Here is a 57671-nt window from a genome sequence, read left to right as displayed (position 1 = left end):
TGTGACGGGCCTTGTGCTTTAGCTTTAGATAAACTAGAGCCTTATTTAGAACAAATGTTAGCGTTAGACCAATTAGTTAAAGGCTTTGCGCCATTAGACACCAGCGCCAACTAATTGACTGAATTACTAGGGTGCTTAATGAATAAAGTTAAGCACCCTAATAGTTACTAAAACTTGGGTTGTTGGTTTACTGATTTAGTCGGCTAGTATCACCTTAAATTTCATTTTAGGTATATTGCTCTCTAGCTCTTTAATTAAATCAGTGGTTTGCATAGCCAAACTTTCTTCGGCTAATTGCTGATTAATTTGGTTTTTTTCTACTTGCTTAGGGGCGTGTGACAACATAGAAAGTATGCTGTGTTTAATCTGCTCTTCTAGACTAACCTCATTCGCTTCTAAGGTTTGTCTGTTAGTATTAGTGTCTTCATTTAGCAAGCTCGCCATAGACAGCGGAGAGACAGCTGCAGCACCTAAAGAAAAGGCTAAAATAGCCATAGATGTTAAAGATGTTTTCATTTTGTTAACCTTAAGTTTAGTAATGTTATAAAAATAGTTTGTATTCGTTATTTTTAGTTTCTTCTAAATGTTAATCTTTAATTATTAAGGATTTATTTCTAGAAGTGCTGATATTTTATACGCCTTATAGATTGCAGTTAAATGACATTTTGTATTATTATTCATTAGAAAAACTAATGTGAATAGATGCCTGTAACCGCCCAGACTTAGTTGACTTAAAATGAATCGAAGATTACCCCCATTAAACTCGCTGAAAGCCTTTGAAGTGGCGGCAAAACATTTAAGTTTTACCCGTGCCGCCGATGAGCTATTTGTTACCCAAGCGGCAATTAGCCATCAAATAAAAGCCCTTGAAGAATTTTTGTCGATGAAATTGTTTGTGCGAAAGAATCGTGCACTTTTTTTAACCGAAGAGGGGCAAGGTTATTATTTAGACTTAAAAGAAATCTTTCAGTCTCTATACGATGCCACTGAAAGGTTAGTAGCCAAAGGGGGCAAAGGGGCAATTACTGTAGCATTGCAAACTAGTTTTGCTATTCAGTGGTTAGTACCTCGAATTAGCCAATTTAGTCAGCTTAACCCCGAAATTGATATTCGGATTAAAGCGGTAGATGGTAACGAAGGCTTTTTAACCGACGATGTGGATGTGGCGATTTATTTTGGTAAAGGTAAGTGGCCAGGTTTAGTGGCCGATAAACTGCATACAGAATACCTTACCCCTATGTGTTCACCCCTATTGTTTCAGGGTGACACGCCTTTAGACACCTTAGACGATTTAGGCAAGCATAGGTTATTACACGACTCTTCACGTGAAGCCTGGCAAGAGTGGATCAAACATTTTAATGTGTTAGGGGTGAATGTTGACCATGGTCCGATTTTTAGTCATTCAATGTTAGTGCAGCAAGCCGCCGCGCTAGGCCAGGGTATTGCACTTGGGCACAGTGTTTTAGCGCGCCCAGAAATCGAAGCGGGTCGATTAATTTGTCCGTTTGAAGAAAAACTGATCACCAAAAATGCCTACTATTTAGTGTGTCATCAATCCCAAGCCGATCTCGGTAAAATTTCAGCCTTTCGAGAATGGCTTTTAGACGAAGTAAAAGAAGAACAAATTGACCAAGATTTTAATTAATAGCGCCGAGCGCCCCTTAGCTAATTTTGTGTTTGCTCATGGCGCAGGAGCCGGCAAAGACCATGAATTTATGCAAAGTGTGGCGCTAGGTTTAGCCAAACGCCAGATCAATGTGCTGCGTTTTGACTTTGATTATATGCAGTTAGCACAGCAATTAGGTAAAAGACGACCACCAGATAAAATGGACAAACTACAAAATCAATTTAAAGCAGTATTGACTGAATTAGATTCTAATTTACCTGTGGTAATTGGTGGCAAATCTATGGGCGGAAGGGTAGCTAGCCTGATTTTAGACGATACTAATGCTTGTGCTTGCATATGTATGGGTTATCCGTTTCATCCGCCTGGTAAGCCCGAAAAGCTACGTACTGCACATCTAAGTGAGGTATCCCGCCCTATGCTTATTTTACAGGGCGAGCGAGATACCTTTGGAACACAACAAGAAATTGCCCATTATGATCTTGATGCCAAGATACAAATTAAGTATTTAACCGATGGTGATCATAGTTTTAAGCCACGCAAAGCTTCGGGTTTATCCTTAGCTGAAAATATCGAGCTGGCAATTGAGCAAAGCGCACAATTTATTCAAAAAGTCTGCCAAGATTAAAGCAGATACTAGCAAGAGAGAATATATGAAGGTTTTATTAGGCATAGCGGCCGCTAGTGCCATGATTTCAGTGATTTTAGGTGCCTTTGCTGCCCATGGTTTAAAAGGGCGTATAACAGACACTTTATTGCAGGCATTTCAAACTGGCGTGCAATATCAGATGTACCACAGTTTAGCGCTAATTTTATTAGTGATCTTGTATCGTCTGATGCCCCATGTGTTAGTGATCTACAGTGCGGGTTTTATGTTGGCCGGTATACTTTTATTTAGTGGCAGTTTATATGTATTAGCTTTGACCCAAATAAAGTGGTTTGGGCCTATTACCCCAATTGGGGGGCTGTGTTTAATTATTGGCTGGGCACTACTAGTGCTTTATGCCTTTAAAGGAGTGGAATAAATGGCGGGACTATTAGCCTATTGCCGCAGTGGCTTTGAAAATGATCTTGCCAATGAAATTCAAGCTAAAGCCGCCCAGCTTGAAGTATTTGGTTACCCTCAAGCCAAAAAGCATAGTGGCTTTGTGCTGTTTAACTGCTATCAAACCCAAGATGCTGAAGTCTTAGCTAAAAAATTAGCCTTTAATCAAATGATTTTTGCCCGCCAGCAGTTTGCTTGTATGCAAGTCATAGAAGACATGGATGTAGCTGACCGCATTAGCCCTTTGTTGCAAGCTTGTGAAGATTTTCCTTTGTGTGGCGAGTTAAGGGTTGAATACGTTGACACTACTGAGGGACGCGAATTGTCTAAGTTTTGTCGAAAAATTAGCGTGCCATTGCGCCAAGCTTTACGTAAAAAAAATAAGTTAACCAAAAAAGACCAAGCCAATAAGCCTGTGATGCATGTGTTTTTTACACGTAATAATTTTGCATATTTAGGTTATTCCTTCAGTAACAACAATTCACCTTTACCCTTGGGAATTTTACGGCTTAAATTTCCCTTTGATGCGCCTAGCCGTTCTACGTTAAAACTTGATGAAGCTTTTCAAACTTTTATTCCTAAAGAAGAACATGAGGCTCGCTTACAAGGAGGTTTACATGCAGTTGATTTAGGCGCATGCCCTGGTGGCTGGACTTATCAACTGGTGAAGCGAGGTATGTTTGTTGAAGCGGTAGACAATGGCGCCATGGACGAAGCATTAATGGAAACCGGGCAGGTCACCTATTGCCCAGAAGATGGATTTAAATTTAAGCCCAAGAAAAACAACATCTATTGGTTAGTTTGCGACATGATAGAGCAACCTCAACGAGTGGCTAAATTAATGGCAGAGTGGGTGGCAGATGGGCGCTGTAAAGAAGCCATGTTTAACCTTAAACTGCCGATGAAAAAACGTTATGAATCTATGCAAGATGCATTGACGATCATTGAAAATGTTATGCAGGCCCAGCAAGCTGGGAAATATCTGATCCAAGCCAAACATCTGTACCACAATAGAGAAGAAGTGACAGTACATTTACGCTTGGCTTAGAAACAAGTGAAATTTTTAGCAGTATTGCAAAAGTCATAATACACTAGCCTAATGCTGCCTTAATGGCTGTTAATCTAATTGGGTCTAACTAGAGGATGACTGATGGATTATATTATTTCACTGCTATATGACCCCACTGCTTGGGCAGCATTTTTAGCCTTAACGGCCATGGAAGTAGTGCTGGGGATTGATAACCTGGTATTTATTTCAGTGGTGTCAAATAAATTACCAGAGCACCAAAGAGCCAAAGCAAGGCGTATAGGTATTTCAGCGGCACTGATACTTAGGTTGGGCTTGTTAGCTATAATTGCATCAATAGTTAAGCTGACTTATCCCATTGTTGAATTATTTGGTCATGCTTTTTCTTGGAAAGATGTGATTTTAATTGTTGGTGGGTTATTTCTAGTGTGGAAGGCCACCACAGAAATTCATCATATAGTGGATCCCGAACCTGGGCCAGACTCACTTAACCCTAAAGTGGCCACTAATGCCGTTGCCTTAGTGGTAGTCCAAATCTTAATTTTAGATATAGTCTTTTCACTCGACAGTATTATTACCGCTGTGGGCATGACCACTCATATTCCTATTATGGTGGCGGCGGTAATTATCGCTGTATTATCTATGTTGTTAGCCGCAGAGCCCTTAGCAAAATTCATTCATGCTAACCCAAGTATTGTAATGTTAGCCCTAGGTTTTTTATTGTTAATAGGAACCACCTTAATAGCCGACGGTTTTGGTGCCCATCTGCCTAAAGGCTATATTTATTCAGCTATGGCATTTTCAGTGTTAGTGGAAGGGTTAAACATGCTCGCTAGGCGCGCTCGCACTAAGGCAAATTAATTCTCTCACAGTAAAATAAGGGCGATATTTGACAGCTTTATTGATTAAAACTGTCAAAATTCGCCCCTTGTTTATTTTAGTTATTTAAAAGTTGAAGCTAACAAAGCCTTGGCTTGCTGGCGGGGTAAACAGCTAGCCAGTGGAGCCGCGCTAAACTTTTGTTTACTTACCTCTAGTGGGGCAGTTTGGTGAAGATTTTCCTTATGTTGCACTGCCACTTTACAGGTGATGCTTGCTTGATTTTCACTATAGATTAATTTAACCGATTCACTGCGGTGAATTAACTGTTTGTATGGATAGTTTTGGTTGCTATAGATCTTGTTTAACTTAGCTTGAGCGACTGAGATTGTGCTAAGTGTAGTGATTAAGCTAGCTGTAATTAAAATGTATTTCATGATGCTTTCCTTTATTGCTGTTGGTAAAATCAAGAATAGACACTAGACAACAGCCAAACAAACGATATAAATTTAGCAATAGTTAAGAAAAACTTAATTAGTGGGCCTGTTTATGCAAACCTTACCTTCATTAAAGTCGTTGCAATTTTTTTGGGTGGCAGCGCAACAAAAGAGCTTTAAATTAGCGGCAGAGCAACTTTTTGTTACTCAGGCCGCGGTAAGTCAACAAATTCGCTTACTGGAAGGCTATCTGGGGGTAGAGTTGTTTGTACGCTCGGTTAAACAGACCTTACTAACCCGTGAAGGTCAGCAGTTATTTCCGCATATAGATTTAGCGTTTAAAGAAATGCAACTAGGGGTACAAAAGGTCAGTGGAGATATGCGTCCTAACATCTTACGTATAACTGCCTTACATTCTTTTACCTCGTCTTGGTTAATTGAGCATCTGCCAAATTTTCAAGCTCAGTTTCCCGAGCTTATGGTGCAATTGATGCCTTCAAATGAGCTGGTTAACTTTCAACAAACTGAAGTGGACTTAGCCATTCGTATGGGGCGTGGTGGCTACGCAGGGGTGCAAGAAAAGCAAATCATGACCGACCAATTGGTTTTAGTGGCCAGCCCCTTAGCGCTAGCCAAGATAGATAAAAGCCAAGCTGCTGAGGTATTTAAATTACCTATTATCTACGATACCAGCCCAGCCTTTCCTGAAGCATACCAAGCATGTGCTGAACATTTTGGTGTGAATATAGATGGGTGTAGGTTAAGTATTCAATCAGACAATGCCATGCCATTAATTGACCATGCATTAGCCGGGCAGGGGCTGTTATTAACCAATCAATGTTTAGTAGAAAGGCACCTAAGGCACAAAACCTTAGAAGTAGTGTTAGATTATCGGGTTGTTAGCCCATATTCGTTATATTTAGTCGCGCCAGAGCATCATTTTTCGTTTGCCAAAGTCAAAGCTTTTGAACAATGGTTTGTGCCTACAGTGACAAAAAGCTTTAAGCATGATTAGTGAGTTTAAAAAGGGCAGTGAATGACAATGCTGCCTAGCTTAATGCCAAAAGTCAGAATATTAATAAAACATTCAGCTTAGGGTTGTTAACAGTAAATCCAGATTTATCAGGCTTTGTTGTGCAGAGGGAAAAGCACCTTGCCGTTTACAGATTAAACGGCAAGGCATTTACTTTTATTGGTCGAGAGGAATATTAAAATCTTCTGATAACTCAAAATCGCCTTCTACTTTGGCGACTTTGTCGTCAACAAACTTAATGGTGAGCTCTTTACGGAAGTCTTCGCCACGTTTTTTCATGCCGCGCTTCATTTGATAAAGGTAATACCAAGTATCATGATCAAAGGCGTCTTCGAGTACAGGTTTACCTAAAACATAAACTACTTGTTCTTTGGTCATGGCGATCCTAAGTTTTTTTACATCCTTAGCATCTAAAAAGTTACCTTGCGGCACATCAATTCGAAAAATCCAATCAGCGCAGGCCGACAACATAACAGTAGTGGTTAATACCAACAGTAAATTCTTAAACTTCATTTTTACTCGATTCAGTGACAGTAATGGCAGTATTTGGCATTTGTTGTTGTAACAACAATAAAAACCAACACCTTGTTCATTTATGGCAAGCATCTTACCAGTCGCGATAGCGCAATCAATGCCTAATTGTTATGAATTACTGATTTGTAACAATTCTCTGGCATTTGCCATAGCAGACTCAGTAAGAGTATCGCCAGCTAATAGACGTGCCAACTCTTCAATTCGTTCACTTTCTTGTAAACAAATCATATGAGTTTCAGTGGTTTTTTTGTCGCTAAACTTAGTCACAAACATTTGATTGTGGGCTCTAGCGGCCACTTGCGGTAAATGGGTAACACAAATGACTTGGGCTTTTTCACCTAATTTTCTTAGCAATTGACCTACAACTGAAGCGGTAGAGCCACTTATACCAGTATCTACCTCATCAAAAATCATGGTGGCAATGTCATTGTTGCTCGAGCTAATTACTTGAATGGCTAAGCCTATTCTAGATAACTCACCGCCCGATACTACTTTTTCAAGGTTATCTAAGGCTTGGCCTTTATTGGTTGAAACAACAAATTGTACTGCGTCTAAGCCTAACTTATGTGGCGCAGCTTGTGGGTTGTGCAGTACTTTAATCTCAAACACTGCGTCAGCCATATTCATTTGTCGAATGTGCTGCTCAACTTGTTTAGCAAAATGTTTGGCTTGCTTTTGCCTTGAAGTGCTCAAGCTTTTGGCGGCTTGTTGGTATTGCAACTCAGTGGCCTGCAGCTGCTCTTTTAGTTCGGTTAGCAAGCTATCGTCTTTTACTAATTCACTGTATTCAAGGTGCAGCTGTTGGTGCAGGTCGTATAAGGCTTCTGGCTTTACATTGTGTTTACGCGCTAAATCGAGGGCTTGAGAATAGCGGGCTTCTACATTTTGCATACGCATAGGGTCAATTTCTAATTGCTCTGTGTAGTTGCGTAATTCATTAGAGGCTTCGTCAATTTGAATGCTGGCTTCGGATAACAGGTTTACAATAGGCGCTAAGCTTGGATCATGCTGTTGTAATTCAGTTAGTCGATCTAAACTATTTTGCACTGCAGAAAGGGCATTAAACTCATCGGCCTCATACAGTTGATGGAAACTAATTTGGCATTGCTCTAACAAAGTTTGGCTATTGCTGAGTTTTTTATGCTCAGATTCTAATTCACTAAATTCTCCCTCAGCTAAGGCAAATTCATCTAATTCTTGAATTTGATAGGCAAGCAATTGGCTGCGATCTTGCCTTTGTTGTTGGCCCTCTAATAAGGCATTATATTGATTTTGTTGGTTTTTTAACTGTTGGTATTGCTCAGCAACGGCCGTTAACAATTTAGGGTGTTCGGCAAATTGATCTAATAATTGGCGCTGATTTTCACTTTTTAAAATGAGTTGGTGTGCATGTTGACCATGGATACTCAGTAAAAATTGACCTAAATCTTTTAATTGTTGTAAAGGAACGGGGGTGCCGTTGATAAAGGCCTTTGAACGTCCTTCGGCCGAAATGACTCGTCTAATAATCACTTCGTGGTTATCTAACAGTTCGTGCTCTGTTAACCATAGTCGTGCACTGTTTAATTGCTGAATATTAAAGCCAACACTAACTTCTGCTTTATCTGCGCCAGTACGTACCATGCCGCTGTCGGCTCTATCGCCTAAACATAATCCTAAGGCATCAACCGAGATTGACTTACCCGCACCGGTTTCGCCGGTTACAGCGGTCATGCCTTGACTAAAATCTATATCTAGACTTTTTACTACGGCAAAATTTCGAATCGATAGATGAGTTAACATGAATGACGCTCCAATAAAAACAAAGACTGGCTTTATATACAGTAACTGTAAATATAACCAGCCTTTGATTGGCTGTCTAGCATTGAAATGAAATAATTAAACTTTAGCCTTAATAAAGTTTGCTGCCCCAACCTAGTTTAGTGCGTAAAACATTGAAATAATTATAATTTTTAGGGTGAATTAAAGACAGTCTAGCGGGGTTTTTAGAAATAATAATTTCGTCACCAGGCAAAACAGTTAACACAATATGACTGTCGCAACTCACTTGAAGATTGTCTTTGTTTTCTTTTGATACTTTTAGTTTTACCGTGCTATTGGCATCTACTACTATGGGGCGACTACTCAAAGTGTGCGGAAACATAGGGACCAAAGCCAAGGCATCTAAGTTGGGAGTGAGAATAGGGCCACCACCAGACAAAGAATAAGCCGTTGAACCAGTAGGTGTGGCAACAATTAAACCGTCTGAACGTTGACTAAACACAAAATGGTCATCCAGATAAACTTCAAACTCCATCATATGCGCCACTTTGCCGTGATGCAGTACCACTTCGTTAACTGCTGAGTCTTGGCTTTGTATTTGCCCGTCTCTAAAAACTTCTACTTCTAATAAAAAGCGTTGTTCAATTTCGCATTCTTGTTCAAAAATGCTATCTAATTGGGGTTCAAAGTCGTCTGGATTAATGTCGGTTAAAAAGCCTAAGTTGCCGCGGTTTACCCCAAGTACTGCCACATTGTATTCAGCCAATACTCGCGCAGCCCCAAGCATATTGCCATCACCACCTACCACTATGGCTAAATCGGCTAGTTGGCCAATTTCGTCAATACTGAAGGTTTCAAAACCTGTGGTGTTTAAATCTTGGGCAGTATGGGTTTCAACCAGCACTCGGCAGCCTCGTTTAGTTAAATATACCACTAATGCTTTTAGGCTTAACGTTGCGCCTTGATGGGCTTGTTTGCCAATTAATCCAACCGTTTTAAACTTCATTTAACCAATTTCTAAGAATTCGCGGAAATGCAGTATAACCAGCAGCATAGAATAAAGTCATGCCTTTCTAAGATTATTAACGCTTAAATTAGATTTCACTCGTGTAGTGAATAACGTTAAGATTTGGTTTTTATGTTCACAGAACTTTGTATAAAAAAGGCGTTAAATGGGCCCATTGATGTTAGATGTGTCGGGTTTTGAGCTAACCGCAGAAGAATCCGAAATACTCGACCACCCGCTAGTAGGTGGAGTAATTTTATTTTCACGCAATTATCACGATCAAAAACAACTGGCTGAGTTAGTTCAGCAGCTTAGGCAAGCCGCACTAAATCCGCTTATTATTGCGACCGATCACGAAGGTGGGCGGGTACAGCGATTTAGACAGGGGTTTAGTCGTATTCCAGCTATGGGCAGTATTGCCACTCAAGCGCCAAAGCGGGGCTTAAGTGCTGAGCACACGGCTTTTCAATGTGGATGGTTAATGGCGGCAGAATTGCTGGCCTTTGATATTGATATTAGTTTTGCCCCAGTATTAGATATTCATGGCATATCTGAAGTTATAGGCGATAGAAGCTTTCATCAGCAACCAGAGGTGATAGTGTCTTTAGCCAGTCAGTTTATTCAAGGCATGCATAAAGTGGGAATGCGGGCCACAGGTAAACATTTTCCTGGGCATGGTAATGTACTCGAAGACTCGCATATTGCTATGCCCATAGATAAGCGTGCTAAGCAGGCCATTTTTGATTTAGATATGGCAATTTTTGCCGCCATTCACCAACAAGGCTTATTAGATGCAGTGATGCCGGCTCATGTGATTTATCCTGCAGTAGATGAGTTGCCTGCTGGTTTTTCGTCTGTGTGGATCAAACAAATTTTACGCCAACAGCTGGGCTTTAACGGGGTGGTATTTTCAGATGACTTGTCCATGCAAGGTGCTGTACAAATGGGCAATATAGTTGATCGCGCCGAACTAGCCATAGCCGCAGGCTGCGATATGGTGCTGGTGTGTAACGATCCTAAAGGGGCGGTGCAGGTTATAGATGGCTTGCCTAAAGATATTCAGATTGAGCCTGCGAGTTTAACTCGAATACAAACTTTAAAGCATCAACAACATTTTGATTTTTCTGAGTTAATTAAAAGCCAAGCTTATCAAGATGCTCAACGTACTTTAGGCCAGTTTTATGCTGAATAATAATAAATTAATTGTCTTAGCCTTGCTGTGTTCGGGGCTGTTGTATGGCGTTTTGTTATCGGTTAACCAGCCGCATATGATTGCTGCCACCGCTGCTATTACTTTGTTTGTAGCTATGTTGTGGGTAACTGAAGCGCTACCTATACCTGTTACTTCTTTGATCCCGTTTTTTGCGTTTCCCATGGCTGGGGTATTAACCCATAAAGAATCGGCTTCGGCTTTAGGTAGCCATGTGATTTTATTACTTATGGGCGCCTTTATGCTGTCCAAAGCCTTAGAAAAATCTAATGTTCATAGCCGCTTAGCTTATTACCTAGTTAATATAACTGGGGGCAATAGCGCTAAGCGTTTAGTCTTAGGTTTTATGTTAACCGCTGCCATATTAAGTATGTGGATCTCTAATTCAGCCACAACCTTAATGTTGTTACCTATTACCTTAGCGGTTTTGCAACATGTTAAAGATCCCAAGCTAACCATAGCCATGTTATTAGGTATTGCCTATGCCGCTAGTTTAGGTGGGGTAGGAACTCCAGTAGGTACTCCACCTAATATCATTTTTATGAGTGTGTATCTAGAAACCCAAGGTAAAGAAATTAGCTTTTTTGAATGGATGAAAACTGGGGTGCCTATAGTACTAATTGGCATTCCTGTTATTGCATGGTGGTTAACTCGCAATTTACAAAATACTCAATCTTATGTGTTACCTCAGTCAGGGCAGTGGACATCAGCCGAAAAGCGGGTGTTGATCACCTTTGGCTGTGTGGCCTTGGCTTGGATGTTTAGACCGTTTTGGACGAACTGGCTGAATATGCCAAACATAGGTGATAGCAGCATTGCCTTGGCCGGTGTGGTGTTGATGTTTTTAATTCCCAATGGAGAGCCTCAAGATAAACCTAAACCTAGCGATAAAACGCAAAAGTTTGGTGAAGTGGCACAAAAATTCAGTGAAAACAAATTACTCGATTGGCAGACCGCAGTGTCTATTCCTTGGGGTATGTTGTTGTTATTTGCAGGCGGGATCTGCATAGCCAAAGCCTTTACTGCATCGGGGTTAAGTGGGCTGTTAGGCGAAGCCCTAACTGGCTTGTCTGATTTACCTGTACCACTATTGGTATTGAGTATTTGTTTATTTGTGACTTTTTTAACCGAAATCACCTCAAATACTGCCACTGCTACTTTGCTTATGCCAATTTTGGCCGCGGCAGGTGTAGCAGCAGGCATTGATCCTGCGTTAATGATGATGCCTGCGGCTATCAGTGCTAGCTGTGCATTTATGTTACCTGTGGCTACTGCGCCTAATGCCATAGTGTATGGCATGGACAAGTTTAGTATTAAAACTATGGCAAAAGAGGGTTGCGTGCTAAATGTTATGTTAGCGGCAATTATTACCTTGGTCAGTTGTTTTACTTTACAGTAATTTAAAGCGGCTTAATCAGCCGCTTCAGTTTCAAGTTCTTCATCAGGCTGTGGCCATCTAAAGCGATGAATACGCACTATCATGCCAAATAAAGGGTGATCAAAATAATGCACTTGTTTGCTGATCACTCGTCTTAACTGGTTAAAGTTTACACTTTGTAAATAAGCCTCAGCAGAGGGCTGAAGCAATGGCTCTTGGGTAGTGTCATCGCCTATATTGGCATCTTGCTCGGGATAAATCGGTTGTCGATAATCAAAGTTACCGTCAATGTGTAAATAAGGCACTCGGCCTATACGTCTTAAATAAACTGTGAGTAGGCCATCGAGTTGCCAAATATCGCTAACAGACTGGTTGCTGGTGTTGCTTGGGTTTTTAGCCTCAACTGGGTTGGCATGCACTCTAAAATCAATGGGTGCGCGCTCTGATAATGCCTGCTCTATTTGACTTATCAAATCGGGCTCTTTTGTTGCTAGCTCAGCTAAAATCTCAGTGTTTTCTACTTCTAATGGCTGTGCTTGTAAGCCCGTTTCGCTGTCTTGTGGTAAAAGTTGCTCAAACAATATGTCTGTTTCTGATCCTGCTTCTGTTGCGGGCGCTAGCTCTGTTTCTAGCGCTTGAGTCACTGCCAAAGGGCGGCCATTAAGATCAAATTCATTGGCATAATTTTTACCAGCAAAGAGTCGAAAGCTTTGCGCATTGTCTCGCCCAAATTCTACTTGTTGTCGCCAACTTAGATGCAAAATGGGTGAAATATCTCGTTGTTTTTTAATGCTATTAAATAACTTTTGCATTCTAAATGTGTCGCTAGGTAACAAAAAGGCTGGGCCTTTTTCTAACCACTCTATGCCGTTTATGGTCACTGGTACTGTATCTAACCATAAGTCTGGCTGCTGGTTTGGTGTTGCCGACTCAAACTCAACTGTATGGCTTAGCTCAGGCAAAGTTAAGATAGGATCGATTTGTTCACTATAAGCACAAGGTAACTGACTGGGTATTTGCCATTCTAACCAGCTAATTTGAATGGGTGGCCTAGCTTTTTCGGGCGCTGGCTCATCAATGGGCTCAGCTTGGTTGGTTTCGGTAAGCTGTGGTTCAAGCTCTGTCGCTTCAGTATCAGTGATCTGCTGTTCTTGCGGTGCTATCTCTTGAAGTGCTGCCTCATGGCGTGCTGTTTCTTGTGGTACTGTCTCTAGCGAGTTTAGCGCCTCTGGGTTAGAAGCAAGTTGTTCGCTTGGTTGGCTTGTTGGCTCTGTAGAGGTTAAGTCCAAGCCATGCTCTTGTTGCTGTATTTCTTGGCTGATGCTCGCTAACCCTTGTTCTACAAGGACTTGATTATCTGTATCTGTCGGCTCTTGAATTACTTCATCTTGTGCAACAGGCTGTGGAAAGGCAAAGTCTTGTTGCCTTTTTTGCGCTTGCTCTTGTCTTTTTGACGTGCGGCAGTAGTCTAAACCCGCCAGTAAATAACTAATATCAGGTTTTAAATAGGGGGTTAATAAATCCGTTGCTTCAGCTTGAGGCGGTAAAAAACTTGAGGCTGCAAATTGCTCCAAAATTTTACTTGGATCGAGATGCCGCTCAAATAAAATCACTTCTACATCAAACCACCACTCTTGTTCAGCGGTTTGCGCCGTGGCACCCAAACAGATGCTGGCAACCGACAAAGCCAGGCTAGCTTTTTTCAAAAAAGTACCAAATGATCTAGGTCTAGGGCTTGATTGGTCTGTCATTAAGCAGCTCGCAATTGTTGGCTAAATTCGGTTAGCATGGCATTAAAGAGTTCCAGTCTATCTTTGGCAGATTCAGTAGGCACGTTAATTTTTAATTTTTGTGGCCCATCTAGCTTATAAATTCGTGGCTGCGATTGGATCAGTTTAATAATAAAGCTAGGGTTTATTTGGGTTTGCTGCGAAAACTCAACAAAGCCACCGGCGTTGGTACCTTCTAATTTACTGATACCAATGTGCTTAGCTTTTAATTTGAGCAAGGTGATATCAATCAGGTTTTTAGCCGGTTGTGGCAATAAGCCAAATCTATCTATTAATTCAATTTGCATTTCGTTGACCGAGCGTTCGTCTTTGCAACCCGCTAGTTTTTTATATAAAGATAAACGGGTATTTACATCAGCAATATAGTCGTCTGGGAATAAAGCCGGTAAACGTAAATCAATTTCTGTTTGGGTGGCAAGAGCACTATCTAAACTTGGCTCTTTGCCTTCTTTTAAGGCTTCTACTGCCTGTTCTAGCATGTCCATATACAAGGTAAAGCCTATGCTAGATATTTGCCCTGATTGACCGTCGCCAAGTAATTCTCCTGCTCCACGAATTTCTAAATCGTGGGTGGCCAAAGCAAAGCCTGCGCCTAATTCTTCTAACGAAGAGATGGCTTCTAAACGTTTGGCCGCATCTTTAGTTAAGCGCCTTGGATGTGGGGTTAACAAATAAGCATAAGCTTGATGGTGCGAACGTCCCACACGTCCACGTAATTGGTGCAACTGGGCTAAACCTAAATGATCGGCTCTGTCCATGACTATGGTATTGGCAGAGGGCACATCTATGCCGGTTTCGATAATAGTGGTACAAAGCAATACATTAAAGCGCTGATGATTAAAGTCAGACATGACCTTTTCAAGCTCACGCTCGCGCATTTGGCCATGGGCAATAACAATGCGTGCTTCTGGCACAATTTCGGCAATTTCTTCGGCTGTGCGCTCTATTGTGTCTACTTCGTTATGTAAAAAGTACACCTGACCACCCCGTAAAATTTCACGCATTATGGCCTCGCGGATTAGCTCTTTGCTACGTTGTTGGACAAAGGTTTTAATAGGTAAACGTTTGGCCGGAGGTGTGGCAATAATAGATAGATCGCGCATGCCGCTTAACGCCATATTTAAGGTTCGTGGAATAGGGGTAGCGGTAAGGGTTAAAATGTCTACGTCTGAACGTAAGGCTTTAAATTTTTCTTTTTGTCGTACACCAAAACGGTGTTCTTCATCAATAATCACTAGCCCCAAATCATTAAACTTTAATCTGTCTTGCAATAGGGTATGAGTACCTACAATGATATCTACTTTGCCTTCGGCTATGGCGCTTACTATTGCTTTTGAGTCTTTGGCGCTAACAAAGCGCGATAGCACTTCAATTCTAAAGGGGCAGTTAACAAAACGTTCTTTAAAGTTTTCAAAATGTTGGTGGGCTAACAAAGTGGTGGGTACCAATATGGCCACCTGTTTACCTTGATTGGCTGCAATAAAGGCCGCGCGCATGGCTACTTCGGTTTTACCAAAACCTACATCACCACAAACTAATCTGTCCATGGCATTAGACGAGCCCATGTCTTGGATCACTGCATTAATGGCTTTTTGTTGATCTAAGGTTTCTTCAAAAGGAAAACTATCACTAAACGCTTGGTATTCATCCCAAGCAATTTTAAAGGCGTAACCAGGCTTAGCCGCACGTTGGGCATAGACATCTAATAACTGGGCTGCCACATCTCGTACTTTTTCGGCGGCTTTTTTCTTGGCTTTGCTCCAAGTGTCTGTTCCTAGATGATGCAGTGGTGCGTGTTCGATGTCGCCTCCACTGTAGCGGCTGATTAAATGTAGCGACGACACTGGCACATAGAGTTTAGATTTTTTGGCGTATTCTATGGTTAGGTATTCGGTGGCAATGCCACCTGCATCTAGTGTTTGTAGCCCTAAGTAGCGACCTACACCATGTTCGTAATGTACTACAGGCTGATTTATGGCTAATTCGGCAAGGTTACGAATAATGGCAGATTCGTCTGTGCCTTGGCGGGTGTCACGTTTACGCCTGTGACTGATTTTATGCCCTAATAATTCGGTTTCGGTAATAAAGGCTAAGGACTGTTTTTTGTCTTTAATTAAAAAACTAAATTCAGCCGCCCCAACTGTTATACCTATGCTGTCTGGGCTTTGGATAAACTCATCAAAGCTTTTAACGTAGTTAGCTTTAATTTCTGCTTTGCCTAAAATTTCTAACAGGCCTTCACGGCGTCCTGCAGATTCAGCACTAAATAGCACTTTAACTTGTTGTTTTTGCCATTCAGCCACTTGCTGTTTTAACTGTGCCCAAGGCAATTTGTTTTGCGGTTTTAACGCCACATCACCTATGTGATCTGTGGCAAAATTATAGTGACCGGCCTTTTTTTCTACTGCGCCAACCTGAATTTGTACTCTGGGCCATTCTTTTAAAGCGCGAAATAATTCTTCTTCGCGCATAAATATGTCGCCAGGGTGCAATAAAGGTCTGGCTAAGTTATATCTTAACTGTTCGTATCTGTGGCTGACGTCTTGATAATAGTGCTGATGGGCTTTTTGTAAGTCACCATGCATTAACACTGTGGTGTCTTGATTTAAATAATCAAATAAAGTGGCAGTGTGTTCAAAAAATAAAGGTAAGTAGTATTCAATACCCCCTGGCATTAAGCCTTTGCCAACTTGATAATAAATCGACTCTTTACTGTTATTGGCGTCAAACTTGGTTAGGTATTGTTGCCTAAATAACAGGGTAGCGTCTTTGTCTGTTGGAAACTCGCGGGCGGGTAATAGTTTAATTTCATCAACTTTATCGCCCGAACGTTGAGTGACGGGTTCAAAATGGCGAATACTGTCGATTTCATCATCAAATAAATCGATTCGATAGGGGTGCTGACTCCCCATAGGAAACAAATCGATAATGCTTCCGCGAATAGAAAATTCGCTATGGCTCATGACTTGATTCACATGTAAATAGCCAGCGCGTTCTAACCCTTGCCTAAAGTTGTCTATTTGTAATTTTTGCTGCACAGACAAAATCAGTAAATATTTACCTATGTAATCTACCGGTGCCGCACGCATCATTAAGGTATTGATGGGCACAATAAACACACGTCTTTCGTTTTGGGTTAACTGATATAAGGTTTCTAGACGTTGCGAAACAATATCTTGATGAGGTGAAAAACTGTCGTAGGGCAGGGTTTCCCAATCAGGAAACAACTGCACATCTATGTCTTGCTCGGTTAAAAAGTAATCTAGTTCTTTTTCGAGTTTAATGGCACTAGGGGTATCTGCAGTAATGAGTAATATTGGCCCTGGTGCTTCAGTCGTGGCTTTTGCAATGGCTAAGGCTGCGCTACTGCCATGTAGATTTCCCCAATGACGAATATCAGACTTGGTTTTTTGATTGTGATTGGGAAGAGGCGGAGAAAAAATACTCTGTGTCATTAATAGTGTTCGTTTTAGTTCTTTTCTAAGGATTTACGTTTGCGTAAGGCTGCCGCTTGAAGGTGCAAACTGGCTTTGACTAATAGGTCTTGGTCTTCTTCGCGAATACAAGAAAAAATAAGCGATACATGGTACTTATCCTTACTCGGCTTACAAGCAATAACTTCGGCAAAACAAAAAATGGCGCTGGCTTCTTCGCGTAAAAATAATTTTAACTCAGTGATTTGCCCCACCGCCCATTCGTTAGGGCATTCAACTACTATGCCGCCGCCCCCAAATTGTACCCCAGTGTAGCTGGTTTCTTGACTGGCATGTTGTTGTAATATCAACGACATCATTAAGTCTATTTTACGCGATTGATGGGTTAAAAACTCGGCCAACTCAACCGCGTGTTCACCTAAGCTACGCAGTGGTCTTAAGGCTTTGCTGTCGATACTTGATAGCTCACTAGCAATTTGAAATTCGTAAGGCATATGCTGATGTAACTCTGCTGGATCGAGTAAGGCAAAGCTAGGCGCAACTGAACGCATATTGACCGGAATATCGTGCTGGATCATAAAAAATTCAGAGAACTGTTGGTGTTTTTGTTCTAAGGTTAAATTTTCCATTTTCTTTCTCAGTTTTTGTGCGGCTTGTGAGATGTATCTCAAGCACGTATTATTCAACATCCTTGCTAGTATACCAATACTTAACAAGTTGTTTTTCAACTATTTATCAATATAAAAGAATTCTAAACTCATGTTTTATCCAGTCTCGGCTTTTATCGGTTTACGTTATGCCCAAGCCTCAAAAGGCAACCACTTTATTGCCTTTATTAATTTTTTCTCGGTGGCGGGTATAGCATTAGGGTTAATGGCACTGATTACAGTGTTGTCTGTTATGAATGGCTTTGAAGGCGAATTAAAACTGCGCAATTTAGGCATTACCCCGCATATAATGGTGAAACCACAAGAACAAGGCCGTTTGCTGCCAGAGGTTTTGGCTACTCTGCCTGGGGTTGTGGCTAGTGCTCAACAAATTGATGCAGAAGGCATAGTGCAATCACCGCAAGGCTTAAAAGGGGTGATGTTACAAGGCATTGAACCTGAGGTGATGCAGAGCGCTTCTGTAGTGGCCGATCATATGTTAGCTGGGCAGTTAACAGATTTGGTTAAAGGTGAATATGGGGTGATTATTGGGCGCGCTCTGGCAATACAATTAGATTTACATTTAGGTGATAATACTCGCTTAATAGCCGCCGAAAACAGTTATTTTGGTCCTTTTGGGCGTATTTACAGTCAACGTATTTTTACTGTGGTTGGGGTGTACGACATGGGGTCGTCGCTCGATGATAAAGCGGTGTTTATGCATATAGACGACAGCGCTAAATTATTACGCGACAAAACCAATAATTTAGCCCAAACCCGTTTATTTTTGGCCGATGCCTTTGACTATCAAATGGTAGTTGATGAACTGCATAAGCTTGGGTACAGCAGTACCAATTGGCGTGAACAACAAGGGGTGTTGTTTGATGCGGTAAAAATGGAAAAAAATATGATGTCCTTGATGTTGTTACTGATCATCTCTGTGGCTGCATTTAATATAGTTTCAGCCTTAGTTATGGTCGTCACAGAAAAACAAGGTGACATTGCTATTTTGTTGACCCAAGGCATGTTGCGCAAACACATTATGGCAATCTTTTTGTTTAACGGCATCTACAATGGTCTAAAAGGCACAGTCATTGGTGTGCTAGGTGGCGTGCTGTTAGTCAGTCAAATTAACAATTTAATTAAAGTGTTTAATTTTCCGGTGTTTTTAAGCCCACAAGGGCAAGGTGTGCCTATTGATTTGCAATGGAGCCAAGTAGGGGGATTGATTATCACGTCTTTGTTATTGTGCTTTTTTGCCAGTTTGTACCCTGCATATCGGGCGGTTAGGGTGCAACCAGCAAATGCTTTAAAGTATGAATAATCTGGCTTTAACACAACAAAATGAAAATAACTCGGTTCTTGGGCTAAGTATTTGTCTATAATACGAAATTAATTTTGTATTATCGCTCTAAAAATGCGCAGCTTGCTGGTTAATTCAGCACATATTGTAGGTATGTCTAATGGAAAAAACCTTTATCACCGCTCAACAGTTACTCGAAGACTCTTTTCGTGTGGCGGCAAAAGTTTATGAAAGTGGCTTTCGTCCTCATTTTATCGTTGGAATTTGGCGTGGTGGCGCGCCAATTGGAATTGCCGTTCAAGAATATTTTGATTTTAAAAAAGTGGAAACCGATCACATAGCAGTGCGCACCTCCTCTTATTACGGCATAGATCAACAATCTAAAACCATAAAAGTGCATGGGCTGCACTATTTAATTGAAAATGCTAATGCCGACGATAGCTTGTTGATAGTAGACGACGTATTTGATTCGGGGCGAAGTGTTGAAGCACTGATCAAACAAATCAAAAAGCTGTCTCGCGCTAACATGCCAAAAGACGTTCGTATTGCTTGCCCTTATTACAAGCCGCAAAACAATAAAACTGACATAGTGCCAGATTACTACGTACACGAAAGTGACGAATGGTTGGTGTTTCCTCATGAGATTTCGGGCTTAACCCCAGACGAAATCATTCAAGGTAAAACTGACTTAGTCAATGTAATGGACTTATTGCAACAAGATTAAGCTTAAGCTAACGCCCTTAAAACCAAGGGTAAATGATTTTAAAAAAAAGACTGATTTTAATCGGTCTTTTTTTATGCCATAACTAATTGTATTAACCCATAGCTAAAAATTGAAAAGCCAGAACCAGCAGGGCATAGTTGTTTGATAAAAAACACATGGCTGGGTGTTTGCCCACAATTAAAGAATTAAATTAAGCCACTGAGGGTAAGTCGATGGATCAACACCAAGCTAGGCAATATTTATTGCATAAACCTTTTACTCTAGAAGATTATCCATTTGGCGAAGGAGTAGCGGTGTTTAAAGTTAAAGGTAAAATGTTTGCTAATTTAGCCTTAGGTAAAATGGGTAAAGCCCAAAATAGCGGTGAGCCTATATGGTGGATGAATCTTAAATGCGACCCACAAGAAGCCATAATGCTAAGAGATATATTCGACGCCGTTATCCCCGGCTACCACATGAATAAAGTTCATTGGAATACCATTAAATTAGATGGAAGCATACCAAAGGGTGAAATTGAACGCATGATAGATAATTCGTTTAATTTAGTAGTGAGTAAAATGACCAAGAAAGAGCAACAATCAATATTGCTGCATGTTTAATAAATGCCCTTTTACAGTTGTGAATGCAGGTGTTTGCTTAGTGCCAGCAACTGTCATGCTCAACTCGATTGGGAGTCTTGGCATAGAGTGAGATGCAATAAAACGCCTTGGCTAAGGCGTATGACAAGTTTACTGAGAAAGCGGTCGTTGCCCCCTCCCGTTTATCCCCCGTCATTCCTTCGGAGGAAGGAATCTCCTGCAACATCTGTGAAGTCAAAAAAGTATGTTGTTTCCAGAGTTAAAATGGATTAAAGCTCACTCCTATCATACTGATTTACAGAACTTAAATTGCTTGTACGGTAACTATTAGTGGGTTCCCTCCTCCGAGGGAATGACGTGTAATATCTTCAATATCTGCGCCGTCGGCGAGATGTAATATCTTAGATATCCTCAAAGACCGCTTACTGCTACAAGCTCCAATGACGGAGTTATAAGTAAGAGTGTAAGTGACCGCAATTGACACCAAGCAAAGATTCCCAATCGAGTTGGGGATGACGGTTAATGGTGCACATTCGTCACCTACCTTTACAGGTGTGACTGACTAAAGTGGCACAGTGATGCCACTAGATTTGACTCAATCTATGAATAATAAAATCAAGACACGCGTGCCCGCGTAATAATGTGCTGGCAATTAACCTCTAATGGTAAGTTGCCGTAAACTAAACCACGACTTTGCGGTGCTAAGCGCGATAAACAAAATGCTTCGGCAATATGTGGATCGCCACTGCGCATGAGTAGGGCGCCTTGAAAGGTTAACGCCATACGTTCAACTAAAAATCTGGCGCGATATTCTAGTTGTTGTTTATCCTTTAAGGCTTGTTTTAGCTCTGTTATTGCTATGTCTAAGTTAGGATGCAGACCTTGGCTTAACTCTAGTTCGTGATAAAACGCCTCTAAGGCTTGGGGGGATTTATTTAAGGTGCGCAACATATCTAAACATTGCACATTGCCACTGCCTTCCCATATGGAGTTGATGGGGGCTTCGCGGTATAACCTTGGCATTATGGTGTCTTCCATTACCCCCATTCCACCAATACATTCCATGGCTTCAAAGGCATGCTCGGGTTGCCGCTTGCCTAACCAATATTTGCCAATAGAGGTGCCAATTCTAACTAATAGGTTTTCGTTTTCATTAGTGGTTTTGTGATCTAAGGCTCGGGCAATTCGCATGGTCATAGCCAGTGCGGCTTCGCTTTCTATAATTAAATCGGCTAACACATTTTGCATTAGCGGTTGGTTGACAAGTAGTTCACCAAAAGCACTGCGTTGACTACAGTGATGAACAGCTTGCACCACAGCTTGGCGCATGCCTGCTGCCGAGCCAATCATGCAATCAAAACGGGTCATGGCCACCATATTTAAAATGGTACGAATGCCTTTACCTTCTTCACCTATCATTAAGCCATAAGCACCGCGCAATTCAGTTTCGCATGAGGCATTAGACACATTGCCCATTTTTAATTTTAAGCGCTGAATTTGCATGGGGTTTTTACTGCCATCGGGCTTCCAGCGTGGCACAAAAAAGCAAGACACACCTTTAGGGGTTTTGGCCAACACTAAAAATGCATCAGACATAGGTGCCGAAACAAAATATTTATGCCCCACTAACGAATAAGCCTGACCCGCACCAGCTTGGTTTATAGGATCGGCTGTGGTGGTGTTAGCTTGAACATCTGAGCCCCCTTGTTTTTCGGTCATGGCCATGCCCACTGTTATGCCTTTTTTCTGCTCCAGCGGAATATTACGTGGGTCGTATTCTTTGGCCATAATTTGTAGGCCGTATTTGGCCAGTATATCGGGTTGGCTTAAGAGTGCGGGGATTGCAGCTGAGGTCATAGTAATAGGGCACAAATGCCCAGCTTCTACTTGGGTTTGCAAATAAAACATGGCAGCACGTGCCACATGGGCGCCAGGGCTAGGGTCAACCCAGTGTGAAGAATGGATCCCTTGTTCGATGGATTGTTTCATTAGCGTATGATAAGCAGGGTGGAAGCGAATTTCGTCTATTCGATGCCCATAGGCGTCATGACTATAAAATTGGGGTGGGTTTTGGTTGGCTTGAAAGCCCAAGTCAATGCTAGATTGTTTACCTGCCCATTTACCAAAATCTATCAGCTGAGCTTGATGGGCTTGGCCCCCTTCGCGTTTTACCGCTGCGGTTAAGGCCTTGTCTTGCATATACAGGTTATAGTTATGTAGCGGCTTAGGACGATTAAACACTTGATGAGTTTCGGCTAACACTTTGACTGAGTTTTTGCTTTTAGACATGCCCTTAACTACCTTGTTTGGTTGAACCTATTAGTCGGTAAAAATAACCACTAACATCTTAATACTTAAACAAACTAACAATACAGCAAATATTTTTTTTAACACAGCTAAGGGCAGGGTGTTAGATAATTTCGCCCCAAGTGGCGCCATAATTAAGCCAAAAATTGACACTATTATCACAGTTGGAATATGCACAAAACCTATTACTTGCTCATTTTGAGATAACTGCTCGGCTCCAAGGTGACCATTAATGGCGTAACCTATAGTGCCAGATATCGCAATGGCAAAGCCCACTGCCGACGAGCTGCCTATGGCGCGGCGAATGGTTAAGCCTTTACTGGTTAAATAGGGAACCACTAACACTCCCCCTCCAATAGCCACCACTGTTGATATACCACCAATGCCAAATCCTGCTAACGAGGGCGGCAAGCTAAACTTGCTAGTAGAAGAGGTTGGAGCTTGTGGCATAAACATTTTTATGGCCATAAAACACATAAATAACGCAAAAAATATGGCGAGGTAAGCACTGTTGATATAAGGAATAAAAAACGAAATTGCTATAGCCCCTACAATAATGAAGGGCACTAAAGCTTTTACATAAACCCACTCAACATTGTGTTTTTTATAGTGCGTAAAAGCACTAGAAAAGGTAGTGGTAATAATACATGCCATAGAGGTGCCTAAGGCCAAATGCACCGCATGGCTAGGAACAATCTGCTGCGCAATAAAGATACCCGTTAACATAGGCACTAAAATTCCCCCGCCACCTACACCTAATAAACCAGCGGCAAAGCCTACTAGTAAGCCTAATAAACTGAGTTGGATAATTAGGTTAAGGTCCAAATTGTCATCTCCTTGCTAGCTTTAAGTTGCGACGTAAATTTATGGTTATTTGTTATCTAGATAGGCTTTATCGTAAAAAGTGTAAACCCAATGTGGTTTATAAATTATTAATAAGGTGATAGTCATGCCATTAAACATGGCTTCTGGGAATAACATTAGTGTGCTTAAAATTAAATAGTTGTCTTGGATCACAAACCAAGGATAGAGGTTATCAAGATAAAAATAGCCACTTAGCGCCAACATTTTTAGGCCTATAGTGAGGGCACCTGGGATAAACGCACATAAAAATATATAGATAAAAATGTGCCTTGGCAGTTTGTGAAAGGTCACACTGTAAATACTATAAGTTAAGGCAATAGGTGCTAACACCCCAAATATAAAATTCACCCCTAACAAAGTGATAGGCTCTTGGCCAACTAAGGTAACTCCTAATAAGGCAATGCTTGCGCTAATAATGGCCCAACGAAAACCTAAAACTAAGGGCAGGGCAGATAGCCACAAAAAATGTACTGTTAAGCCTGGGTAAATGCCAGTGCGAAACATCCATAAAATAAACACACAGGCAGCACTGCCAAACACTAAGTGCTGGCATTTTTTATTAGAAACTAATTGCGAAAAATCCAGTTCACGACTGATCCAATAGATAAACACTGCACTAAGTGTAAGGGCCAAGATTTGTAGGTTGGTAATAATAGACAACTGTTCCACTGTTATTTAAACACCGCCCAAATAGGTGCATGATCCGAAGGTTTTTCAATGCCACGAAGTTCATAATCTACATCGGCTTCAACTAAGTTAGCGTGTAAACTCGCGGTGGCTAAAATGAGATCTATGCGTAAACCGCGGTTGTCGTTAAAGCCTTTAGAGCGATAATCAAACCAACTGTATTTTTCTGCTTCTTGTGGGTACATGGCGCGGAATCCATCGGTGAATCCCCAGTCCATTAACGTATTTAACCACTCTCGCTCTTCAGGTAAAAAGCTACATTTTTTGGTTTGTAACCAGCGTTTGCGATTGGCTTCGCCTATGCCAATGTCTAAGTCTGTATGCGAAATGTTTACATCACCCATTACAATCACATTTTCATCTGGGCTGTGGTACTCATTTAGATAACCCATTAAATCTTGGTAATACTTGCGTTTGGCAGGGTATTTGGTTTCGTGATTTTGGTTTTCTCCTTGTGGGAAATAACCATTGAGCACGCGCATAGTGTCGCCATTATCCATGGGGTAATTCACCATTATCATGCGGCGCTGGGCGTCTTCATCATCAGTAGGAAAACCATATTGCACTTCTATGGCCGGCTTTTTACACAACATAGCCACCCCATAGTGACCTTTTTGCCCATGAAAATATACGTGATAACCCATAGCTTCGACATCATCCACAGGAAACTGATCGTTATGCACTTTAATTTCTTGCAAACCAATAATGTCTGGTTGATGTTTATCGATTAAAGCTTGAAGTTGATGTAAACGAGCGCGTATGCCATTGATATTAAAAGAAATGATTTTCATTAAAAGGTCCAAAAACTAAAAAAAGGCATCTCTGCCTGCTAATAGCGCTATGTTAACAAGAACTGCTACTTAGCTAAACCTTGAAGTTAGGCTAACTGCCTGTCAAAGTCGTTTGAGCATGCAGAGGTTAATTGAATGCCTTAAAAAAAATGAAAACTTAAACAACTAAAATGAGCTTTGGGTTGTTGTCATCAAAGCTAGTTTAACTAATACACTCAACTCTTTGATAAGCATTTTGCTCGAGTACAGACAGGGCATAGTCAACCAGTTCAGGGTTAAATTGTTGCCACCAAGGTATAAAATCATCCATAGCTAAGAGTACTTGGGTTTTAAAATAAATTTCGTCTAATGTGCCTTCGTTATATTGAAAAACTTCACTGTCTAATCGCACTAAATGTGCTCTAAACCACATAGTTAAGGCGAGGTGTTCTTGAGTTGTAAGGGACCCAAGCAAATTGGTGTCAAGGTGACAAGAAGATGGCATATACCCAACCTTAACTAACCCAGAAAGCAACACATCTGAATCTAAAGCGGTTGCGTACATTTGTGATAGACCACCCGCTTGAGAGCGGTAAGACTCGACTCTCATACTGGCGGTATTTTGGTTTATTTCGTAAGCAAGAAAAATAATCCCTGCGAGCACTCCTATATTAGTGAATAAGGTCAGCCAGTCATTTAGTTTTTGCATATTCATATAGTTCAACTCTGCTAGGGGTGAATGGGCAGCAAAAGCTAGCTGCTAAGTTTATGCTAAATAGCCTAGACCTTAACCAAGCAGAAATAAATGTGGGTTAACTTTGTGCGGCTGCAAAATGCCCTAAACCGACTTAAAAACTCTGTAACCTAAGGTTTAGCCAAACCAAGTGCCCACAGCCTAAATGCCTGGCACTTGGCTCGATTTATTGACTTAATGCAATTTTAATTTAGGCCCAACTAAATTACTTAATTTACGGCTTAGTAAAACCAACAAGCCTTTTAGCCAGCCGTGTACGGCAAAGAGGTGCATATTGTACAAAGAGATATACACAAGTTTAGCTAGGCGGCCTTCAATAAACATGCTGCTATTACTTAAGCTGCCCATTAAATTACCAACAGTGCTGTACTTACTTAAATGTACCAGCGAGCCATAGTCAATATAGCGATAATCCACTAATGGTTTTGATTTAATCAAGTTGATTAGGTTGGTTGCCGCGACATTGGCCATTTGATGAGCCGATTGCGCCCGGGGCGGCACCCACGAGCCATCTTGTTGTTGAAAGCCACAACAGTCGCCAATGACAAAAATGTTTTCGCACAAGGTACTTTGTAATTTTTGATTAACTAAAATTTGTTGGACTCGGTTTGTTTCGAATAAGTTAAGTTGTTGAATAAAATCTGGTGCTTTTACCCCTGCTGCCCAAACTAATAAATCGGCTTCAATAAGCTCATTTTGATCCGTCACAAAGCCTTGTTTGCTGGCACTGGTTATACGAGTATTTTCCAACACCTTAATGCCTAATTTAGTTAGGGCTTTTTTAGCTGATTGGGCAATGCGCTCGGGCAGTGCGGGTAAAATACGTTCGCCAGCTTCAATAATGGATATTGCTAAACGTTTTGAAGACATATGTGGCATTCCATAAGAGCGCGCTAAGTTGGCAATATGGTGAAGTTGAGCGGCTAGCTCAGTGCCAGTGGCGCCAGCGCCTACTATGGCCACTTTTAAACTACGGGTTAAATCAGGCTCTTGATTAATCTTTAGCAGTTGATTGAGTAAGGCTTTATGAAAGCGTTCTGCTTGAGCCAAAGAATCCAGTAAATAAGCATATTGGCTTACTCCAGGGGTGCCAAAGTCATTGCTAACACTGCCAATAGCCAAGACCAAGTAGTCGTAGCTAATCTCTCTACTTGGGATCAGGACTTCACCCTGTTCGTCTAAAATGGCATCGAGCTTAATTCGTTTAGTGATCCTGTTGATATCACTCATATTCCCTAATTGAAATTGATAATGATGCCGAGTGGCGTGAATACTATAATCCACCCCATCTGAGTTTTTATCTATCACACCTGCAGCCACCTCGTGCAACAAGGGTTTCCAAACATGGGTAGCTTGCCTATCTACTAAAACAATTTGGGCTAAGCCTTTTTTGCCTAGCTTGCGGCTTAATCGACTAACAAGCTCTAAGCCACCCGCACCTCCGCCTACAATGACAATTTTTTGCATGGTTTTTCCTATGAGTAATGTAAAAACTGGGGGCGTCAAAAAGCAGCAATACAGAGGGAATAAAAACACTATTAGAAATAAGTATTGAAGTCACTGCTATAGATAGTGAGTCGCGCAATAGCTAGATCATGCATAAGATAAATTTAGCTGTCTAGTTCAATATGTTTAGTCTTAGCACTAGATGTTTGTATGCTTTGTTCGTTCGGATAGCTAACTAACAGGTTAAGTACTAACTGGCTGGATTTTTTTAAACAAGATTAGCAATAAAAAAGCGGAGCATTTGCTCCGCTTTTAGCATTGTATTTTAAAAAGTCATTACTTTATTGCGTTAAATACGTTGATGCGGCCTTTGCCATATTCTTGGTCAACACCTGGCGCACCTAAATCATCAGCTGATTGCTGAATCGCAGCTCTGATCTTAGCTGGGCTACGACCATGATCTTCAACCATCAATGCTGCTAGACCAGATACGTGAGGAGCAGCCATTGAAGTTCCACCTAAACCTACGATGAAATTACCGGTTTGGCAATCTGGAATGAGAAGTGAAGTAGTAGAGCATGCTGACCAAACAGTTCCACCCGAACTACCACCTGGCGCAGCAACATTAATCGCAGAACGACCATAGTTGCTGTAGTTTGCAATAGCATCTACGTTGTACCATGGACCAACGTAAATTGAGTCACTTGACGTTGGACCTGTTGCAGAAACACAAATCGTTGAAGGTGTGCTGCAATAAGTTTTGTAGCCGTTACCGTCATGATCTAAATCGATTGATGAATTACCAGCTGATACTACAACTGTCACCCCGGCAGAGCGTGCATAGCTAAAGAACTTATTATAAAAACTATGGGCGCCTGGATAATCAGACTTAACATAGGCACCACCTAAACTCATGTTGATTACATCTGCGCCATTATCTACAGCGTGTGCAATACCACTAAAGATTGCTGAACCAGGGCAACCACCGTCAACAACACTACAGACTTTTACACCCATTAATGTGGTCTTAGAGGTCACGCCGGCTAAAACATAACCGTTACTTGATACTGTTGCGGCAACGTGTGTCCCGTGATAACCAATATCAGTAATAGGGTGCATGCCTGGGAAGTAATAATTTACGTAAAGGTCATCAATTGGCACAAAAGATGCTGAACGGTCTAAATCAACTAATCCTTGTAAATCTGCATGGGTATAAGCAATTCCTGTATCTAGAATGGCAACGGTCACATCAGCTGAACCTGTACGTCCTGCTGCCCAAGCATCATCTGCATCAATCGCGCGCATGTTCCACTGCCATGCGAACCTAGCTGCATCAGCTGGGTTATCTGAACTTTCAACCGCTGAAGCCGGAGCAGCTTCAATTGAGTCAATACTGACATTAGGCATTTCAAGCATAAAGTCAGGAGCAAGTTCGCTTACCATATCTAATTGGGCTAATGATTCAGCCGATACATCAGACAAACCTTCAACCACTGCAAATTTAGTCTTGTCATGACGAAAAACTACAGTGCCACCTAATTCGCTCACTTGTGCTTCAAAGTTTTTAGCGTTGCCTTTAAGTGTAACAAGATGACGATTGCTTTCTGCTGCAACTTGCATAGAAAGGCCCATCGCGATTAAAGATAGGATTAATTTACTTCTTACTTTCATGGATACTCTCTTATTATTTAATTATTATTGTGTTGACGTTATTACGCTTTTTTTTAGTCTTATTTTTTTAGAGTAAAGGCAAAATAAATCGTTAGTTTCGATAAAACAAAAACACAGAAAGCCTGGTGTTATTTTTATCTAACTGATTAATCTAGCTTACCAGTTTGGTTGTGCGGCATATATCGTGCCAAAAGAAATAAGATGTTTTATATCAATCACTTGCAAATGATGTTAGATTTAATGACACTAAAATTGTAAAAAAAACCGACATTAAATGTTATTAAAAGTAATTTGTAAGTTACATGTAAAACCAAGGTTTAGTCCTTAATACTTGCTGAGCTTTACAGCTCAACTCAGTGCCCAGTGTTTTTAAAATGTGTAAAAAAAACTGACAATCAAGAGATTACCCAACTAATACAGCGACTTTTACTGAAAGTTAAAAAGGGTTGAACTTATAGGCTTGATCGGCAATTTTGTGTAGCTGTGAGTCAAAACTGAGACGCGAAACAAAAGGCTCCTTGGCATTAATTAGCGACTGCTTATAATAGCCAATGCCAAGGCATTGACAGGACTTAGGATAATTAAGACTTATGCTTTGAGTACATATTTCGAAGCCAGTTTCTAGCTGGGTTAATTTACTTTTTTTCAGTAATTTTAACGCGTATAATTTTATTGGTACTACTTTGATGAATTAACAAATCGCCATTTTTAGCAGGGCGCATGTGCCGAATAATTCCCGCATAAAAGTTATCTGAAGGGATCGCCCAGCTTTGGAAGGTTTCGGTGTCAGGATCAAACCTAACTAAGGCATCGGGGCGTTTTGCCGATTCGTTGTACCAAATCTTGCCGTTTACTATTGCTATGGCATAAGGATGCGACTTTTCGCCACTAGGCGAGGGCCATTCTTGAATTTTACCCGTTTTGGGAGAATAGCGGCCTAAACGACCTAATGCTGAGTTTACATACCAAATGTCGCCATTGTCTGCGATATCTAAACGACGAACTTTAGTGGCGTTATTGGGCAGTTTAATCTCGGTTAATTGCATACTTTTGGGGTCTACTTTCACTAAGCAATTGCTGCCATTGCAGGCCACCCAAGGGTTACCATTGGCATCTATTTTTATGCCGTAAGGGCGACTGCCTTGGGTCGGCATACTGACCAACTTGATTTCACCGGTATGAGGATCAAGCCTGCCTAGCATATTACTGTGTTGGGCGGTAAACCATAAAATGCCTTGTTCATCGAAAACAGCGGTATGCGGATCTCGGGCATTTTCACCAGGCATTTTGTATTCGGTAATAGTACCAGATTGAGGATCGAGTTTGCCTATGGTGCCGTTTTTATTGCCTGTGTACCAAATGTTGCCTTGCTGGTCTGGCGTAACAGAGTGGGGCTTAGCATTAGCAGGTAAGGGATATTCGCGCATTTGGCCGGTGTTTGGGTTAATTTTTCCAATTAAATTGCCCCATTGACCAGCCCACCAAATTGAACCATCAGGGGCTTCTACTGGATCACGAGAGCGTTGTCCTAAAGTTGGGGTATGCCATTGCTTAAAGCTGATTTGCACATCGCCAGCAATTAAAGTGGGCGCTCGTTTAGTATTGGGCGGATAGGTTTTAGCAAGGTATTCAAACAGTTGCTGTTCTGTGTCGGGCATAGACGACAAGTCAATCATAGTGCGGGTTAATGCTTGCCAATCTTGATAACTATAGCCAGAGCTGCGTTCAATTGTGCTGGTTCTATGACAGGCGCTACAATATTGCTCCACTAAGGCCGCCCCATTATGATTTTGAGACGGATTGGCTTGCGCATTGGCCTGATGAGCCATAAGCAAAGCACTGGTTAAGCCAATTAATAACAAGGCAAAGTTTACCTTTAAATTTAGCATCTTTGTTTCTCCGTCATCCATTTTTAACCACCTTAAGGCTAAATTAACCCTAGCACAGTCTTTTTAACTAAAAACTATTGAGCGAGATTATTTTAGTAAAAAATGGATTAAAAATTAAAGACTTTGGTAGACTAAAAACCTAAGTCGATTGCTCTAAGGAAGTAGACCTTATTTATGTTGTATTTGGTTCAGTCAAACAAAATGGAATGCTTAGCTGAGAGTTTAATCAGCTGTTTGCAAGACACTGCCAATAGTGGTGTGTCGGTATTTGAATCAGATCAAATATTGGTGCAAAGCCCAGGTATGTCGCAGTGGCTTAAAATTCAAATTGCCGAAGCATTGGGTATTGCTGCTAATATTGACTTTCCTTTGCCCTCCAGTTTTATTTGGCAGTTGTATCAACAACATATTCCCGACTTACCCGAGCAATCAGCTTTTACTAAAGCAAATATGACATGGAAGCTCATGGCTATTTTGCCAACTTTGTTGCACCAGCCAGAATTTGCCGCCATTCAAAGCTATCTGTCTGACGAACAACCTTTAAAGTTATACCAATTAGCCAATAAAATTGCTGACGTTTACGACCAATATTTGGTGTATCGACCTGAGTGGATATTGCATTGGGAAGCAGGGCACAATGACTTGCCTGATAGTGACGAAAAAACGATTTGTGGATCCCATCCATGGCAACCAATTTTATGGCGTGCTTTGGTAACAACTAGCGAGTCCTTAGGCGAGTCACCTTTTCATCGTGCTAATTTACATCACAAGTTATTAGAAGCCTTGCATAACAGTGCTCAAACTAGTCAAAACCAGCACAAACCACTGATGGTATTTGGTATTTCTGCTATGCCATTGCAGCAGTTAGAAGTGTTAAGTGCCTTAGCTGAGTCACGCGATGTGATCATTTTTTGGTTTAACCCTAGTCAGCATTATTGGGGGGATATTGTTGACAAAAAAACGCAGGCAAAAGCGCAATTAAACGCTATCGACAAGGCCAAGTTAGATGGAGTGGAATTTTTAGATATTGGCAACCCCTTGCTAGCGTCTTGGGGGAAGTTAGGCAGAGACTATCAAGATATGTTGTTAGGCCTAGAATTGCAGCAACAAGACAGTTTTGTTGACATTCAAGCGCAGACTTTGCTGGAACACATACAATCTGACGTAAATAACCTGCAGTACAGAGGCACAAGTGCCGAATTAGATGCAAACGAATTATTATCTAACGGGCAGAGCTACCCTAAAATCGAACTGGATACTGATGATCATTCTATTCAAATTCATGCCTGTCATTCGAAAGTGCGCGAATTAGAGGTATTACACGATCAACTGTTAAAATGTTTTAACCAGCATCCTGATTGGCATCCTGGCGATATTATAGTGATGATGCCAGATGTGGCTACCTATGCGCCTTTTATAGAAGGAGTGTTTGGGGCAGTTGATGCTAAGTTAGCCATCCCTTATGCCATTTCTGATCGCAATGCAGGGCAAGTGTCACCGCTGTTAAACAGTTTTTTACAGCTAATGAAACTGCATCAAAGCCGATTAACCTTATCCGAAGTTTTGTCTTTGTTAGAAGTCCCCGCCATTCAGCGTAAATTTGCCATTGAGCCACAAGAGTTTGAGTTATTGCAACATTGGTTAACCGACGCTGGAGTGCGCTGGGGCTGGGACGAACAAGACAAAACCCGATGGGACTTGCCGCTAGAAAAGCAAAACACTTGGGTGTTTGGTTTACAACGCTTGTTAGCTGGTTACGCCATTTACAGTGACGAACTATATCAAGGCCAAGATGGGTTGATTGCGGCTTATGCAGATATTGAAGGCCAACAGTCTGTGGCTTTAGGTAAGTGTTATCAGTTTACAAGTTTGTTATTGAAGGTTTTGGCCTTTTGTCAGCAACCGCAAAGCTTAGAACACAAGGTTGAACAGGCCTTGTGTTTGTTGGCTGACTTGTATGAAACCGATGACACTGAACAAGCCGATATGCTGATATTGCGCGAAACCCTCGAAAAAATGTTGTCTCACGCCCATCAATACCCACACAACATAGATCAAGATGTGTTTGTTAGTGAACTACAACAAAATATTCAAGAAAAAGGCGTTGGCCAACGTTTTTTAGCGGGTTATGTAAACTTTTGTACCTTAATGCCTATGCGAAGTATTCCGTTCAAAATGGTATGTATATTAGGCATGAACGACAGTGATTACCCTAGGCAAACCGTGCCAATGGGCTTTGATCTCATGCGCTTGGCGCCAGCTAAAAGAGGGGATAGGTCGCGACGTTTAGACGATAGATATCTATTTTTAGAGGCCTTGTTATCGGCGAGAGAAAAATTGTATTTTAGTTATCAAGGTTATAGCTTAAAAGACAATAGCCCATTGGCGCCCTCAATTTTATTAAGTGAGTTAATTGAATACTGCCAACAAGGCTTTTGTTTAAAAGGCCAATTGGCATTAGCAGTTAAAGATACTGAACAAAACTTAGTATCCCATTTAACCGTTACTCATAAATTGCAGCCTTTTAATCAAGCTTATTTTTCTGCCAATCAGCAACAGACTTTTTTTAGTTTTAATCAAAAGCAATGCGCTATTGCTGCACAAAGCTTGCAGCCAGCCAAAGCTTTAGCTTTTGACTCAGTACCATTAACCCAAAGGTTAGAGCCAATTCAACAAGTTGAATTAAGCGATTTGATTAGTTTTTTCCAAAATCCCGCCAAAGCATTTTTTATTCAGCGTTGGCAAAGCCGATTTTATTCTCTCGAGCAACAAAGCAGTGATGAAGAGCCTTTTGCTTTTAATCACCTAGATAAATATTTAATTAATCAAAGCATTATCCAGCAGAGCTTAGAACAGGGACAAGATATAGAATCTAGCGCAGACAGCACTAGTGTTAGCGAGCAGCAAACAGATGTCAGTAAAATCATTGACACACTTAAAGCACAAGGCAAATTACCTGCCGGGCAAACGGGTGAATTAGCCATAGGCCCATTTGTTAAACAAAGTAATCAGATAGCTCAACAAATTAGCCAACTAAGTCAGGCAGTAGATAGTGCAAAAAGCGTGGATATTGATTTGTCTATTAACAATATTGCTCTATTAGGGCGAGTGGATAACCTTTATCAGGGCAACTTGATTTTATGGCGAGCCGGTAAACTTAGAGCCAAAGATCGCCTTGCTCTGTACTTACAATGGTTAGCACTTTGCGCACAAAATGTGCCTGCTTCGGTCAATCAGGCGCACTATATCAGCACCGAAAAACTATACAGTTTGCCCGTTATTGAGGCGCAACAGGCCAAACAACAACTCAGCATCTGGTTAGAGTATTGGCAATTAGGTGCTGAACAATTGTTGCACTTTTATCCAGAAGCCGCATGGGAGTGGGTGAATAGCCAAGATGTTAATAAAACCCTAAATGGTTTTATTGGCAGTGACTTTAGCCAAGGCGAAGGAAGTGAAGCGCATATTCAACGAGTCTGTCCAGATCTATCCGTGCATTTTGAGGTCTTTAGTAAACATGCCGAAGCGCTGTTTTTACCTTTAGTGGAATTAGGAGCTAGCCAATGAGTATGCCTAAGATGCAACCACTAGATACTTTCACTTTTCCGTTAACTGGCGCTTCACTTATTGAAGCCAGTGCGGGTACTGGTAAAACCTATACCATAGTTAATTTATATATTCGTTTGTTACTTGGACATGGTTGCAGCCCTTTAGGGGTGGAACAAATATTAGTGGTAACTTTTACCAACGCGGCCACTGGCGAATTAAAAGAGCGTATTCGTCAAAGATTACGCCACGCCTATTTAGACTTTTTTGCCGGTTACAGTGACGATAACTTTATTCAACAGTTGATAGAGCAAAGCGACAATCTTGAGTTAGATTGTCAGCGTCTTGCCTTAGCCAGTAAACAGATGGATGAAGCGGCGGTCTTTACTATTCATGGTTTTTGTCAACGAGCTTTGACCGAACATGCCTTTGAAAGTGGGGCAATGTACGAACAAAGTTTTATTTTAGATGAAAGTGAATGGCTTAAATTAGCCGCAGAAGACTATTGGCGTAAACACATTGTAACTTTGCCTAAGCCAAGCTTACAGTTAATGCTTAAACATTGGGCTACCCCTAATGACCTATTAAAAAGCCTTAAACCTTTGCTTAGCCAACATGCCCAACCTTTACAAAGCATAGATATAGAGGCTGCCATAAAAAGCGTTGAGCAATATGCTGAGCAAGTTGCAAAAGTTAAAAGCTGGTGGTTAAACAATGAGGTAAGCCAGCAATTAGCTCAGGCCAACCTGAATGGCCGGGCCAAAATTGCTAAGATCCCATTACTGCAAAATATGCAGGCATTTTGTCACACAGATTTATTGCTAATGGATTTTGATAAGGCCGGCTGGGGCTTGTTTGTCCCAGAGCAAATCTCTAAAGCGGCCAAAAAAGGCAGTAAAGATCTATCCCATTTAGATTTTAGTCAATTTGAATTATTGCAATCTATGCTAAAACGCTGCCAACAAAACTTGCTCATGGCTTTTAGCTCTGATGCGTTAATTAAGGTGTCGGCCAATTTAGCCTCACATAAACAGATGTTGCACTTGTTGGCCCCAGACGATCTATTAGCAGGATTACAACAAGCTTTACAACCAAATGCGGCAGACACCAATACGCTAGCTAATACCCTTAGGCAGAAATACCCAGCGGCATTAATTGATGAGTTTCAAGATACTGATCCTGTGCAATTTGAGGTGTTCCAAGGTATTTATGGGGCAGAACAAAGCCAAGCTTGTTGGATAATGATAGGTGATCCTAAACAGGCTATTTACGCGTTTCGCGGAGCCGATATTTTTACCTATATCAAAGCCAAAGATTGGGTGCCTCAGCAGCGCCATTTTACCCTAGCCACCAACTGGCGTTCGGCTCCTAAACTAATAAAGGCGATTAATGTTTTATTTGAAAGCAGTGCCAAGGGCTTTTTATTTGAGCAAAACATTCCGTTTTATCCTGTTAAAGCTGGGCGAGACTTTGAAGGCTTAACCATTCAGGGCCAAGCCATTGAACCACTAGATTTTCAACATTTATGCAGCGAGAAAAATGCGCCCATTGCCGCCGGTGAAGCACAAATTCAGTTGGCTAAACACACCGCTAATCAAATTAGCCATTGGTTACATTTAGCTAAATCTAATCAAGCTCAAATAGCGGGGCGAGCCATTAAAGCCGGTGACTGTTGTGTATTAGTGCGCAATCGTATTGAAGCCCAAATTATTAAACAGGCCTTAAGTGCAGTAAAAGTAGAGAGTGTATTTTTAGCACGTAAAAGTGTGTTTGCTACCCAAATAGCCACTGATGTACTTAGGTTACTAAAAGCACTTAATCAACCTACTGACGAGCGTTTATTAAAAGCTGCGTTAATGAGCGAGTTATTTAGTTTTAATGCCCAGCAATTAGATAGCTTATTTAGTAATGAAACACTTTGGCAAGATATTCTAGAGCTGCAATTTAGTTGGCATCTAACCTGGCAAAAACAGGGATTAATTAAAGCGTTAAATCAAGTTTTACAACATTTTAATGTTGAGCAAGGCTTGTTAACCCATCAAGTTGATGGTTTAAGACGGGTAACAGATTTACGCCATATTATTGAATTATTGCAACAACAAAGCCAGCAGCTGGTGGGCGAAGCTCAGTTAATTCACTGGCTTGAGAATTGTTTAATAGAGCCAGATCACAACAGCGAAAGCCAACAAATGCGTTTAGAAAGTGATGAAAATTTAGTGCAAATCATCACATTGCATTCGTCAAAAGGATTGGAATATCCATTAGTATTTATACCCTTTGCTAGTACTTATACTCAGGCCAAACAGGCTTTGTATCACAATCAGCAGCAACAGCTTGAAGTAGACTTTTTAGCCCAAGAAACAAGCTTAAAACAAGCTGACTTTGAACGCTTAGCCGAAGATATTCGTTTGTTTTACGTGGCTGTCACTCGGGCAGTTTATTATTGCTCTATAGGTCTGTGGAATATCACTTTAGGTAAAAGTAAAAAAGAATCGGGTTTTGCCAAAACAGCTTTAGGTTGTTTATTAACGTCGGCCAAAGATGACCTTGCAACATCGCCAGAACAGGCTATCACAGATCAACTTATAGCTGAGCGCATTCAAGCTTTAAGGGCAAAAAGTGATCTGTGTTATCAAACTTTTACTCAAGCGCAAAGCCAAGCAGAGCAGAGCCCTAATGGCCAAGACAGCAGTTTAGATGCCGCTTCACTGGCGGTTTTGACTTTAGCCAAGCCAGTCGAACGCACATGGCGCTTAACCAGTTACTCGGCTATTAGTAGTCAACAAGTGCATTTAGATATACCCGCACCGGGTCAAGATGAAGGGCAAGATCTAGCATTAGATGAAATAGATGGCGAACTAGCTGAAATTTCTCACTTTTCCCAAGAGCCAAGCCAAAGCCCCTTTACCTTTGAGCGAGGGGCCAATGCTGGCTCGTTTTTGCATGGCGTTTTAGAGAATATCGACCTGCAAAAGCCTCAGCAATTACCTGAGGTTATCAAACAACAATCCACTTGGTATGGCATAAACGAACAATGGCAAGCATGTTTAGAAAGCTGGTTGTCTGATGTTTTGCTGGCTCCTTTTAGTGCAGAGTCGCAGACTAAAGCTGCCGAGTTAAGTTTATCTAAGCTAGCACCGCAACAAATCAAAGTTGAGATGGAATTTCATATGCCTTTGCATCAAGTTAAGGTTAAGGCCTTTAATCAAATCATTAATCAACATGTGAAACATCAAGCCCGAGATTATCAGTTTGAGGAACTTAACGGCATGATCAAAGGATTTGTTGACCTTATGTTTGAATATGATGGCAAGTTTTATGTAGCTGATTATAAATCAAACCATTTAGGTGAAGATTATGACAGTTATCACTTGGCTGCTATGGAAGAAGTCATGAGCGCCCATGATTATCATTTACAAGCCATTTTATATACCTTGGCTTTGCACCGTTGGCTTAAACATAAACTGCCAAATTACGCTTATCAAACCCATATAGGTGGCGCCTATTATTTATTTCTGCGGGGCATGAGCCAATCTAAGCCGGGCAATGGTGTGTATTTTGTTTTACCAGAGCAATCTATGATCGAAGCCTTAGATGCCTTGTTTGCCGGAACAACAGCAGAGGCGCCGCACAATGCTAAAACGCCACAGCCACAAGGACAGTTAGACTTATGGTAAATCCAGTATGTTAATGCAAGTTCAAACTCAAATAAAAGATAGGCTAACGCAACTGCTCAAGCTAGGTAAAATTCGCGCCATAGATTTAGCCTTTGCCGACTTTATCTACAGCGAAGAATTGGCTTTGGACTCTTCGGCCAGTGAGTGTTTGGCTATGTTAGCGGCTTATGTGAGTGCCCAGACAGGCGAGCAACATAGTTGTGTGCAACTATCTGATTTAGGGCAGCCTTTTGCTGGGGTGTATACATTTCCTAATTTAGAAGAGTTGCAAACCTATCTAGACCAAGCTCACTCTATCGCCCGATTAGAAAACCAACAGCCTAAGCATGGTTTGGCAATTACTCAGCCCCTAGTAGTGCAAAATGCCAGAGTTTACTTGCAGCGATATTGGACTTATGAGCAGCAATTGGCAGCGATTATTCAAGAAAAGGCAGCAAAAAAACAAGAACTAGATATGCCTGTTGCTCAGGCGCTATTGGCAGAGTTATTTACCCATAATGAAGGGCAAGGTTTAGATTGGCAAAAAGTGGCGGTAGGATTAGCGGCCAGCCAAAGTTTGAGTTTTATTACCGGGGGGCCGGGTACAGGTAAAACCACTACAGTCACTAAATTGTTAGCCTTATTACAAGGTTTGGCTGCAGCAAAGGGTAAAGTGCTGAATATTCAATTGGTTGCCCCCACAGGTAAAGCCGCAGCTAGGTTGACTGAGTCTATTAGTCAGGCAAAACAAAAATTGCCCGTAACCCTGCAGCAAAATTTGCCTCAGCAATGTCAAACCATTCATCGTTTACTTGGGGCTAAGCCCTTGAGCCCGTATTTTAAAGCCAATGCCGCGCATCCTTTGCATTTAGATGTATTGGTATTAGATGAAGCCTCTATGGTGGATTTGCCATTAATGGCAAAATTATTTGCGGCATTGCCCAGCCATGCACAAGTGGTGGTGCTAGGCGATCAAGACCAGCTTGCATCGGTCGAAACTGGCTGTGTGTTATCGGATATTTGCCTAGCGAGCAACAGTCATTTAGGTGAAGTCCAAGGGCTAGCTATTTACTCTCAAGCAAAACAAACAACCCTTTGCCAACTATTAAACATTGACCCTGTGGCAGATTCGCCTCAGCAGTATCACAGTATTATTCAAGACAATGTAGTGCGTTTAGCCAAAAGCCACAGGTTTAGTCAAAATAGTGGAATAGGGCAGTTGGCTAAAGCCATCAAACAGGGGCAAAACCAAGAGGTTAAAACTAGCCTAAGCGACACTGGTTTTAGCGATATTCAATGGTATCAACCCAAAGAAACCCGCGCTTTAGCCAATGCACAAAAAGTGCAAAGCGAAATTATGCAAAATTTAATCGTTAAGTTGTTGCCTAAATACCATGCTTACCTAGACGCAGTGAAACAAGGCGAAATGCAGCTAGCCTTTGATTTATTAAGTCAGCAACAAGTTTTGTGTGCGCAAAAAACAGGGGCATGGGGAGTTAAACAAATAACTCAGTTAATAGAAGCTGAATTAGCCAAGCAAGGTTTAATCGATCCTAGTAAAGACTTTTATCTTGGTCGTCCTATTATGTTGGCGAAAAATGATCATCAATTAAAGTTGTTTAATGGTGACATAGGCATAGTCATGCCCGATCCACATTCGCCAAATTTAAATAAAGTGTGGTTTGTGGCCGAGGATGGCCACTTTCGAGGCTTGTTGCCCAGTCGATTACCAAGTTTAGATACAGTCTATGCCATGACTATTCATAAGAGCCAGGGCTCTGAATTTGACTCAGTGTATTTATGTTTACCAACACTTTCTTCAACGCAAGGGGGCAGAGGGCTTAACCGTGAGTTGATTTACACGGGTTTAACCCGAGCCAAACAATTTTTTATGTTGTTTGCCAGTGAAGAGGCGTTAAACCTAAGCCTAAGCCAGCAATGCTTGCGTGGAAGTGGATTGGCGCAAAGGTTAACAGCTGAAGGTTAAAGCTTATTAATATCTACTAACTAAGAGATAATTTCTACGCTTTATAGATTTGGCTATGCAAAGATGCACATCTGCTTATTGAGCGCATTGAGCATTAGGTCTACAATGCTGCCCTTCTTATTTTATGGTCTTTATTATGAACGACAAAACTACACCAGCAGCCTTACCCGATCGCCTTTCAAATAACCCTAAAAGTAAATTTTATATTGAAGAAGCCTTTGAAAAAGACATTCATATTCGCTTAAACGGCAAAGAGCGAATTAATGTAGAAGAGTACTGTATCAGCGAAGGATGGATAAAAATTGCTTCGCCTAAAGCTCTTGATCGTCGTGGTCAACCTTTGTTGATGACCTTAAAAGGTAAAGTCGAAGCCTTTTACCAATAGTGCGCTCTGTCGCCAATAAAGTTGTCTTTGGGTTACTGATCAGCAAAGTTTTAACTGCTTGTGTGCAGCCAATAACAGCTGTTGATAATGTAGCCCAATCAAGCGCTCTTTCTCAAAAGCAGCAATTAACCGCACCTTGCCAAGCCGCGGTAAAACAGCTCGAACAAGCCATTGATAACAATCAAAAAAATGATTTAAAACAACTAAAGAACAACATTGAATTACATTGTGTATGGCGAAAGTATTAAGGGATCTGATTGTAATTTTGTGTTGGGTTTAGTTGCTTCAAAAAGGTGAGGCTATTCAATAGCCAAATGTGGTTTACCCACAATATAAGCCGCTCTAAATTTATCAAAATACTGCTCTAAGGCCACAGCTGCGTTTGGATCTTTGGCTAGTTTTAGGATTTCGATGGCCACTTCTGCGGTACATAATTGGTGGCTATGGGCTGCTTCGCGTAATTGATAACGCGAGGCTTGTTGGGGTTGTATACCTAATACAGGCAAGCTAGAAAAAGCGGGGCTTTTAAACATCTTTTTGGCTTCGCGCCAGGTTCCGTCTAACATCACAAATAAGGGTATGACGCCTTGTTGCACTGTTGTTAATGCTTGAGGTGTGTCTATGCAGCGAGAAGGTTCGGCATATTGCTGAGGAAAAACTAAAATAGGTGCATATTTAGGGTTAGCTAACAAAGCTAAAAGTGAATCGTCTGGGGATACTCTATCCCACTTAAATGCGTAGTTATCTGGGATCACATCAGCGATGATGCGGCCGGTATTACTGGGTTTGTAATATTCGTTTTTGTACATGACTAAACAAAACGCACAGTGGCTTTGGATTTTAGGTTTATAGGCGCAAATGCAGCTAGTTTGCGGGATTAAACAAGCTTCGCAACGTTTGACTTTAAATCCTCTGGCTCTAAATTCTCGCGTTGATAGTGCCATTTGTTGTTGGCGCAAAATTTGTACTGAGTTGAGATGTGACAAAAAAATCCCGTGAAACTAAAACCGATAATGTAATATCATCGCTTTTTTTCCGCCAATTAAACAGTTTAAGCATGAAAATACCAGTAAATAACCAGATACATTTAGCTTTATTGGTGCCAGAGTTTGCTGAGTCTCTGTATAGCCTGACCAACAAAAATCGTCAGTATTTAAAGAACTGGTTAAGTTGGTTAGATTTAGTTAACAGCTTGCAAGACACCCAAACCTTTATTGAAACAGCTATTTATCATCACAATCATAATCAAGGTTCGAGCTTTGCCATTTTTTACCAAGAAAAAATGGTGGGTGTAGCTGGGTTTAATCATATAGATCATCAACACCATTGGGGCGCCATAGGTTATTGGTTAGACCAAGAGCATACTGGCAAGGGTATTATTACCCAGTCTGTTATTCAGCTAATTAAGTACGGCTTTATTGAGCATCAGTTAGACAAAATTGAAATACGCTGTGCTGAACAAAACCATAAAAGTCGTCAAATTCCCGAGCGTTTGGGTTTTACTTATGAGGCAACGCTTAGACAATGTGAGTGGTTATACAATCACTATGTTGATCATGCAGTGTATTCGTTGTTAAGAAGCGAATTTCGGGGCTAAGCCAAGACTGTCAATTTCATTAATAAACAGCACCGCTATAAAAAATGGCCGTGTTAGCCGGCCATTTGTTTTAATCTATTGACATATTTAAGTAGTTTAATCTAATAACCACATACGTGCTTGTCTTGGTGGAAGGTAGAACTTGTGCCAATTGCTACTGATCACCTCAGTGGCATTTGGGTCTAGGGTATCTCTGTAAGTGTAATGCCAATATAAATTACTTGCTTGAGTGTCTACCCACACATCTTGTCCAGTTCCGCACTTGTTAATGCCTACTAGCCCGAGATGTTCGCGTTGGAACAAAATAATACAGTCGTTGTGGTTTAACACATTCATGCTTTTGCCTTGAGTGGCATTATGAAAGGTTAACATGCCAGCTATGTCGTTACGCTTGTAATAATTCTGCCAGCGCGCGCCATCGTTACTTTCGTTATGATCAGAAAACACCATAGGTACGCCACCATCTCGCCCTAACATATAAGCATTGGCTAAGGCTTCGTCGGTGGGATCCATAATTAAATAACGAAATCCTGAATTATTAGGAATGTCGTGGGTGACAGTAAAAGTTACAGCACGACTGGCTGGCAGCGCTTGACCATAAGCACCAGGATCAACTAATTGACTTAATGAGCCCGAATAACCAAAGGCAGAAAAAATTTGATTAAACAAAGGAAAATCATAAGCACTGTGATTGGTTTGGTTTAAATAAGGTGCTAAAAAATTGTCGTAGCCAGTATCACCAGCGCCACCAGAAGTAATGATTTCTCCAAACACATGCATGCCGCTGATAATAGATGAACTAAATACCGCATTAATGTGCCAGTTGGTCATATGTTTAGCAGCATCTACTCGAAACCCGCTGACACCTAGGTTTTTAAGGGCAATTAAATAGTTTTGTTGTTGTTGCACCACCCAAGAATTGGGATCTAAATCTGGTAGGCCAGTGTCGCCATTACCTCCACATAAACGCCAATACTGAACATCAGCTGGATCGTTCCAATTCGTTATGCAGCCAGGCGCATGAAAATCGTTCGCACTTAAAAAGTTATTGTTAATATTGCCAAATAACGTTTGGCCTGCGTAATAACCACTATTTGATGAATATTGGTTTAACACTGTGCTGCCAGGGTAATTTAAGTCTGAGCGTTGGCTAGATTCGTTGGCCATGTGGTTTAACACTATATCCGCATAGACTTCTACCCCTTGGGCATTCAGGCTGTTAATCATAGAAACAAATGCGGCTTTGTCACCTAAAGGGCTATCGATGACGCGTAGATCTTGAGGTTGATATCTGGCCCACCACTGACTGCCGGTTGACTTATAAGCTGGCGAGACTAACACTTTTTTGTAGCCTAAACTGGCGATTTCAGCAGCTTTAGATTCCACTTCAGCGTAAGTCCAGTTAAAGGCATGTAAAATGACATCTGCTCGGGCAGCGCTGGTAAAACATAGACACAGTAGCAACACAAGGCTAATGCTTTTGTTTAATAGTTGTTTATTCATATGATTGCTCATCTGTTTTTAAGGTGAGCCTAAGGTAGGGGATTTTGCAGTTTGCCTCCATCATCTACATACGTATTCATAACAAAAAGTTAACCTATCGTTAACTTTTGCGTGGTTGAAGCAGGTATTTTGGATAGTTAAGCAAGCCTGCTGGGCAGCAAATAAATAAGGTATTTACTATCCTTTAAATTGCCCTCTAAGCATAGAAGCGCTATTGGTTAAACTGCCAATAGTGCCTAATACACCAGCCAAAGAAGCAGCAATAATAAAAATTGATTGGCCAGAAGTGAGTGCAATGCCCCCCACAATTAGTACAATTAACATACCCAGTGGAAGTCGATAGCTTTTCCAAACCCCGGCTTCACCTTCTTGTACTAACTGTTTTAAAGTGTCTGTGGTTTCGGCGTGCAGCACAAAATGCGCAAAACTTTTATTGATGATAGCAAGGTGATCTTTGTGTACTTTAATCATGCCATTTAAGGCTAAGTGCTCAATCATTTCTGTATTGTTAGGATTTAACCTGTGTTGTTTGGCTAAATTATACAAAGCCAGTTTTTCGGCGCTTGAACAAGACTCCCATTTAAACCGATACAAGGCATCTGCATGCAATAAAATATAATGCAGGGTGGCCCAATCAGAGTCAGTGGATTTAAATTCGGCTCTATTGCTCCATTCACCTTGCTTAGCTTGGGCATTTTTTAGGTAAGCTTGCAGGTCTTTAGGCAGTTGCTCGAGTAAAAATTGTAACTCAGACAAATGTTCTACTTCTTTGGCTAATAAAGCTGGATCAACCTTTTGCATAAAACTATCGGGAACCGAAACACAAAAGTCCATTAAACACTCAGACCACGACAAGTACTCGGTTTGTTCTAAATGATTGTTTGCTCTTGAGGCGAATGGATCATTCATTTTTACCCGGCGAAAGCTCATAAAACCTGCGTAAATAGTAAAGCTGTGTAAATGCCCGCTCATAGTGAGGGATTTAATTTCCATAATTAAATCTAGCAAGTTACGTCTGTATTCAAGGTTGTCTAAACAGGTTTCTATGTCCCATATTTTGACTTTTAATAATCCTGAACCGTCATGGTATGCCAGATCTAACTTTAAGTTGGGTAGGGCAGTATTATTTTGACTGAAGTTTTGTAAACAGGGACTGAGCTGAAACAGATGGGCAAATTCGGTTAACAAAGTTTGATTACAGTCTTGGTTGGTTTTATCTAAACAATTAAGCTGATTACGAATAAGCAAAGTTAGGCCAACACCCGATAGTTTATGATTTCCCAATTTGATTTTAAGCTGCTTGTTGGGCTGCTCGTGGGCTAAATTAGCGGCAATCTTACTTAACCCCTCTACATGTTGTAAAAACGCATTTGAGCAATAAATTTTAGGCCACAACACTTTACGATTGTAATAAAACCATGCCCAGACTAGGGCTAATAACACAGCAATAGAAAGCAAAATTAAATCGTATTCTGGATTAGTTTGTGTAGTTTGAGCATTACCTTGTTGTTCGGTTAACTCTGGGTTAATTAAGTAGGTTTTCATCCATTTCCATAAAAAGCTCGCACCCACTAAGGTACTCATTTTAGGGTAATCTTGTGGGGTAACAGAAGACAGGTAGTCTTGGCATTGCACTAAATGTTGTAAAGAATTGAGTTTAGATTCATCTAATTTTTTGGCACCGTTTTTGGCTAACATTATGGCCTGCCAATCTTTTTGCATAGGTAATAATGCAAATGGTGGGATCCTTTGTTCAGTGACCGAATTAGGGTAACGTTTTAGGGCTATTTGGGTTAACTCAGTAAATTCTTTATTCACTCCGTTACAAGCTTGTTGCGAGTAATAAAAATCAAGGCTTTTAAGTGGCATGGCAGCACTAAACTGTAAGTAAACAAAGTGCATTAAGGCTATCAGCCATAATCCCATAGAAAACAGTTTTGCCCCTTGCTGAAAATTCAGCTGTCGCTCAGCAGACGGATCTTTGCTAGCAAAATGCACTAAGTAAAACCGATAATGCATGATCAACAAGGCAGCCATGCCTAATAGCGGGATGATGGGAGAAAATAAGTGATGTAAATCACTGCCAGGGAAACTCATTTGTAGCAGTTGGCCTATATAAAACAGGCCATAATTGGTGGTAAACACTGCGGTACAAATTAACAATACACGTTTAGTGTCTAGGGCAGCAGGTAAAGCTAAAAATTCTTTGATTTTTTCTGTGGTAATCCAACGGTTAAAGAGTTTTATCACTAACAAAATAACAAAGAGAATAAATACAAAAGTAAAAAAGATATAAAAGAACTGGTTGGTCATAAAGCTATCAAGGCTATCATTGGGTGAAAATACCACCATAACCCAATCGTCCACTTGTGTAGGTGCTAAGGTAAAACGTCCAGCTTCTCCATGATAAAAGCCATTCAGTTGATTGCTGTTTAATGTGGCTTGTTTATCTAACCCTGCTTTAATCCAATGGTTTAATTGTGAATCGTTTTGACCTGCATAAAACAAATTCTCGGCTAGTGATCTTTCCTCATCACTGTGAAAAAGAAGGTCTCCAGTATTTCTGTCTACTAACATAAACACAAAGTCGAAAGGCGCGGGGGGCGCCAAACTTACCGAAGGCAAAATCACGTCTGCCCCTAACACTAGCCCAGCAACAGATAAGTCAACATCCAAGCCTAAGTTAGGTTGATGCATAGGCACTGAAATAGTGGTGCCTCTGGTGCCATCATTAATATTCAACAATCTTTGAATATAGACGTTGCGAAAAATTAGACTTTGGTCTTTTTCAGTATTCTGAGGTTCGGTGGATAACTCAGAAAAATCTAACAACCATCCGCGATAATCTCTAACCTTTTTAAAGTAATCTCGATGCGATAGCTGATAGGCCTGAGGTTTAGCATTTGACTCTTGAAAATAGATAGACGGAAGATTGGCATAACCCGTTTGATCGGTAGCAAAAATGGTTAGCACTTTAGGTAATTTATAGTCAGTTTGAATATCGATGACATTGTCATAAATTTCTTGCCGTTCAATGTAACTGTTAAATACATTGTTTTCGTTGTCTATATGGGTTTTTAATGCCCCAGCAAAAAAACTCAACACCCCTAATTCATTTTTACCTTGGTGATAAGGGTAATTAGGCGTTTCTTGGTTATTGGGGCGGTCATCTGCCGATGTAGGTGGAGACTGACTTTGCACCATTTTTTTAGTGTAACTAGTTTGTCTTTCATTGACTTTGATGGCGCTATACCACCTATCTTGTTGGTATGTGGTGCTAAGAGGGGCGTGCCAAGTTTCGCTAGCCACTACATCTGGTAAGGCTTTATCAAAATAACAGCTGGTACAGTCCTTTCTGTCTTGCGCCAGTTGGGTTAAGGCTTTATTTAATGCATCTACGGTTTGTTGATAAGACCACAAGGGGCGTTCATCTTGATCAAGTTTAGATTCAATAGGTTTTAAGGTTTGTAGTTCTGCCTTAGTATCACTGTAAAAATCTCGATAGGAGCCCAATTCATTAAACACTTCTTTAAGATCTTTTTGTAAGTCTTTGGACAATTGCTGGGCATAAAGTAAGGCTTGTTGATCTTTATAAGATTGCAGCCCACTTTTGGTTAAATAAGACAAAATTAACGCCACTAATACTATATAAAATAGGTAACTTGCTGATTGACTAAAGATGCGATAATAACTAGTGATAGATTGATGAGCAGGCAATAAAAACAGCCTAAGCATGGCCCAACTAAACATTAAGCTGATTAAGCTGACAACCAACAACGAAATATTCCAATGACCACTGCCTTTATTTTTTAATTGCTGCTTGGGCAATAATCCAACTAAATATAACTTTTCTATGTTATCGCTTGTTTCTTTGTTGGGGCTTTTAATTTTTAAAGGGGTAGACACGCTAAAAGGGAAAATAAAAATTCTAAAATCGCCATGTGATAATTGCATGTCTATGTGACTGCTAAAAGTTGGCAGAGGAGCGTCGGCTAATTCAGAGCCCGACTCTTGATTGGCGTTAAAATTTAATGCACTGAGATTATTTTTTTGGATCAATTTTTTATTAATAGAGGTCATTTCAACAATAGAAATGGTTTTTTCACCGCCCGTATTAGCTAACACTGTGCCGCGAGAATCGGCAAATAAATATTGGCTAAAGCCTTGACTGGTATCAGGTAAAATATCTCTTAGATCAATAGACGCACTCAGCTTTTTGTGTTCAATAATGATCTTTTGCGCTGTTAGTAGGTAATTAAATCCAACTATATTGTTGTCTGGCGGGGTGCGTACTTGTCGAGCATAACTGGGCAATAATGAGCGAATAGACACTTCGCTTTCTTCTGACTCATGCATGCTGTGTAGTGAATTAAGATTTTCATTAAATTGATTTGATGCTTCGTACAAGACTCGATAGAAATCATGGTTTAACGAAGCGGCATGTTGATTTAATAAAAGGTAATACCCAAAACCCGCCACTAAAATAATGGCAATAAATAGGGTAAACCAAGTTTTTCGCTTTGGAGCTACCTCTTTACTTGAGGTATTATATGCCGCGTTTTGGTTAGACATAGACATGACCTAATTGTTGATGAGTAAACAAGCTGTATAACCCGTTAAAACCTCAACAAAATGTCAAAAAATTCTTAACCACTAATGAGATTATTGTTTTTAACCATTACATTGTAGAAGCTAGGTAATAAAATGCGCCAATCAAGTCCAACAACTTTTCCTAAAGGAAGATAAAATGAATGAAATTTCGCCAGAAAAATTTCTAGCGCTAAGTAAAATGCTGCCTGAAGACCGTTTTGAATATGCTTTAGAACAAATGATCAGCAAGCAATATCTATGGGGCTTATATGGTGAAAACGGTTGGGTGATGTTAAAAGCCGATGACGATGCCTGCCTTCCTATTTGGCCTAATAAAGAGTTTGCCTTAGCTTGGGTTAAAGAAGACTTCCCAAATTGTGAGCCTAAACAAATTGATTTTGAACAATGGATGCAAGAGTGGCTGCCCGGCATGAAAAATAACAATACCCTAGTTTTAGTTTTTCCATTAAGTGAAGACGAAGAAGGGGTGATGTTAGAAGCGGAAGAAATGCTGAACTGCCTTGAAGAAGATTTAGCTAAGATTAATTCAAATTCTTAAATGCAAAGGCAGGCAGTAGAAAAGGGGCTAGGCGATGCTAAGGCACTATGTAAAGTGTATATTGCCAACACCCCCAACATGCCTTGTTATCAAAAACTAACTGAGGTACAAGCCTTAGTTGAAGGTGATATACAGGCAATTGGATTAGCCTGTGGCAATGGGTGGCGTAAAGTATTTAATGTTTACGCTAAACTGCTTTATGCCTTAAATCGCCCCAACTTTGTGTCTTTAAGTCATTACCAAAATTGGCAGCAATTTCGCGATCAAGCGCTATTGCAAGCTGGCTCAAATACGAGTTTGTTATTTTCAGCCCCAGAGTCAGACCACCTAACGGCTAAGGGTAGGGAAGTACATATTGTTATGGGTAAAGGCTATGCCAACAGTTTAGCCTTACACTCAGACATAACTTGGATTGATAACTATTTTGCTATCAATCCAGAAAAACGCTTAATTGTTTGTCCATATTTTGACTATAGGCAATTGAGCAATGCCAAAATCATTCAATTGGTTACTATTATTCATTCTTTGTTAGACGAGCAAAAACTTGATGTCGCTTGATATTTTACGCCAACATTTTCCAATTTTTTCCGCACCAGAAAAACAAAGTTGGGTGTATTTAGATAGCGCAGCAACCAGCCAAAAGCTGCAAAGTGTGATTGATATTACCCAAGCCTATTATCAAGAGCAGGCGGTTAATGTGCATCGTTCTAGCCATCAGTTGGCTTCAGCTGTCACCGCTGAATTTGAACAAGCCAGGCATAAGGTGCAAAAGTTTATAGGTGCCAAACAAGCAGAAGAAATTGTCTGGACCAAAGGGGCAACAGAGGCAATCAATTTAGTGGCTAATGGGCTAGGGCAAAGTTACTTTACTGCAGGCGATGAAATTTTAATTTCTGCCTTAGAGCACCACGCTAATATTGTGCCTTGGCAACAAGTGGCTAAAAAATTAAATCTGCAGCTTAAAGTGATACCAGTGGATGCCAAAGGCGTGATTCAACTTGAGCAGGCGCTTAAGCTGATTAATGCCAATACCGCCTTGGTGGCTATAGGTCATGTGTCTAATGCCCTAGGTAATATCAATCCAATTGCACCTATTATTAAAAAAGCCCAGCAATTTAATGCTCTCACCTTAATAGATGGCACCCAAGCGGTTAACCATTTACAAGTCGATGTGCAGAAAATTGATTGTGATTTTTATGTGTTCAGTGGTCACAAAATGTTTGGCCCAACTGGCATTGGGGTGTTGTATGGCAAATATCATTTACTCGAACAGTTACCGCCTTATCAAACCGGCGGCGAAATGATAGTAAAAGTCAGTTTTTCTGAGAGCAGTTTTCAACCCCCACCGTTAAAATTTGAAGCGGGTACGCCTAATATCGCTGGAGTGTTAGGCATGAAAGCGGCCATCGATTTTATTCAACAGCATAGGCAAGCAATGCAAAAAATCGAGCATAGCTTGTATCAAGCCTTGTTAAGCGGATTAAACGATATTCCAGAAATTACCCTGTGGGGCGATACGCAACACTCAATTAGCCTGCAATCTTTTACGGTAAATAATATTAGTCATTACGACTTAGCTGTGTTGTTAGATAAACACAATATTGCCATAAGAGTAGGCCATCATTGTGCTATGCCTTTAATGGAGACCTTAGGTATAGACGGCACCTTAAGAGTATCCATAGGTCCGTATAATACCCTAGAAGAAATACAGACTTTTGTGCAGGTTTTAGCAAATAGTTTGGCTAAGCTAAAAGCGCCCCTTGATGAATCTATAGGCAAACAAGAAAATCAACCTAAGCAAGAAGTGTCACATAGTTTGCCGCCTTTGGCACAAAAGATTAAACAAGCCAAAGGGTGGGATCAAACCTACCGACAATTGATGTTGGCAGGAAAAGACCTAACGCCCTTGGCAGACCATTTAAAAACCGCTGAGAGCGAAGTCAGTGGTTGTGAGAGCCCGGTTTGGGTACATTGCGTTATTAGAAATAATCAATTGCAAGTATCTGGGGATTCACCCAGTAAAATTGTGCGTGGACTTTTGGCAGTAATATGTGAAGTGTTGTCGCAGCAAACACCTCAACAAGCCTTAGATTTTGATTTAACCGCTTATCTAACTAAGCTAGATTTACACAAGCACTTAAGCCCAAGCAGAGGTAATGGTTTAGCTGCGATGGTATTAAAAATCAGACAATATTGTCAACGCCATTGTGATGGTGCTTAATCTGATAAAAATCTTTACCAGAGATTTATTCTAACTCCCTTAGTCATCACATTCATTTATTTTAAGGCAAGTGTTTAGCCACAAATTCCGTGCAGTCTCCAGCATGAGTGACATCAATTAAGTAGTGAATTTTCCAAGAACCGTTGCGTTTTATTAACTGAAAGCTATTGCTACCACAGTGACTTAATTGGTCGTTTACATAAAAGGCAAAAGGTGTCCAAACACTGGCGAGTGTATCTTGTTGTTGCACATCTATGGCCAATAAATGTTCGTCTAACGAGGCTTGAGCCTGACTAACTTTCTGGGCAAATTGGCTGATATTGGTATTAGATATTGAGCCATCAGCCTCAACTCGCTGCAAAATAGCTTCAGCGCTAAACTGCTGAATAATTTTATCACTGTTGTGTTCACGCATAGCATCAAATAACTGAAAGATAGGGGCTATCACAGGGTTTTTGCCTTGAGCGGGTTGCTGCAAATTGTGGGCATAAGTATTAACACTAATAGTGCAAGTTATGAATAACACTAAACTAAGTAAAGTCTGGGGCATTTGCCTGCTCCTTTTAGGGATTGGATTGTGAATGGTTAGCATTTTTAGCTGCTATCCACTGCGCCATGTATTGGGTGCTTTTGTGCTGGTGGTGCTGCAACATTTGGCCAATAAAGTTTTGCGCTCTGTGCTGGTGGAGATGGTTTGATATTTGACATACTCTAGCCAATAAATCTGCTTGGATCAGGCTTTTATCAAAGCGTTGTTTAATTAACTCATAACCTAGCTGTTGCGCGCTGTGCCATAAGTCTTGCTGTTGATACAATTTTACAGCTTGATCGGCAAACTGCTGCGCGGCCTTTTCTTGATCTGAAAATAAACTTAAATCGGTAACTAAACCTGGCCATTTCTTATCTATCTGCATGCCCTCAGTGCCAATTTGGGTGGTCACATTGGGGGTACCACACCACATTGCCTCTGCTAACTTACCTTTTATTCCTGCACCAAATCTAAGGGGGGCCAAACACACTTTTGCTTGTTGCATAACCTGCTTAGCATCCTGCGCCCAGCCTTTGACTAAAAAGCCCTGTTTAGGATTATGCAGTTGGGTAGCTTTGGGGGGAGGATAAGCCCCATAAATATGTAATTCGGCCTTAGGCAATTGTTTGCGGATAAGCGGCCAAATCTGTTGCTTTAAAAACAAAACCGCATCCCAGTTAGGCTGATGGCGAAAGTTGCCAATGCTGATAAAGTGTTGTCTATCTGCATAGGCAAGTTCACTGGGTGCAAACTGATTAAAATCTAACATAAAGGCACAGTGATGAAGAATATGCGCGGGAACACTAAAGAGTTGTTGTAACAAAGTCAGTTCGTAATCAGAAATGATCAAACTTAGATCACAACGAAAAATGGCCGCAATTTCTCGTTTAGCTAGGTCACTTTCTAATAAAACTGTCTCAATAGGTAAAGACTTTTTAGTGGCTTGAAGGCGCGCATCACGTAGCGAATGTAAGTCTTCAGTGTCTAACACTCTTAGTGCATCTGGACAAAACTTAGCCACTCGCCAGCCAAACTGCTCTTCTAACATAAAGCGATCAAATAGCACTAAGTCGGGATTTAATTGCTGAATGAAAGTGTCAAAGCTGCTGCAGTTTATTGTTATTTGTTGTTCATCAATGCCCAACTGAGTGAGATCAGATTTATGCTCACCTTGTAATGCGGGACTGGCAAAGGTCAGATCACAGCCTTGCTCTTTAAATAATTTTAACAGGCTTAACATATGACTGCCCGCCGCAGATGAATTAGGCTCTGGCCATACATAACCTAAAACTAAAACCCTTTGAATATTGGCTTTAGCTAAACTTGTTTGAGCTTTATTGATTGGCAATTTTGACACGGTTTCGTCCGGCTTTTTTAGCTGCATACAAGGCAATATCGGCTTGTTTCATAATATCTGCAAAACTCGCGTGTTGCTTGCTTCGTTGGGCTAGGCCAAAACTACTGGTTACTTTAACAATTTTATCTTTTGCCGGTTTTTGCGGTTTGGCATTTTTGGGTTTAGCAGGACGAGGTTTGGCTCTAAGAGCAATGTCGTAATCGGCTATGGTCTGACGTACGACTTCAACAAAAGGTGCAACTTGTTCAGCGGTTTTACCCGCAAACACCATGATAAATTCTTCGCCACCAAACCTAAAGGTTTTGCCACCTCCTTGTATTTTGGCAAGTTTACTGGCCACCAGTTTTAACACTTCGTCGCCTACATCATGACCATAGGTGTCGTTAAATTTTTTAAAGTGATCAATATCAGACATCACCACGGTATATTTACGCCCTAGGCTAGGAACATATTGCATAAGGGCGCGTCGCGAAGGGATCCCAGTTAGCTCGTCTTTAAAAGCCATAGTAAAGCTGTCTTTTAATACCGAATAACAGATCAATACCGATAGCCCCAGAATGCCAATGAGCTTAATGTAGGGATCAGCATAAAAGGATAAGCTCACTGCCATAAATAACGCATACAGCAACGCATTATGGGTGTTAGTTGGGCTAATAATGACACGCAAAATAGCCATTAAGCTAAGGATAAAAATCAACACAAGATAAAAGCTAGAAGTGCTAGCTAAGAGATCTGGTGCCCATTCAAATATCAGCCGTGTAAAACTAGATAACCAAGGTTGAGCATAATTGGCCAAGCTAGGTAAAGCTAACCATGAAACTAAAACTATGGCACTAAAGAGCAACAGACTTTTAATTAAATTAGCCAAAGAAAAGCCCTTGTCTTGACTAAATAACAAGCTAAACAAACATAAGGCTAGGGCGCTTAATTGGGCATCAAAATACGGGTGAGCTAAGTAGACAAAAGGTTGAACTAATACCACCACCATTAATAAGCAAGCATACACAAGGCGGCTGCGCCCAAATTGCCAAGCAATGATGGCGGCTATGGCTAAGCTCACATAACTCATCCATTGAATATCGGCCAACCAAGTTTGTAATAGGCTAGTTTTGACCGAATACAACACAGCTAAGCCAATAAAAAGGACTAAAGGTGGAATAAACAACCCACTAAAATGGGTGAATCGAGACAACAGGGAAGACATTTTAGTAGCCAAAAACAACGCTCACTTCGATTAAAATTTGGGGGTAAGTCTAAAGCTATTGTATGTGAAAGCATACCGACTCTTAAAGCCTTGTGATAAGGTATTTTTCATATTTAGTTAAATGCGGTGCTAGCAAATATGCCAGATAATTTTCCTTGGCAGACTCATACAGTTTTTGGTGCGGGGTTAATTGGCTGTTATTTAGGTGCAGTGTTAACGCATTTAGGCTTTAACACTCAGCTCATTGGCCGCGCTGCAACTCAAGCTAAGTTAAAAAATGGCATAAAGTTAACAGATTATCATGGGCATATTTGCCAATTGCCCTCTCTAGAGATCTATACGCCAGCGCAACTTTTAAACAAGCACCTAACTCATGAGGGCCCCAAGTGCCCAACTAAATTTTTATGGTTAACGGTTAAATGCACTGGCATTAAACAAGCTTGTATTGATATGGCGCCTTTGGTTGATGAACACACAGTGATTTTTTGTTGTCAAAATGGCCTAGGCTCAGAGCGTTTGGTAAAACAGGCTTTCCCCGTTAATAAAGTCGTACGGGTAATGGTGCCTTTTAATGTGTCAGAATTAGCCGCTGCACATTACCACTTAGGCTCAGAAGGCAAAATGACCTTAGAAGTCAATCAACAATCTCGAGCAGAGATAAGTGCTTTGGTAATGGCACTTAATTCTGAACTTTTACCCTTAAGCATTAGCGACAAGATGGATGCCTTATTATGGGCCAAGTTGCAGTTAAACCTAGGCAATAGTGTGAATGCACTGGCCGATATTCCGGTAAAAGCCATGTTAGAGCAAAGGGGTTATAGAGTGGCCATTGCCTTGTTAATGCAAGAATTACTGCAAGTTGCTAAGGCGCTAAATTTAAACTTACCTAAACTAACCGCTGTTCCTGCAGCACTTCTTCCATGGGTTCTAAGTTTGCCTAATGTGTTGTTTACTCGTGTGGCCAATAAAATGTTGGCCATAGATCCCAATGTACGTTCGTCTATGTGGTGGGATCTGTCTCAAGGAAAAACCACTGAAATTGATTTTTTAAATGGCGCCATAATAGAGCAGGCTAAATTGTTAGGTTTAGCCTGCCCAGTAAATGAAAGAATGTGTAAGTTAATTCAGCAGGTGAGTGCCAAAGGTCAGGTTACAAAAAATAATCCAAGCCCCATAAGTGCAAAAGACTTAGTCAAATTATTAAAAAGCCATCAATACTCAACCTAGTAAACAATCTGCCTCAAACAATACTAAAGCTGATGCTTTAACTCTTTTACCCATAAAGCGGTAGCCCCACATACAGCTACAGGCATGACCAAAAAGTTGAGTATAGGGATCATCGAAAACACACTAACGGTAATGCCAAAGCTATAGCTTTTAGAACGGTTTGTTTGTAAGACATCTTTCATCTGAGCAAAAGGCACTTTATGATTATCAAAAGGGTAATCACAATATTGTACAGCCATCATCCACGCACTAAATAAAAACCACAATATTTGACCAATAAAGGGCAAGATAAAAAATAACAATAAAAACCCAATGGCTCTGGGCACATAATAAGTAAATTTGGCCAGTTCACGGCCTAAGGTACGTGGAATGTCTTTAAATGCATCCATAAGGCCCGAGTCATCCATGGCTTGGCCGGTTAAATGTTGTTCCACTTTTTGTGCTAATAAACCGTTAAAGGGGGCGGCTATCCAGTTTGCTAAGGTCCCAAAGACCAATGCAAAAATAAGTAAAATACTGATCACTGCTATGGGCCAAATAATGTAGCTTAACCCGGTTTTTAACCAAGCTAACCACTCCCAGTCTGGAATGAGATCTGTCATCCACACTATGCTGGCACTAATTTCGCCAAACAAATAATAAAACGCAGCGCTAAATAAAATTAAATTAATGGCCAATGGGAAAAACACAAAACGTTTTAATCCTTTAGTTGTAATTAAACTAAACCCTTGAAAAAAATAATCCATATTGCCCCTTTAAAGGAAAATAGCGTCAATCAAAAATACCCAGATTAGACGCGTTTAATTTAGTATTTATGTGTGCCAGTATACGTAACTCAAAAAGACTAGCAAAACGTCAATTGTTACACTTGATGACTTTTGATACATTCGTGTATTGAAAGACAAAAATAATAAAAATATCAACCTTATATGCGCTTAAAAAAAATAAAGCTGGCTGGATTTAAATCCTTTGTAGATCCCACCACTATTCCATTTCCAGATGATATGACCGCGGTAGTCGGGCCAAACGGCTGCGGTAAATCTAATGTGATAGATGCGGTGCGCTGGGTATTAGGCGAAAGCTCAGCTAAAAATCTACGTGGCGATGCCATGACAGATGTTATTTTTAACGGTTCAAGTGCCAGAAAACCTGTGTCTCAATGTAGTGTTGAATTAGTTTTTGATAACTCGTCGGGACGCATTCAAGGTGAATACGCAGGCTACAACGAATTGTCGGTTAAGCGCATAGTCACCAAAGACGCTCAGTCTAGTTATTTACTTAACCATGCTAAATGTCGCCGCCGTGATGTTACCGACTTATTTTTAGGCACAGGTTTAGGGCCGCGCAGTTACGCCATTATTGAACAAGGCATGATTTCTCGTTTAATTGAATCTAAGCCCCAAGAGTTAAGGGTGTTCATTGAAGAAGCCGCTGGAGTCTCAAAATATAAAGAGCGTAGAAGAGAAACCGAAAACCGCATTCGACATACCAAAGAAAATTTAGAACGTTTAGAGGACGTACGAGGCGAATTAGGCCAACAGCTAGAAAAATTACAACGCCAAGCCGCAGCGGCTAAAAAGTTTAAAGATCTAAAACAACAAGAACGCCAATACAAAGCGCAGTTGGCTGCACTGCGTTGGGTTAAACATAACGATAGCATTAGTCGTTTAGAAGCGGAAATTGAACAAAAGAACGGCGAAATTGAAGCCTATGTTAGTGCTCAGCGTAATGAAGAAAAAGATATCATTGAATTTAAACAGCAGCAGCAAGATTTAAAACAACAACTGAGTGATATTCAACAACAAGTGTTTAAAGTGGGCAGTGATATTAGCCGCATAGAACAAAATCAAATTCACACCAAACAAAGACGCCAACAGATTGAACAAGAAATAAAAGCGCTGAAACAAAGTATTGAAGAAAGTGAAAATCATCAGCAACAAAATCAAGCTAAGGTTTTACATCTTAAAACCCAGCTAAACCAAGTTGAACCAGAAAAAGCGCTGCTCGAAGAAGAAGTTGAACAAGCTCAAAGTGCACTGCTTGACGCCGAAGAACAAATGCAAAACATGCAGCATCAATGGCGCCTTCAAGATCAACAGCTCAATCAACAAAAGCAACAAGTGCAACAATATCACGGCCAAATTCAGTCTTTGTTGTCTATGCAAATGCGTACTCAGCAACGAATACAAGAAATTGACCAAGAAATATCTGAGTTAACAGACCAACAATTAACTCAACAGATTGAGTCTTGTCAGAACGACATTAGCCAGTTAGAACAACAGCTGGCACCACAACAAAGGGCGCAAACACAAGCTAAACAGCAATGCCATGATGCAGGTACAAAACTCGAACAAGTCAAAAGCCAATTGTTAAATACCAAGGGGCAGCAGCAAAGCTTAGAGGCGCAACTGGCCGCATTAACCACACTGCAACAAAGTGTTGAACAACAGAATAATGACCAACAACAACTGGATGAATTACAGCTAAATCACCAAGCATGGTGGCAAAGTTTAGATATCCAAGAATGCTGGGAGCTGGCATTTGAAACCCTAACTCAAGATTGGCAACAAGC

At 40.9% G+C, this 57671-nt stretch carries 46 protein-coding genes (2 of these 46 cut by a window edge); 23 read left to right on the top strand and 23 right to left on the bottom strand.

The window, feature by feature from the left end:
• A protein-coding gene (gene kdsA, locus ACVCDT_RS13590; protein WP_447133329.1) for a 3-deoxy-8-phosphooctulonate synthase crosses the window boundary here: on the top strand, window positions 1-114 show its 3' portion. 738 nt of this gene lie to the left of the window's left edge; the window shows 114 of its 852 coding nt (coding positions 739-852); its start codon lies off the left edge, out of view; it ends in the stop codon at window positions 112-114.
• An 81-nt stretch (window positions 115-195) separates the two neighbouring features.
• Here kdsA and ACVCDT_RS13585 read toward each other — a convergent pair whose 3' ends face one another.
• Window positions 196-516, bottom strand: coding sequence for a hypothetical protein (locus tag ACVCDT_RS13585; RefSeq protein WP_447133328.1), 321 nt, complete (start codon window positions 514-516; stop codon window positions 196-198).
• A 220-nt stretch (window positions 517-736) separates the two neighbouring features.
• Here ACVCDT_RS13585 and ACVCDT_RS13580 point away from each other — a divergent pair, with 220 nt between their 5' ends.
• The 5 genes from ACVCDT_RS13580 to ACVCDT_RS13560 all read left to right on the top strand — a co-directional run bounded on the left by ACVCDT_RS13580 (window position 737) and on the right by ACVCDT_RS13560 (window position 4557).
• Window positions 737-1645 carry a transcriptional regulator GcvA gene (locus ACVCDT_RS13580; RefSeq protein WP_447133327.1) on the top strand — a complete coding sequence of 303 codons (909 nt, stop codon included), beginning with the start codon at window positions 737-739 and terminating at the stop codon, window positions 1643-1645.
• Entirely contained in the window at window positions 1626-2252 is a 627-nt protein-coding gene (locus ACVCDT_RS13575) for an alpha/beta family hydrolase (protein WP_447133326.1), read from the top strand. The genes ACVCDT_RS13580 and ACVCDT_RS13575 overlap by 20 nt, the downstream gene beginning before the upstream one ends.
• 25 nt (window positions 2253-2277) lie before the next feature.
• Window positions 2278-2649, top strand: coding sequence for a DUF423 domain-containing protein (locus ACVCDT_RS13570; protein ID WP_447133325.1), 372 nt, complete (start codon window positions 2278-2280; stop codon window positions 2647-2649).
• Window positions 2650-3717 carry a 23S rRNA (cytidine(2498)-2'-O)-methyltransferase RlmM gene (gene rlmM, locus ACVCDT_RS13565; protein ID WP_447133324.1) on the top strand — a complete coding sequence of 356 codons (1068 nt, stop codon included), beginning with the start codon at window positions 2650-2652 and terminating at the stop codon, window positions 3715-3717.
• Between the two features lie 102 nt (window positions 3718-3819).
• Entirely contained in the window at window positions 3820-4557 is a 738-nt protein-coding gene (locus tag ACVCDT_RS13560; protein WP_447133323.1) for a TerC family protein, read from the top strand.
• A gap of 80 nt (window positions 4558-4637) precedes the next feature.
• Here the strand turns inward: ACVCDT_RS13560 and ACVCDT_RS13555 are convergent, their stop codons facing one another.
• Window positions 4638-4952: a hypothetical protein gene (locus ACVCDT_RS13555; protein ID WP_447133322.1), complete on the bottom strand. Its 315-nt coding sequence runs from the start codon at window positions 4950-4952 to the stop codon at window positions 4638-4640.
• A gap of 112 nt (window positions 4953-5064) precedes the next feature.
• On the opposite strand from ACVCDT_RS13555, the gene ACVCDT_RS13550 reads away from it, so the two are divergent.
• Window positions 5065-5967, top strand: coding sequence for a LysR substrate-binding domain-containing protein (locus tag ACVCDT_RS13550; RefSeq protein WP_447133321.1), 903 nt, complete (start codon window positions 5065-5067; stop codon window positions 5965-5967).
• Window positions 5968-6141: 174 nt separating this feature from the next.
• Here ACVCDT_RS13550 and ACVCDT_RS13545 read toward each other — a convergent pair whose 3' ends face one another.
• The 3 genes from ACVCDT_RS13545 to nadK all read right to left on the bottom strand — a co-directional run bounded on the left by ACVCDT_RS13545 (window position 6142) and on the right by nadK (window position 9286).
• Window positions 6142-6498 (bottom strand): outer membrane protein assembly factor BamE, encoded by a 357-nt coding sequence (locus tag ACVCDT_RS13545; protein WP_447133320.1) that lies wholly within the window; start codon window positions 6496-6498, stop codon window positions 6142-6144.
• 129 nt (window positions 6499-6627) lie between these two features.
• Window positions 6628-8301: a DNA repair protein RecN gene (recN, locus tag ACVCDT_RS13540; protein WP_447133319.1), complete on the bottom strand. Its 1674-nt coding sequence runs from the start codon at window positions 8299-8301 to the stop codon at window positions 6628-6630.
• Window positions 8302-8410: 109 nt separating this feature from the next.
• On the bottom strand, window positions 8411-9286 hold the full coding sequence (gene nadK, locus ACVCDT_RS13535; protein ID WP_447133318.1) for an NAD(+) kinase: 876 nt from the start codon (window positions 9284-9286) through the stop codon (window positions 8411-8413).
• 166 nt (window positions 9287-9452) lie between these two features.
• Here nadK and nagZ point away from each other — a divergent pair, with 166 nt between their 5' ends.
• Both nagZ and ACVCDT_RS13525 read left to right on the top strand, forming a co-directional pair.
• Window positions 9453-10478: a beta-N-acetylhexosaminidase gene (gene nagZ, locus ACVCDT_RS13530; RefSeq protein WP_447133317.1), complete on the top strand. Its 1026-nt coding sequence runs from the start codon at window positions 9453-9455 to the stop codon at window positions 10476-10478.
• Window positions 10468-11895 (top strand): SLC13 family permease, encoded by a 1428-nt coding sequence (locus tag ACVCDT_RS13525; protein ID WP_447133316.1) that lies wholly within the window; start codon window positions 10468-10470, stop codon window positions 11893-11895. Before nagZ ends, ACVCDT_RS13525 begins: the two co-directional genes overlap by 11 nt.
• A gap of 11 nt (window positions 11896-11906) precedes the next feature.
• Here ACVCDT_RS13525 and ACVCDT_RS13520 read toward each other — a convergent pair whose 3' ends face one another.
• From ACVCDT_RS13520 to ACVCDT_RS13510, 3 genes are read right to left on the bottom strand one after another with little or no spacing between them, the layout of a single operon-like run.
• Entirely contained in the window at window positions 11907-13580 is a 1674-nt protein-coding gene (locus ACVCDT_RS13520; RefSeq protein WP_447133315.1) for a CsiV family protein, read from the bottom strand.
• 44 nt (window positions 13581-13624) lie between these two features.
• Window positions 13625-17119 (bottom strand): transcription-repair coupling factor, encoded by a 3495-nt coding sequence (gene mfd, locus ACVCDT_RS13515; RefSeq protein ID WP_447133314.1) that lies wholly within the window; start codon window positions 17117-17119, stop codon window positions 13625-13627.
• A gap of 14 nt (window positions 17120-17133) precedes the next feature.
• Window positions 17134-17727, bottom strand: coding sequence for a PilZ domain-containing protein (locus tag ACVCDT_RS13510; RefSeq protein ID WP_447133313.1), 594 nt, complete (start codon window positions 17725-17727; stop codon window positions 17134-17136).
• 130 nt (window positions 17728-17857) lie between these two features.
• Between ACVCDT_RS13510 and ACVCDT_RS13505 the strand changes: the two genes are divergently transcribed.
• From ACVCDT_RS13505 to ACVCDT_RS13495, 3 genes are all read left to right on the top strand, one after another.
• A complete protein-coding gene (locus ACVCDT_RS13505) occupies window positions 17858-19069 on the top strand; it encodes a lipoprotein-releasing ABC transporter permease subunit (RefSeq protein WP_447133312.1) in 1212 nt (403 codons plus the stop codon).
• 139 nt (window positions 19070-19208) lie between these two features.
• Window positions 19209-19772: a phosphoribosyltransferase gene (locus tag ACVCDT_RS13500; protein ID WP_447133311.1), complete on the top strand. Its 564-nt coding sequence runs from the start codon at window positions 19209-19211 to the stop codon at window positions 19770-19772.
• A gap of 212 nt (window positions 19773-19984) precedes the next feature.
• The gene (locus tag ACVCDT_RS13495) at window positions 19985-20371 is read left to right on the top strand and encodes an MmcQ/YjbR family DNA-binding protein (RefSeq protein ID WP_447133310.1); all 387 of its coding nucleotides are present in this window, start codon (window positions 19985-19987) and stop codon (window positions 20369-20371) included.
• 594 nt (window positions 20372-20965) lie between these two features.
• Here ACVCDT_RS13495 and ACVCDT_RS13490 read toward each other — a convergent pair.
• The 8 genes from ACVCDT_RS13490 to ACVCDT_RS13455 all read right to left on the bottom strand — a co-directional run bounded on the left by ACVCDT_RS13490 (window position 20966) and on the right by ACVCDT_RS13455 (window position 30759).
• Complete coding sequence (locus ACVCDT_RS13490; protein WP_447133309.1) at window positions 20966-22639, bottom strand: isovaleryl-CoA dehydrogenase; 1674 nt, start codon at window positions 22637-22639, stop codon at window positions 20966-20968.
• A 30-nt stretch (window positions 22640-22669) separates the two neighbouring features.
• On the bottom strand, window positions 22670-23482 hold the full coding sequence (locus tag ACVCDT_RS13485; RefSeq protein ID WP_447133308.1) for a sulfite exporter TauE/SafE family protein: 813 nt from the start codon (window positions 23480-23482) through the stop codon (window positions 22670-22672).
• A gap of 45 nt (window positions 23483-23527) precedes the next feature.
• Window positions 23528-24190 (bottom strand): energy-coupling factor ABC transporter permease, encoded by a 663-nt coding sequence (locus tag ACVCDT_RS13480; protein ID WP_447133307.1) that lies wholly within the window; start codon window positions 24188-24190, stop codon window positions 23528-23530.
• 2 nt (window positions 24191-24192) lie between these two features.
• Entirely contained in the window at window positions 24193-24999 is an 807-nt protein-coding gene (gene xthA / locus ACVCDT_RS13475; RefSeq protein WP_447133306.1) for an exodeoxyribonuclease III, read from the bottom strand.
• 202 nt (window positions 25000-25201) lie between these two features.
• Window positions 25202-25693 carry a hypothetical protein gene (locus ACVCDT_RS13470; RefSeq protein ID WP_447133305.1) on the bottom strand — a complete coding sequence of 164 codons (492 nt, stop codon included), beginning with the start codon at window positions 25691-25693 and terminating at the stop codon, window positions 25202-25204.
• Between the two features lie 213 nt (window positions 25694-25906).
• Window positions 25907-27199 carry an NAD(P)/FAD-dependent oxidoreductase gene (locus tag ACVCDT_RS13465; protein ID WP_447133304.1) on the bottom strand — a complete coding sequence of 431 codons (1293 nt, stop codon included), beginning with the start codon at window positions 27197-27199 and terminating at the stop codon, window positions 25907-25909.
• Window positions 27200-27514: 315 nt separating this feature from the next.
• Window positions 27515-28798 carry a S8 family peptidase gene (locus ACVCDT_RS13460; protein ID WP_447133303.1) on the bottom strand — a complete coding sequence of 428 codons (1284 nt, stop codon included), beginning with the start codon at window positions 28796-28798 and terminating at the stop codon, window positions 27515-27517.
• A 686-nt stretch (window positions 28799-29484) separates the two neighbouring features.
• Window positions 29485-30759, bottom strand: coding sequence for a virginiamycin B lyase family protein (locus ACVCDT_RS13455; protein WP_447133302.1), 1275 nt, complete (start codon window positions 30757-30759; stop codon window positions 29485-29487).
• A gap of 153 nt (window positions 30760-30912) precedes the next feature.
• Here ACVCDT_RS13455 and recC point away from each other — a divergent pair, with 153 nt between their 5' ends.
• The 5 genes from recC (at window position 30913) to ACVCDT_RS13430 (ending at window position 40560) form a co-directional block, all read left to right on the top strand.
• Window positions 30913-34305 carry an exodeoxyribonuclease V subunit gamma gene (gene recC, locus ACVCDT_RS13450; protein ID WP_447133301.1) on the top strand — a complete coding sequence of 1131 codons (3393 nt, stop codon included), beginning with the start codon at window positions 30913-30915 and terminating at the stop codon, window positions 34303-34305.
• On the top strand, window positions 34302-37961 hold the full coding sequence (gene recB / locus ACVCDT_RS13445) for an exodeoxyribonuclease V subunit beta (RefSeq protein ID WP_447133300.1): 3660 nt from the start codon (window positions 34302-34304) through the stop codon (window positions 37959-37961). Before recC ends, recB begins: the two co-directional genes overlap by 4 nt.
• 7 nt (window positions 37962-37968) lie before the next feature.
• The gene (gene recD, locus ACVCDT_RS13440) at window positions 37969-39927 is read left to right on the top strand and encodes an exodeoxyribonuclease V subunit alpha (protein WP_447133299.1); all 1959 of its coding nucleotides are present in this window, start codon (window positions 37969-37971) and stop codon (window positions 39925-39927) included.
• A gap of 136 nt (window positions 39928-40063) precedes the next feature.
• The gene (locus ACVCDT_RS13435; protein WP_447133298.1) at window positions 40064-40312 is read left to right on the top strand and encodes a DUF3297 family protein; all 249 of its coding nucleotides are present in this window, start codon (window positions 40064-40066) and stop codon (window positions 40310-40312) included.
• Entirely contained in the window at window positions 40312-40560 is a 249-nt protein-coding gene (locus ACVCDT_RS13430; protein WP_447133297.1) for a hypothetical protein, read from the top strand. Before ACVCDT_RS13435 ends, ACVCDT_RS13430 begins: the two co-directional genes overlap by 1 nt.
• A gap of 51 nt (window positions 40561-40611) precedes the next feature.
• Here ACVCDT_RS13430 and ACVCDT_RS13425 read toward each other — a convergent pair whose 3' ends face one another.
• Window positions 40612-41256: a tRNA-uridine aminocarboxypropyltransferase gene (locus tag ACVCDT_RS13425; RefSeq protein WP_447133356.1), complete on the bottom strand. Its 645-nt coding sequence runs from the start codon at window positions 41254-41256 to the stop codon at window positions 40612-40614.
• 113 nt (window positions 41257-41369) lie between these two features.
• Here ACVCDT_RS13425 and ACVCDT_RS13420 point away from each other — a divergent pair, with 113 nt between their 5' ends.
• Window positions 41370-41909: a GNAT family N-acetyltransferase gene (locus tag ACVCDT_RS13420; protein ID WP_447133296.1), complete on the top strand. Its 540-nt coding sequence runs from the start codon at window positions 41370-41372 to the stop codon at window positions 41907-41909.
• Window positions 41910-42005: 96 nt separating this feature from the next.
• Here ACVCDT_RS13420 and ACVCDT_RS13415 read toward each other — a convergent pair whose 3' ends face one another.
• Together ACVCDT_RS13415 and ACVCDT_RS13410 are read right to left on the bottom strand one after the other, a co-directional pair.
• Window positions 42006-43412 (bottom strand): alpha-amylase family protein, encoded by a 1407-nt coding sequence (locus ACVCDT_RS13415; protein ID WP_447133295.1) that lies wholly within the window; start codon window positions 43410-43412, stop codon window positions 42006-42008.
• Between the two features lie 177 nt (window positions 43413-43589).
• Window positions 43590-47984 (bottom strand): hypothetical protein, encoded by a 4395-nt coding sequence (locus tag ACVCDT_RS13410; RefSeq protein WP_447133294.1) that lies wholly within the window; start codon window positions 47982-47984, stop codon window positions 43590-43592.
• Between the two features lie 175 nt (window positions 47985-48159).
• Between ACVCDT_RS13410 and ACVCDT_RS13405 the strand changes: the two genes are divergently transcribed.
• From ACVCDT_RS13405 to ACVCDT_RS13395, 3 genes are read left to right on the top strand one after another with little or no spacing between them, the layout of a single operon-like run.
• Window positions 48160-48561, top strand: a complete 402-nt coding sequence (locus ACVCDT_RS13405; protein ID WP_447133293.1) for a DUF2750 domain-containing protein — start codon at window positions 48160-48162, stop codon at window positions 48559-48561.
• Window positions 48562-49119, top strand: a complete 558-nt coding sequence (locus ACVCDT_RS13400) for a DUF6942 family protein (RefSeq protein ID WP_447133292.1) — start codon at window positions 48562-48564, stop codon at window positions 49117-49119.
• Window positions 49109-50782, top strand: a complete 1674-nt coding sequence (locus ACVCDT_RS13395) for a SufS family cysteine desulfurase (protein WP_447133291.1) — start codon at window positions 49109-49111, stop codon at window positions 50780-50782. The genes ACVCDT_RS13400 and ACVCDT_RS13395 overlap by 11 nt, the downstream gene beginning before the upstream one ends.
• Before the next feature lie 61 nt (window positions 50783-50843).
• Here the strand turns inward: ACVCDT_RS13395 and ACVCDT_RS13390 are convergent, their stop codons facing one another.
• From ACVCDT_RS13390 to ACVCDT_RS13380, 3 genes are read right to left on the bottom strand one after another with little or no spacing between them, the layout of a single operon-like run.
• Window positions 50844-51332 (bottom strand): nuclear transport factor 2 family protein, encoded by a 489-nt coding sequence (locus ACVCDT_RS13390; protein ID WP_447133290.1) that lies wholly within the window; start codon window positions 51330-51332, stop codon window positions 50844-50846.
• 13 nt (window positions 51333-51345) lie between these two features.
• Window positions 51346-52617 (bottom strand): glycosyltransferase family 4 protein, encoded by a 1272-nt coding sequence (locus tag ACVCDT_RS13385; protein ID WP_447133355.1) that lies wholly within the window; start codon window positions 52615-52617, stop codon window positions 51346-51348.
• A gap of 28 nt (window positions 52618-52645) precedes the next feature.
• Entirely contained in the window at window positions 52646-53872 is a 1227-nt protein-coding gene (locus ACVCDT_RS13380; protein ID WP_447133289.1) for a GGDEF domain-containing protein, read from the bottom strand.
• Between the two features lie 138 nt (window positions 53873-54010).
• Between ACVCDT_RS13380 and ACVCDT_RS13375 the strand changes: the two genes are divergently transcribed.
• Window positions 54011-55099, top strand: a complete 1089-nt coding sequence (locus ACVCDT_RS13375) for a 2-dehydropantoate 2-reductase (RefSeq protein WP_447133288.1) — start codon at window positions 54011-54013, stop codon at window positions 55097-55099.
• A 23-nt stretch (window positions 55100-55122) separates the two neighbouring features.
• Here the strand turns inward: ACVCDT_RS13375 and cysZ are convergent, their stop codons facing one another.
• Complete coding sequence (gene cysZ, locus ACVCDT_RS13370) at window positions 55123-55845, bottom strand: sulfate transporter CysZ (RefSeq protein WP_447133287.1); 723 nt, start codon at window positions 55843-55845, stop codon at window positions 55123-55125.
• Between the two features lie 183 nt (window positions 55846-56028).
• On the opposite strand from cysZ, the gene smc reads away from it, so the two are divergent.
• On the top strand, window positions 56029-57671 hold the start of the coding sequence (gene smc / locus ACVCDT_RS13365) for a chromosome segregation protein SMC (protein ID WP_447133286.1). The gene runs 1846 nt beyond the window's last position; only the first 1643 of its 3489 coding nucleotides appear in the window; it begins with the start codon at window positions 56029-56031; its stop codon lies off the right edge, out of view.

The organism is Paraglaciecola aestuariivivens (assembly GCF_052983255.1).
The sequence above is the reverse complement of the archived record's forward strand: the minus strand, read 5'-3'. Positions and strand labels throughout refer to the sequence as shown.

Excerpts from the sequence above, each read along its gene's own strand:
- ACVCDT_RS13500 (WP_447133311.1), top strand. The coding sequence starts at position 19,209 with ATGGAAAAAACCTTTATCACCGCTCAACAGTTACTCGAAGACTCTTTT.
- ACVCDT_RS13525 (WP_447133316.1), top strand. The coding sequence starts at position 10,468 with ATGCTGAATAATAATAAATTAATTGTCTTAGCCTTGCTGTGTTCGGGG.
- ACVCDT_RS13435 (WP_447133298.1), top strand. The coding sequence starts at position 40,064 with ATGAACGACAAAACTACACCAGCAGCCTTACCCGATCGCCTTTCAAAT.
- ACVCDT_RS13390 (WP_447133290.1), bottom strand. The coding sequence starts at position 51,332 with ATGCCCCAGACTTTACTTAGTTTAGTGTTATTCATAACTTGCACTATT.
- ACVCDT_RS13460 (WP_447133303.1), bottom strand. The coding sequence starts at position 28,798 with ATGCAAGTTGCAGCAGAAAGCAATCGTCATCTTGTTACACTTAAAGGC.
- recN (WP_447133319.1), bottom strand. The coding sequence starts at position 8,301 with ATGTTAACTCATCTATCGATTCGAAATTTTGCCGTAGTAAAAAGTCTA.
- cysZ (WP_447133287.1), bottom strand. The coding sequence starts at position 55,845 with ATGGATTATTTTTTTCAAGGGTTTAGTTTAATTACAACTAAAGGATTA.
- recC (WP_447133301.1), top strand. The coding sequence starts at position 30,913 with ATGTTGTATTTGGTTCAGTCAAACAAAATGGAATGCTTAGCTGAGAGT.
- ACVCDT_RS13495 (WP_447133310.1), top strand. The coding sequence starts at position 19,985 with ATGGATCAACACCAAGCTAGGCAATATTTATTGCATAAACCTTTTACT.
- ACVCDT_RS13505 (WP_447133312.1), top strand. The coding sequence starts at position 17,858 with ATGTTTTATCCAGTCTCGGCTTTTATCGGTTTACGTTATGCCCAAGCC.
- ACVCDT_RS13470 (WP_447133305.1), bottom strand. The coding sequence starts at position 25,693 with ATGAATATGCAAAAACTAAATGACTGGCTGACCTTATTCACTAATATA.
- ACVCDT_RS13375 (WP_447133288.1), top strand. The coding sequence starts at position 54,011 with ATGCCAGATAATTTTCCTTGGCAGACTCATACAGTTTTTGGTGCGGGG.
- nagZ (WP_447133317.1), top strand. The coding sequence starts at position 9,453 with ATGGGCCCATTGATGTTAGATGTGTCGGGTTTTGAGCTAACCGCAGAA.
- ACVCDT_RS13405 (WP_447133293.1), top strand. The coding sequence starts at position 48,160 with ATGAATGAAATTTCGCCAGAAAAATTTCTAGCGCTAAGTAAAATGCTG.
- nadK (WP_447133318.1), bottom strand. The coding sequence starts at position 9,286 with ATGAAGTTTAAAACGGTTGGATTAATTGGCAAACAAGCCCATCAAGGC.
- ACVCDT_RS13560 (WP_447133323.1), top strand. The coding sequence starts at position 3,820 with ATGGATTATATTATTTCACTGCTATATGACCCCACTGCTTGGGCAGCA.
- ACVCDT_RS13410 (WP_447133294.1), bottom strand. The coding sequence starts at position 47,984 with ATGTCTAACCAAAACGCGGCATATAATACCTCAAGTAAAGAGGTAGCT.
- ACVCDT_RS13580 (WP_447133327.1), top strand. The coding sequence starts at position 737 with ATGAATCGAAGATTACCCCCATTAAACTCGCTGAAAGCCTTTGAAGTG.
- ACVCDT_RS13510 (WP_447133313.1), bottom strand. The coding sequence starts at position 17,727 with ATGGAAAATTTAACCTTAGAACAAAAACACCAACAGTTCTCTGAATTT.
- recB (WP_447133300.1), top strand. The coding sequence starts at position 34,302 with ATGAGTATGCCTAAGATGCAACCACTAGATACTTTCACTTTTCCGTTA.
- ACVCDT_RS13380 (WP_447133289.1), bottom strand. The coding sequence starts at position 53,872 with ATGTCTTCCCTGTTGTCTCGATTCACCCATTTTAGTGGGTTGTTTATT.
- recD (WP_447133299.1), top strand. The coding sequence starts at position 37,969 with ATGTTAATGCAAGTTCAAACTCAAATAAAAGATAGGCTAACGCAACTG.
- ACVCDT_RS13455 (WP_447133302.1), bottom strand. The coding sequence starts at position 30,759 with ATGGATGACGGAGAAACAAAGATGCTAAATTTAAAGGTAAACTTTGCC.
- ACVCDT_RS13545 (WP_447133320.1), bottom strand. The coding sequence starts at position 6,498 with ATGAAGTTTAAGAATTTACTGTTGGTATTAACCACTACTGTTATGTTG.
- ACVCDT_RS13420 (WP_447133296.1), top strand. The coding sequence starts at position 41,370 with ATGAAAATACCAGTAAATAACCAGATACATTTAGCTTTATTGGTGCCA.
- ACVCDT_RS13490 (WP_447133309.1), bottom strand. The coding sequence starts at position 22,639 with ATGTCTAAAAGCAAAAACTCAGTCAAAGTGTTAGCCGAAACTCATCAA.
- ACVCDT_RS13425 (WP_447133356.1), bottom strand. The coding sequence starts at position 41,256 with ATGGCACTATCAACGCGAGAATTTAGAGCCAGAGGATTTAAAGTCAAA.
- ACVCDT_RS13395 (WP_447133291.1), top strand. The coding sequence starts at position 49,109 with ATGTCGCTTGATATTTTACGCCAACATTTTCCAATTTTTTCCGCACCA.
- mfd (WP_447133314.1), bottom strand. The coding sequence starts at position 17,119 with ATGACACAGAGTATTTTTTCTCCGCCTCTTCCCAATCACAATCAAAAA.
- ACVCDT_RS13465 (WP_447133304.1), bottom strand. The coding sequence starts at position 27,199 with ATGCAAAAAATTGTCATTGTAGGCGGAGGTGCGGGTGGCTTAGAGCTT.
- ACVCDT_RS13570 (WP_447133325.1), top strand. The coding sequence starts at position 2,278 with ATGAAGGTTTTATTAGGCATAGCGGCCGCTAGTGCCATGATTTCAGTG.
- rlmM (WP_447133324.1), top strand. The coding sequence starts at position 2,650 with ATGGCGGGACTATTAGCCTATTGCCGCAGTGGCTTTGAAAATGATCTT.
- xthA (WP_447133306.1), bottom strand. The coding sequence starts at position 24,999 with ATGAAAATCATTTCTTTTAATATCAATGGCATACGCGCTCGTTTACAT.
- ACVCDT_RS13555 (WP_447133322.1), bottom strand. The coding sequence starts at position 4,952 with ATGAAATACATTTTAATTACAGCTAGCTTAATCACTACACTTAGCACA.
- ACVCDT_RS13585 (WP_447133328.1), bottom strand. The coding sequence starts at position 516 with ATGAAAACATCTTTAACATCTATGGCTATTTTAGCCTTTTCTTTAGGT.
- ACVCDT_RS13550 (WP_447133321.1), top strand. The coding sequence starts at position 5,065 with ATGCAAACCTTACCTTCATTAAAGTCGTTGCAATTTTTTTGGGTGGCA.
- ACVCDT_RS13400 (WP_447133292.1), top strand. The coding sequence starts at position 48,562 with ATGCAAAGGCAGGCAGTAGAAAAGGGGCTAGGCGATGCTAAGGCACTA.
- ACVCDT_RS13415 (WP_447133295.1), bottom strand. The coding sequence starts at position 43,412 with ATGAATAAACAACTATTAAACAAAAGCATTAGCCTTGTGTTGCTACTG.